Source organism: Yersinia thracica, from assembly GCF_902170565.1.
Classification (GTDB): Bacteria; Pseudomonadota; Gammaproteobacteria; order Enterobacterales; family Enterobacteriaceae; genus Yersinia; species Yersinia thracica.
The window spans coordinates 1-57,671 of record NZ_CABHXX010000034.1 but is presented as its reverse complement, the minus strand read 5'-3'; the positions used below and the strand labels follow the sequence as shown (position 1 = coordinate 57,671).

Sequence of the window (57,671 nt, the reverse complement as noted above, 5' to 3'; positions counted from 1 at the left end):
GCCAGTCTTGGCAAAGCATGGAGCTCAGGGACTTACCAACAGCGCAGCCGGGCTGAGATATCACTAAACCAGAATTTCAACAATTACGGTTCGCTGTATTTAACCGCCTCTTCGCAGGATTACCGTAATTCGCGCAAGCGGGATACCCAGTTGCAACTGGGTTATGCCAATACCCTATGGCGCAATACCAGCTTTAACCTTGCGGTTTCACAACAAAAAACCGGTGGAGGCAACAATGAAACTTACTTTGTCGACCCCGGCAGCGGTATGCCTGCAGCCAACGGAGCGAATATCCTCGCGACCAATGAAACCCTGGTGCAAATGTCCATTTCATTCCCATTAGGGGGCAGTCCACAAGCACCTTATATCTCCGCCGGAGCAGTGAACAGCCGGGTCAGTGGTGCGAGTTATCAAACCTCCCTCGCCGGTGTGATGGGTGACGATCAGTCCTCCAGCTACAGTATGGACTTCGCGCGCAGTGAACAAACCAAAGAAAACACCTTTAGTGGCAGTTTACAAAAACGTTTGCCGAGTACCAGCCTGAGCAGCAGCGCATCGCGCAGCCCCGGCTATTGGCAAGGTTCCGCCAGTGCGCGAGGTGCAGTTGCCTTCCACAGCGGCGGTGTCACCTTGGGGCCGTATCTGAGTGATACCTTTGCGCTAATAGAGGCCAAAGGTGCCAGTGGGGCCAAAGTGATGTATGGACAAGGGGCGAAAATTGACCGCTTCGGTTATGCCTTAGTCCCAACCTTGACGCCGTATCGCTACAACACTATCACCCTCGATCCCGATGGGATGGATTTCAATACTGAACTTCAGGACGGTGAGCGGCAAATTGCTCCCTACGCGGGTTCAGCGGTGAAAGTTAAGTTCCGCACCCTCAGCGGATACCCCCTCTTAGTGACGGTTAAATTGTCTGATGGTAGCCAAGTGCCTATGGGCGCGGTGGTTTACAGCACCAGCGGCACCACTGATAACAAGGGCGGCGATGCTCCCCAAAATCGGGAAATCGGGATGGTCGGCCAAGCCAGTCAGGCCTATTTACGCGCTGAACATGCCAGTGGGACGCTGCTGTTGATATGGGGAGATGCCGCCAATGAAAGTTGCCAGTTAGATTACGATTTAGGCACGCCAAATAATGATAAACAGCTGTATAAACTCGATGCCTTGTGTGTCGTTGCCCAGCATTGAAGCAGAGAAACAGTATGAATTCTATGATACGCCACCGCACTCATCTCTACCGAGATAAGCCCTTTTTTTTCCGTCGCTTGCGATTATTTTTCTCACTCGTTTTATTGAGTTTCGCGATGCCCGGTTATGCCCAATGTGTCTGGAAAGGCGCCAATATCGGCGGCGATAACTACGGCGCTTCATTGCAACTCGGCAACATCAATATAACCAGCAATTACATTCAACCTGTTGATTCAATTCTGGCTTCTAGCATCATCAGTCTGGTTCCTGCCCGCTTCTGGTCAGACCCTGAAGCGGTTATCTATGAGTGTGATGTAGCCGATAAAGACAGTTTATTTGAAGTATTTGCCACTAATGGCGACAGCAATGTCGGTGGCTACACCAATATGGGCGACAACTATTTTCAGACCTTCTTCCCTTATACCGCATTAAAACTGATTCACGTCGAGAGTGGCATCGAGTTCAACCGAATCTGGCAGCAAGTCCCGCTAAAAAAATACGATGTAGTGGGTAATAAAATTCAGATTAAAGGCAAGCATTTCAGCCAAATCCGTGCAGAGTTGAAAAAGGTGGGATCGGTGGATCGCACGCCAGGCCCTTCCAGTTGGGGGTGCCCTGGACCTGCGGCAGATAACTATTCCGGCAGCTATACCTGTAATCAGCCTAATGGTTATGTGGTATTCAAAGGCCCCGGCATGCCAGTGCCGGAAACCGGATATGATTCAGCGACTAATTATCAGACTTGGGGAACAGGCCGCTATATGGCGTTTGGTATGAATACCTCGCCGGTTTCTATCCTGACACGTAAAAATACCTGTGTGGTGCGCAATGTTACGCCTTATGTGGTTTTCCCCATTATCACCGTCAATGAACTCAATGATAATCAAACACGTAGCACAGAAATCACCGTCGATATCGAATGCCAATCCGGCACAGAATCGGGTATTAATCGTGGACAAACAGCGCTGGGTATCCAAACATCATTACCGGGGTATTTGATAGCGCAAGGGTTAGGGTTGGTCAATTCTGCTGGCGGGGTCAGTTACTTACTCTCCGATCATTATGGCACTGATAGCCGTATTGCCACTGGCGTTGGGATCAGTCTCAGTGACAGCAACGGAAATGCCATGAATTTTGTCGGCTGGGGCGGGTGTATCAGCAATTGTGCCGCCACGACCAGTGCCGGTTGGTACCCGATTCTCACAGGAGCCAGTGCCAATGGCAGTAACGCTGCGGGATTCAACAATTATCTACATCACTTTACCGCGACATTAAAAAAACTGCCTAACGGCACTCCGACAGCCGGTAAAGTGGATGCCACCGCCTATGTTTTGGTGAAAATACAATGAGATACTTTTGTCTATTTTTGCTTATATTCAGTGTTAATCAACCGGCTATCGCGGGCCTGGTTGCAGCCTCAACCCGAGTCATTTATCAGCCAGAGTCACGCGAACGCACGCTGATGCTGGCGAATACCAATGATTACCCAGTCGTGGTACAAACTTGGATAGATGATGGGGATGTGGACAGCACACCAGATCAAGCTAAAGCGCCCTTTATGGTGTTACCTGCGGTATTTAAAATGCAGCCCGGAGCCGCACAAGGGCTGCGACTCATTAATAAAGGTGACAACCTGCCCAGGGATCGCGAATCCGTGTATTGGCTTAATTTGTATGAAATCCCGCCGAAATCAAGCCGCAATACAGAGGCTTATGCTCAAGTGGCGATGGCAATGAACACGCAGATGAAGATTTTCTACCGTCCCAATGGATTAACACCTAAACCGAATGAAGCGATGAAAAAGGTCAGTTTTACCCTGCAAAAACAAAATCAAAAATATGCTCTTACTGCCCATAACCCCACGCCATATCACGTTTCTTTCGGTCAGATTCAGCTAAAAGACCGCCAGCAAAGCTATATCATTGCGCAGGAGATGAACATGATGATGACTCCGTTCGCCCAGCGACAATATCAATTTGAGCATTCCCCCACATCACTCAGCGGTGAACTCATCTTAGACTATATTTATTTTGATGATGCTGGTAACCAAGTAAAAAACAGTCAGTTAGTCAAAGTGACACCGTAACATAGCCCAATAAATCTGAATTAAAATTCAATAAAAAGACCAGAAAATGCACAAGTTTGCTGAAAAACAAGCCAATAAGCTCATTCTCTCAGCAAACACGCATTTTTAATGTTTTTCTACTTTGACAAACGGCACCACCCCCGCTATTATTCGCCTCGTTCACACGATTCCTCTGTAGTTCAGTCGGTAGAACGGCGGACTGTTAATCCGTATGTCACTGGTTCGAGTCCAGTCAGAGGAGCCAAATTTTAGCGCCCTGGAATTTTTTTGAATTCCGGGGCGTTTTCTATTTCAGCGGCTCAATACCGTCACGACAATCACCTAATAGCTTACTGCGCGTTGCTCTATGGTTAGCGCACATGTAAGTCACCTATCCGTTCCCCTTCCTGCCACAATGAAAATCATAAACTACCGAGTCCCTTTATTCGGTACATCGACTTAAAGAATTAAAATAATTGTCATTATAAGCTCAAGTGCGGGTTCCTGGAGCTGGCGACCCCGCATCCTTGTATCAAACCGCCCTTTCTGTTTGATGAAAACAGGAGAAATTAAGTTAGCTGCCCAGAGATAAATGGACAGTTAACTTAATGAAAAATTAGAATTATTCAGAGATAATCCGATAACGCTCAGCAGCATGTTCCTGTGCGAACCCCAGCAGCATAGCTTGCCGTGCGGTCTGATAAGCGCCCCACTGTTCAATATCATACAGCGGCGGAATAGTCACCGGCTCGCGGCGATCAAAACCCACTAATGCGGCATCGACCAATTCCCCGACCTCCATCAGCGCTGAAATAGTGTTGATATCTGTGCCAGAACGCTGCCAAATTTCAGTCCGTGTGGCGGCGGGCAATACGGCCTGGACATAGACACCTTGAGGCGCAAGCTCAAGACTTAACCCTTGAGAAAGAAACAGTACAAACGCTTTGGTTGCGCCATATATTCTTGATATTATGATACTCATCATTTAAGTGTCAACAATGATTCGCTTGCGCCAATAGATTTCGTGTGTCATATATAATAGATGTCAGTCATCATAAATAATTATTGGATGGGGCATCACGATGAAATACACCACTTTTGGCCGTAATAGCGGCCTGCGAGTCTCGGAACTGGCGCTAGGTACCGGTAATTTTGGTACGGCTTGGGGATATGGTTCAGAAAAAGAAGAAGCAAAACAGGTATTTGATCGCTTTGCCGATGATGGTGGGAATTTCATCGACACCGCAGATACTTACCAATTTGGTCAGTCTGAACAGATCGTGGGCGAGTTTATTGCTGCCGAGCGAGACCGCTTTGTGGTGGCGACAAAATACACACTGGGTGCGCGACCGGATGCAGGAATCGCTCAAACTGGCAATAGCCGCCGCAATATGATCGCCTCGGTGGAAAGCAGCCTTAAACGGCTGAATACCGACCGTATTGATTTATTATGGGCGCATTTTGATGACCAGTTGACGCCATTGGAAGAAATTGTGCGCGCTTTCGATGACCTGATCCGCGCAGGAAAAATACATTATGCCGGGCTGTCTAACTTCCCGGCATGGCGTATTGCTCGCGCTGATACTCTGGCAGAATTGCGCGGCTGGTCGCGTATTGTCGGTATTCAGGTGGAATACAGTCTGGTGCAGCGAACCGCCGAGCGCGAATTGTTACCGATGGCTGAAGCATTGGGTTTGGCGGCCACGCTATGGTCCCCACTGGGAGGCGGGTTACTGACAGGCAAATACCGCCACAGTAATGAAGGCCGGCTGCTGGGCTTCGCGGGGAAATTGGTGCATACCGAGCAAGATACTACGCTATTGGACGAAGTTATCGCCGTCGCGCAGGAGCATCACGCGCAGCCATTACACATCGCCATTGCCTGGTTACGCCATAAGGCCGCAAACTCCCCGACCAGTTTGATCCCTATTTTGGGTTCCCGAACTGTGGCTCAATTGAATGACACACTGGCAGCATTGGATGTGACCTTAGGTGATGAGCAAGTGGCTCGCCTTGATAAGGTCAGCGCCATCACCCTGGGAACCCCGCACGATCAAATTGCCAACACGCTGGCACGGGCACAGGGTGGCGATAGCACGCGCATCATCACCCCTCAGCTACCGCGAGCATAAGCCCACTGATATATTGATGAGAGGCAATATCTATATCCTAAATCATTCGAGTTGCAGGACAGCGGCCAACGCACCTGCAATTTGAAGAATGACGGGTATATTGATGAGCTGGCATGGCATACCTTATGATGCTGCCTAATTAATAAGGAGAAATGTATGGCCCGGGTATCAAAGCAACAGATGGCTCTCAATCGCGAGGCCATTGTAGAGACGTCTTCGCAACTCTTCCGTGCTCGGGGTTTGAATGGCGTCAGTGTCAACGATTTAATGGCGGCGGTCGGTTTGACTCATGGCGGATTCTACGGGCATTTTGCTTCTAAAGATGAACTGGCGGCGATTGCCAGTCGCAAAGCGCTCGACGATTCCAGCACTCGCTGGCAAGAAATCAGCAGCCAGCCGGGTCAGAATACTCTGCGCACCTTAGTAGAATTTTATCTCTCACCGACTCATCGTGACCATGCAGAAAACGGCTGTGCCATTACTGCATTAGCCAGTGATGTGGCGCGTGAAAATGATGAAAATCCAGTATGTGAAGTTTATCTCAGCGGTGTGAAATCTCTGTTGGCGAGATTAGAGTCGATTTCTGAGATAGACGATCCCGAGCAGCGTAGGCAGCACGCACTGGCGCAGCTGGCGATGTTATCCGGTGCATTAACACTGGCACGCGCGACTGCTGGGGATAAATTGTCGGATGAATTGCTTGATGCGGCCAAAAAAGCTTTATTGGGTGGAAAATAGCATTTAGCCACCAATAAATGATCAACCGCCCTGCCCTACTGAACTCACCAGCGGACCAGGGCCGCCGCAACAGGACAATGCTCGCGTTACTGATTCAAGGCTTTTTTGGCATCCAACGCCTTGTGGATCGCGGCTTCCAATTCGTTAGCTTCGAATTTCGCTACATAGGCATCAGCCCCTACTTTGCGAACATGATCTTCATTCGCGCTGCCCGATAACGAAGAATGGATAATGACCGGGATATTCTTCAGGAACTCATCCCGTTTGACATTCAATGTCAGTGTAAAGCCATCCATCTCCGGCATTTCTAAATCGGTTAGCACAAATGATATTTTATCCGAAATTGGGCGGCCCTCTGCCCGTGCCTCTTCCGCTATCTTCTTGATTTTATTCCACGCTTCCAAGCCAGTGATATGCATTTCTGCCGGAATATCCATCATTTTTAGGGCCTGTTCCAGCATGGAGCGGGCGACTTTAGAATCTTCAGCAACAATGGCCACCGCCCCCGGTTTCAAATCAAAGGCTTTAGTCTTCTCGCTATCAATTTGGACATTGCGGTTGGCCGGAATAATGTCATATAAAATCTGTTCAACATCCAATACCAGCGCCAGCCGGTTACTGGCTTTATCATTGTCGAGACGCGCGATGCTGGTGATATTGCGGCTTTTGACCCCCGCGTCGGCCGCCAGCACCTGGCTCCATTCCAGGCGGACAATATCATCAACAGACTCCACTGCGAATGCCTGGGTACTGCGGGCATATTCCGTCACCAGTAAAATGTTCAACCCGGTTTTGGGTACACAACCGACGATAGCCGGGAGGTCAATCACAGGAATGATTTCCCCACGAATATTCGCCATGCCCATCATAGGTGAAGCCATACCCGCCGCTTTGGTCAAGCTTGGCATCGGGACTATTTCACGTAATTTGAAGACGTTAATGCCGTACAGTTCAGACTGTTGTTCCTCCTGAGATTCCCCCAAACGAAACAGCAATAACTCAAATCTGTTAGAGGAGGTGAGATTCGTTCTCTCTTCAATCTCTTTTTGAAAATTATCCATACTTTCCCCGATACCTTTTTTCTAAAATGGAGGAACTTACCTCCTTTATCGGCAATGGGTAGAAAATGCTTAATCATTCGACTGATGAAAAAGAGAAAAAAGTTAGTCTTTGGGATTAGTGCGCTGGCGGAAATTTGGCTGACCGGGCTGGTGGTCGATCGGTGGGATAGTCGGCGGCTTGCTTTTATTCTTCTACCTGTCCTCACCCCCCAAGATCGCGTCGTCAAGGTTTGTCAGCAGTCTGAAATACTCACTATTCGGTGGGTGTTTTAAATAACATTAATTGGCATAGATAATTTTATCTGAATAAAGTGCTTCAATTGCTTGCTTATGCATATTTTTCTTTTTGTCTGTGACAATAATATCAATATCGTTGATATCACTTATTTTCATTAACCCACTTTGACCAAACTTGCTGCTATCACATAAAATCACTTTCTGTCGGCCCATTGCCAGCATTTTCTTAGCTATGCGCCCTTCATCCAAATTTTTCACCATCACACCAAAGTCACTGTCTATTCCGCCCACCCCAACAAAGGTGAAATCAGTGTGAATATCATTCATTTGTTCAATTGTCTGAATACCTAAATTCGCTTTATAAGTATGATTATATTCGCCGCCCAAGACATGCACGATAGCCATATTATTTTTACTTTTTATTTGATCGGCAATTAAGGATGAATTGGTAAAAACAGTGAATTTGACTAATGGTAAGAATGAAGCAAAAATAAGCGTGGTGGTGCAGGAATCAATAAATAAGCTATCATTTTCAGTCACCAGTGAAGCGGCATATTGACCAATTAACATTTTTTCCTGGCGATTTAAATCCATTCTTTGGGCAAAACTGCCCTCTTGTATATTCTGAACCTTTATCGCACCGCCGTGGACTTTAGTGACTTCGCCACTCTTTTCCAAATAGGAAAGATCTCTGCGGATCGTTTCAGACGTCACACCCAGTTCTTCGGACAAACCAATAACAGAAACCTCACCCAGGCTATCCAGCTTTTCCAAAATAAACTGTTTACGTTTGATCTGATTCATAAGAATAAAGGCCCGAAGCTGTGCAATACATTTGGTGTCATTCTACGCAATAATTTCATGAAAAAAAAGGCGATTCAGTCACAGTGGCCAGAGTTGATTAATGGCAAAAGCAACCCCGTGTTGGTTATTATCCTGACTGACTCTATCCGCACAAGATTTAACAAAATCACTGGCATTGCCCATTGCCACACCGACGGCAGAAAACTGAAACATACTGATATCATTCTCCTGATCGCCAATACTGACCACAAATTGTGAGCCAATATTTAAATGCTGAGATAAATAATGCAATGCTTCACCCTTAGTGATGCCCTGTTTCATTATTTCGTAATAATGCTGACTGGTTTTACTGAGTGAGTATTGGTGATGAAACTCTTCATCTATTTTATCGGCAACATCATTAATAAAATCGGCCGAGCCGACAATAGAGACTTTAACAATATCATCTCGTTGAGTCATATTCTTAGGTTCAACAAACACCCGTTCCATAGCAAAAAGTTGAGATTCATAACGCGTGTAATCACTGACATTCGGTGAGCTGGATATAATATCATCGCGGGTGAAAAAATGATGTGGAAATTCATTTTTTGCCAGCATGATTATCGCATTTTTTACCTCCCCGCAGCTCAACGGTGTAAAACGAATATCTTTCTTCTCAACAGTATCATATATCCATGCGCCATTAAACGAAATAAAGTAGCGAATCAGAGGCTCTAATTCAGTATGACGGATAACAGCTGCGATAGCCTTAACCGGCCGGGCTGAACATAAAACCACCGTGCCCTGATGATGAATAACATGCTTTATCGCACTGATATTCTCAGCTGATATTTGGTTTTCCTGATTGAGTAAAGTGCCATCAAGATCAAGGGCCAGTAATTTATACATACTTTCACTCCAATAAAAAAGGGAGAATACATTATTGCTAATACATTCTCCCGCCTGGCTAATATCCTACAATCAGTGAGTAATAAATTGCGTTACTACATCTTTGGCCGCATTGCAGACCACATTATCAATCGCGGTGCCCACCACCAGAATATTAACGCCGGTATCTTTAAATGCTTTGGCATTTTCCAAGTTAATACCGCCCTCGGCTAACGTCGGGACAGAAACCGCGCCGACCAATGCCAACAGGCGCTGTTTGATAACATCAGGAATATCGCCAGCGCCAACACCTTCATAGCTCATGCCGGTCATTAAACCAATCATATCAACACCTAACTCTTCCATCTTTTTCGCCACTTCGGCAACATCCGCCGGGGTTTCAGCCGCAATACCGAAGGTGTGCAAATCACTCGGGTGACCAATATAAGCATCCACTGTCAGGCCATATTTATGGGCTAAATCGACCAATTCTTTTAAATCTTCAAAACTGGATTTATGGGTATGTAAACCATCAGCGCCAGATTGAGCTATCAATAAAATATCCTGCTCAGTCACTGGGGTGGGCACTGTTTCAGTAAAGCCTCCGGCAATCCCGACAGTAATGAAAATATCGTCCGCCACCACATTGCGCACCCCCTGCACCGCTTCCGCCATTTGCCCGATAGTTATTTCATGGCGGATACGCTCGGCGGCATGCATATTCGTCACACCATTATGGCCACGCGCCAATGCTAATGCCGGGTGATTCGGTTCTAATAATTTAACACCTGAATCGCATACTGCTTTCGCTAAGCGAGCATCATCTCCGGTTATTCCAGTACTCAGAATAGTTTGACCGCCATGTAACGCAATTGCGTTGTGTACTTTATCCATAGCGACGGAACGTTTCTTACTCATATCAGCGTTGAACATATTTACCTCTACTTGATTTATATAAAACTGCTTTTTTAATTGTTAACTTTTAGCCGAAATCCCTGGTGTTGGTGATTCGGGTACTGCCTTTTTAATTGCTACAAATTTGTTGGCTAACAGAGTGATAACACAGGTCAACACCAGTGTTACCGCCATAACTATCGCCATATAAAACGCGTTATTGGATAAGAATGGTGAGGCGAAAGCAGGGACATAAGCCACACCTTTAATATTTAATAATCCCAGTAACATTCCGCCGACACCGGCTGAGAATATCGCGCCAGCGAAGACGACTTTATTAGAGAACATAAACGGATAAGCTGATTCGACGAACGTCCCGAAGCCCATGTTAATTAATAATCCTGGCGCGGCAACGGCAGCTTCACTTTTTTCTCGTGGTGCAATGACGTTTGCCAGATTAATACCGGCCGCCACCATCACCAGCCCGACCATATCCACGGCCCCAAGGAAACTGACACCGGATTTTTCCATTTCCAGCAAGACCAGTGGCAATATTACGGCGTGATAAACCCCACCCAGAATCGCCGGCCAAATAACCAAACCTGCCAGTAATCCCGCTAAAATTGGGCTGAAAGCCAGAGTGGCTTCAATGGCCAATTTAATATAGTCACCTGCGGCTAAAGCCAGTGGACTGAGCAGGTAATACATCACCAAACCGGAGAATAAACCGGACAAACCGCCCGCCACGATGTTGATAGTGGTCATTGGGAATGACCATTTCAGACACAATCCGAACAGATAGCGCACCATAATACCCGCGCCGATCCCGCCCAAAATACCGCCAATTAACCCGCCTTCAACTGACAGCACACCGGCAACCACACCGGCCACAATCGACACTTCATCTAGCTCGGAAACCTGTTTGGCCGCAATAACCGCGACAATCACCGGCAACCCTTTGAGCAACAATTCAAAGATAGCATTCAGTGATTGCAGCCCAGGGATATGGCTGAGCGCCAACACAATGGCCATGGCGATAAAACCGGGTAAAGCCGGGATCATAATGCTGCGAATATTGATTCTTTTTAACAGACTCTTGTCGCTACCCGGCATATTGGCATCGGCGCTGCCCAATACTGGGGTATATTTTATCTGCCAGTGTTTGCACAAAGAGGCAGTAAAAGAGATAGCCCGGGTCCGGCTATTGGTGCCAGTGGTGCCGGAGGTGGCAATCACATTAGCGCCTTTGGAAGTGATAATCGCCATTGAGGTGCCGCCAGTGCCCACAATGGGGGTTTTCTTTTCTATCGCCGCCAGAATAGCTTCTTTATTACTGCGATCAGGGTCAGCACTCATAATGATGATGCCGTCGATATCACCGGCTCGGATTTGGGCCGCAATAGCTGCATCCGAGGATTTTACCGCGTCATTTACCTCTGACAATTTCCCCTGAAAGCTAATCCGGGGTTTATCGCTCTCCTCTGCGGTGATTGAATACACAGCGGCGGCGGTGGTCGGTTTTGCCACATCCATTGATTCTTCCGCTGCAATAAATTGCACCGCACTGACACCTAACCCCGCAGAGTGAAGTTGAGTATAGATTTCTTGTAGAAGTCTTTCGGGGTATGCACCACCGAGATTGAACAGATTTCCCCCGCTGCTTCCGAGTATTGCTACATTTTTCATGTCGGGCCTCAAAAGATAAGAAATGTTAGAAAGTGTTATTATGTTTTTAACTGCAATTCACAATCACAGAAACAGCAGATCAAAGCAACATTAAACAACATAAAATCACTGATTAGCCCCGTTACTTGAATAGCGATTAATTCCACGAATAAAAGCATATATTCATAAAGTTAAATTAATATTCTTTAAAATTAAGATAATTGGATATTTAAAACCACAAATTGGTATTTTGTTGTTTTATTTTGTTTTATTGTTTTCGTGATGAGGTTCAAATTATTGATATCTTGAATTTTAGTGCGAAGGGAAATGTAGGTGCTGATAATGGTTTGTATCGAAATAGAGGCCCCAATACCGGATGATATCAGCCAGCGTCAGGTTAGTTCCTGCTCTCAAGCTGCTGGCCGATAGCGCCATAACCAGCGGCCAGTGGACATGCGGCGATAAAACAACACACCGCGCACTATCCAATCAAGGAACATCCCCATCCAGACGCCGGTAACACCAAACCCTAATGTCACACCTAGAATATAACCGGCAATAATGCGGCATCCCCACATTCCGGCGAGCGCCACCCACATGGTGTAACTGGCATCTTTCGCACCTTTCAGCCCGGAGGGCAATACCCAAGCCGCCGCCCAAATCGGCATAAATAGCGCATTAATCCAAATGAGGTGCTTAACGACCGCGATAACCCCCGGTTCATGGGTATACAACGCCGCCAGAAATCCGGCACTGGGGATCGACAGCAGAGCAATAAAACACACCCCAAGAGTCGATAACCAAAAGATATGTTTGAGTTGACGGATAGGCTGCAAAATCTGCCCTTTCCCCAAGCGAGTGCCGATAATAATCGTCGAGGTATATCCCAGTGCATTGCCCGGTAAGTTGATCATCCCGACGATGGAAAACGCGATAAAGTTACCCGCTATCACTTCGGTGCCCATTCCGGCGACAAAACGCTGTGTAATTAGTTTTCCAATGTTAAACATCACCGACTCAACACTGGCAGGAATACCAATACTTAAAACCTCAAACATAATGGCCGAGGTAAAGGGCATAAAATAGGCTTTAAAGGGGATTCGCAGAGTATTATTCGCCCCGAAAATCAGCACTAACACCACTACCAAAGCGCCTAAGTAACGGGAAAGCGTGATGCCGATACCCGCCCCAACAAAGCCCAGCCCCGGCCAACGCCCCACGCCATAAATCAGCACGCTACTGATAGCAATATTGAGAATATTCATGGCGATATTGATAAACATCGGCAACCGGGTATTACCGGCACCGCGCAATGCACCGCATCCCACCAAAGTTATCGCCATTGCCGGGTAATTCCATACCGTCAGATGCAGATAGGTCAACGCCATCGTTTTGACTTCAGGATCAGCCTGGCTGGCCATTAGATTGATAATGGCGTCTCCGGCAAAATGTACCAACAGCACCAATAATAGCGAGATTAAGACCAGCAGAGAGATAGATTCGCGCGCTGCGGTTTGTGCCTGTTTGCGCTTACGTTGCCCCAAACTGAATGACACCACCACCGACGTACCGAGCGCCACAGAGGCAAAAAAAGCGGCGATGAGCATATTGAAGCTGTCGGCTAACCCGACTGCGGCCATGGCTTCTTTACCCAACCAACTGACTAACAGAGTGCTAAACACCCCCATCAGCAACACACACAGACCTTCAATAAACAGCGGGATCGCCAGCGGCGTTATCTCTCGCCAAAACAGCACTCGATAGGATTTCCGCTTTTTATACCATGCATTTTCGCAAAAGATTTTCAACTTAATATACTCGAATTATTTAGGGTATATACTCGCTAAAAGTCGATACACACATTATAACAGAACAGTAAATTAATTTAAATGAAACATCATTTCACAAAATCACAAATGAAATAGTTATGCAATAAAACACACATAAATATGCAAAATCCCTTTGACTCTACCCCTAGTTTTGCGATATCAATGTAGGCATTGAAACCTTTGCCAGACAGACCTAATTTATACAGGATTTAATTGATGACAACTATTCTCAAACACCTTCCTATTAATCAGCGTGTTGGTATTGCTTTTTCTGGTGGTTTGGATACCAGTGCGGCCCTATTATGGATGCAGAAAAAAGGGGCCATTCCTTATGCCTATACTGCCAATCTGGGTCAGCCTGATGAAGAAGATTACGAAGCTATTCCACGTAAAGCCATGGAGTACGGTGCAGAGAAAGCTCGCCTGATTGATTGCCGTAAACAACTGGTTGCTGAAGGGATTGCCGCTATTCAATGTGGCGCTTTCCACAATACCACCGCGGGTGTGACTTACTTTAACACCACCCCACTGGGCCGTGCTGTAACAGGCACCATGCTGGTTGCCGCCATGAAAGAAGATGGCGTGAATATCTGGGGTGATGGCAGCACTTATAAAGGTAACGATATAGAGCGTTTCTATCGTTACGGCCTGTTGACTAATGCTGAACTAAAAATTTATAAACCTTGGCTGGATACCGATTTTATCGATGAATTAGGTGGCCGCCATGAGATGTCTGAATTTATGATTCAATCCGGTTTCGACTACAAAATGTCGACCGAGAAAGCCTATTCCACTGACTCCAATATGTTGGGTGCCACTCACGAAGCCAAAGATCTGGAATTCCTGAACTCTAGCGTCAAAATCGTTAACCCGATTATGGGCGTAAAATTCTGGGACGAAAATGTCGTGGTGAAAGCGGAAGAAGTCTCTGTCCGTTTTGAGCGCGGATATCCGGTTGCGTTAAATGGTGTGGTGTTTGAAGACAGTGTAGAACTGATGATGGAAGCCAATCGTATTGGTGGGCGTCATGGTTTGGGGATGAGCGACCAGATTGAAAACCGTATTATCGAAGCTAAAAGCCGTGGTATTTACGAAGCCCCAGGAATGGCGTTGCTGCACATTGCTTATGAGCGCCTGCTAACCGGTATTCATAACGAAGATACCATTGAGCAATACCATGCTAATGGCCGTATTCTGGGCCGTTTGCTGTATCAAGGCCGTTGGTTTGATCCACAAGCGCTGATGCTGCGTGACTCGGCGCAGCGTTGGGTTGCCAGCGAAATCACCGGTGAAGTGACACTGGAACTGCGTCGTGGTAATGACTATTCCATCTTGAATACTGTGTCTGAAAATCTCACTTATCAGCCAGAGCGCTTGACCATGGAAAAAGGCGATTCTGTATTCTCACCAGATGACCGTATCGGTCAGTTAACTATGCGCAATCTGGATATCACTGATACCCGTAAGAAACTCTTTAGCTACGCCACCACAGGATTGTTATCTTCTTCAGCCGAGGTCGGCTTGCCGCAGGTGGATAATAATAATTTGGGTGCGCGCGGGATTCAGGATAAGAATAAGTAACTCTTCTTTTTAAATACCAACCGGATCAGTTTTAAGTGATCCGGTTTTTTTGCGGTAGCGTTGCGCTTTAGAACGCCACTTCAAATCACAATAAGCAATATAATCAATGTGATAACTTCCGATCCTTAAATTCAACCGGGTCATGCTTATATTGGAAAGCAAAAACAAAAATAATCACCAGAACAACAGTATACGCGGCAAAAGATAACCAAATACTATTCCAATCCTTTACACCATTGGCGGTAAAGTAATCAACCACGTGTCCACTGGCTATCGCGCCGACATAAGCCCCGACGCCATTGACCATCGTCATAAATAAACCTTGTGCACTGCCTCTGATATTACGATCGACTTCTTTCTCGACATAAATTGCACCAGAAATATTAAAGAAGTCAAAGGCACAACCATATACCACCATGGATAACAGTAATAAAATGATGCCAGTGGCAGACGGGTCACCATAGGCAAACAAGGTGAAACGTAGAGTCCAGGCAATCATACTGATCATCATCACGCGCTTAATACCAAAGCGAGATAAGAAGAACGGAATGGTGAGAATGAAAAATACTTCGGCGATTTGTGCCATCGATAATAAAATTGACGGATATTGAACCACCAGACTGTCGTGATAAATCGGATTTTTTGCAAAATCATGCAGGAATGGACTACTGAAAGTATGGCTAATTTGTAATGAGGCACCCAACAACATGGCAAACAGGAAGAAAATGGCCATCTTCTTCTGTTTAAATAATACGAAAGCATCAAGCCCTAAAATATTAACCCACGTGCGGTCTTTTTTAATATTAGAGGTTGGACAGCTGGGTAACGAAAGAGCGTACATTGCTAATATCAATGCAGCACCTGAAGCAATATAAAGCTGAATATTACTTAATTCAAACCCGGACAAACTGATCGCCCACATGGCAAAAATAAAACCAATGGTGCCAAAAACGCGCACTGGCGGGAAATCCTTAATTGTATCCAACCCCGCCTTTTCTAAACAAATATAAGAAATAGTATTAGCTAATGCAATCGTCGGCATATAAACCATCGCATTGAACAGCATAACAAAGAACATAAAATTAGGGTCTGTGATATTTGCCGCGATCAGCAGTGCAATTGCCCCCAATAGATGGCAACAAGCATAGAGAATATTGGCTTTTATCCAACGGTCAGCAATGATACCAATAATACTCGGCATTAAAATACAGGCAATTCCCTTGGCCCCATAGACCAAACCGACTTGTGCACCGGTAAAATTCAGCGTATTCATCATGTAAGCGCCCAGTGTCACTAACCAGGCTCCCCAGATGAAAAACTGCAAAAAGAACATAACTTTAAGCCGTTTTTTTATTATCATTTTTATTCTCCGTGATACTAACGTGTCGAGGGAGTTATTTTTGCTTATTGAGTTTGTAGGGGACTTCCCTCTTCAGAGATATCCTTTCGTACTTGGAGTTACGCGGTTATAGGCGACAACACCAAATACGAAAGAGTTAGATTTTGTCGATTAGCTTTGTGCTTTGCTTTTCAAGAAAGCTTCAATCAGTTTGGTGAAGTTAACTGATGCTAATTTTGCACATTTTAAGGTTTGTTCATGAGACAGAACCACATCAGAAAGGCCTTCAGCCAAGTTAGTAATCGCGGTCAATGCAATCACTTTCAAACCACAGTGTGCGGCAGACAAAACCTCTGGCACCACAGACATGCCCACTACGTCACCGCCAATAATTTGCATCATGCGAATTTCAGCTGGCGTTTCAAAACAAGGGCCAGGATAAGAGACAAATACCCCCTCGGTCAGAGGAATATCAAGTTGTTGGGCGATATTAGCCATATCGGCGCGCAAATCTTTATCATAGGCATTCGCCAGACTAAAGAAACGTGGACCAAAACGATCGTCATTAGGCCCAACCAGCGGCGTGCCCGGCATGGTATTAATATGATCTTTCAGCATCACCACTGAACCTGGTAATACTTCTGGCCGTAATGAACCGGCAGCATTAGTACAGAAGAGGAATTCGCAACCCATGAGTTTAAATGTCCGCACCGGATTGGTCATGATACTCATGCCTTTACCTTCGTAAAAATGGCCACGGCCTTTCATGCACATCACAGGAACACCAAACAGGGTGCCTAAAACTAATTCACCGGCATGGCCGTGAACTGAGCTTACTGGGAAACCGGGAATATCAGCGTAGCTAATGGTGGTTTCATTGCTAATTTGGGCGACTAAATCACCTAGCCCTGAGCCTAAAATAAATGCGATTTTGGGCTTAAACCCGGGTTTTAATTTCTGAATAACATCGACAGCTCGAAATGGTAATTCACTGAAATCAGCATCAATATTTGAATTTACTGTTGTCATAATAATAACCCTTAATTATTTTAATTTAATGTCTATCAAATAAGCGTGTTAAATAATAAATATTGTAGAGATATAGGTAATCTAGCGTAGTGGGTTATGACGCAACCAATACTAAAATCCGGCTTATCGATACTTAAAAGGTAATGGTTCAGTGTGTGTTTCCACGTAATTATCGTCGATCACAAGATGGTAATAGGGATGGACATGACAACCAGAATACTTAAAGCACATTTACAAATGCTGGGATTTACCGCACTACTTGGCGGTTCCTTTATTGCCAGCGCAACCATCAGTAATGCATTACCGCCCATGGTTATCACCTGGCTGAGATATGCCATTGCCAGCCTGCTTTTTATTGTCTTGTTGGTAAGCCAGGGTTTACTGCAGCGACCTAACTATCGCGACTTTGGCCGCTATACTCTTATTAGCCTGCCACCGCTGCTCTATTTTGCTTGTATGATATTTTCACTTCAGACCACCAGTGCATTAAATTCAAGTGCGTTATACACCACGGTGCCTTTAATGAGCATGATAATGAGCATGGTGTTACTGAAGGCGAGATCCACATGGTCAGTATTTACAGCTTTATTAATGGGTATTTTGGGGGCATTACTCATCATTTTTAAAGGCGATTTGTCCCAGTTATTGCAATTGTCATTAATGCCATCTGATTATCTATTTCTATTTGGTTGCCTGGGCATGGCACTGAATCCTATCGTAGTGAAAAAGTTACATCGTGGTGAACCCGCACTGGTTTTAACTGGCTGGAGTTTAATGTGTGCCACGTTATTATTGACGGCGATCGTGGCCGATCAACTTCCTAAGATTGAATGGCGCAATATCAGCGTAATAACCTGGAGTGGTGTTTTTTACCTTGCCACTTTTGCTACCGCATTAAGTTTCTTTTTATTTCAAAAAGCCTGTATTGTGCTGTCGCCAGCCAAAGTCTCCGGTTATGTGTACCTGATTCCGCTGTCGGTTATTGCGACAAATGCGATATTAGGACAAATAATAAATTGGCAGGAGATCGCCGCTGGAACCGTTTTAGTCATTATCGCGATGACTATTTTGGTCAAGGCTAAGTGATATTAACTCAGCCCACCGTTAAAATAATTCAAGCAGCCGCTCTAATGCCTGAGTCATCGTGCCAGGATGATAAACAGCGAACAGATCGGCAGAGAGATTTTCTTTCAGTGGGATAAATTTAATATTTGGCCAAGGGATTTCCTGCATGCTTTCAGGAACTAAGGCGATACCCAGATTGCTGTTTACAAAAGCCAATTGGGTTTGTGGCTCATCAAATTGGTAAATAGTCCGCGGCTTACAGCCAGCGCTAAGGCAGCTATTATATATATTTTTTGAGTAACCGGAGTGAGTAAAGGTGAGAAAGATTAAGTTCTGACCCGATAAGTCTTTTAGAGAGAGTATTTCACTCTCAGCCAGTTCACTCTCATGAGATACCGCCACGGCTACGCGTTGCTTTTCGACCCGCTGATAAACTAGCGCAGGATTCTGTTCTAAATCAGCACAGCGCCAGAATCCGATATCAAGTTTCTTATTTAATAATGCTTCATACTGCTTGCTCGGAGGGAATTCATGCAAAGACCAGGTGGTACTTGGATTAAGTGTATTAAAACTCTTAAACTTCTCTAATAGCTGATGCCAAAGTGCTGAACCAATGATACCGATATTAAGGTGGCTTTGTTCATGGCGGGCAATATAAGAGACACGGCTTAATGAATTTTCAATATTCTCGAAAACTTCTTTCATTTCAGCCTGCATCATTTCGCCAGCAAGGGTTAATACGACATTGCGGCTATCCCGTATAAATAACGGGAACCCTAGGGCATCTTCTAGCTCTTTAATTTGTAAGCTGAGTGGTGGCTGAGAGATATGTAGGCGTTCAGCGGCTTTTCCGAAGTGTAATTCTTCTGAAACGGCTAAAAAATAGCGAATCATTTTCAAATTGATACGGCCGGAAAAAAGAAGCTTCTGCATGCATTATATCCAATTATTTTACTGCTTAACCTGCATTATGTTTTTGATAATAACATTATCTGATCATCCAATGACTAAAAAACCTCCTAAACGATTCAAAGCCATTGGAATTTCAGGTAAGCGGCAAGAGAATAAACCCCGATGAGCTTACTCAAGTCAGTGATTCGGGTAAGTGAACGCAGCTAACACCCCTGTAATTTCAAGGTCGAAGGGGATGCGGGCAGCTCTATATTACTCTCCGCCAATGACCCCATATTGTTATACATCGCACAGGCCGCATCCACTAAATGCATAGCAAGCGCCGCGCCGCTACCCTCACCTAATCGCATGTCCATTTGCAAATAAGGTTCCAATTGCAAATGATTTAGTGCAATAACTGCGCCTTTTTCGGCCGACAAATGAGACGGAATCAGGTAATCACGCACTTTGGGTTCGATACGGCAAGCTGCCAATGCGGAAGCGTAAGAGAGAAAACCATCCAACACCACCGGCAAGCCCGCCGCCGCCGCGCCTAGCATGACGCCGGTCATCCCCACCAAATCAAAACCACCGACTTTTGCCAACACATCAATGCCATCACTGCCATCCGGTTGATTGGTTTCAATCGCGCGCCGCACTACGGCGATTTTGTGATGTAATTGCTCGCCGGGGAAGTTCGCGCCGATGCCTACCACTGATTGAGGGTCGCTGTCAGTAAACACACTCACCATCGCCGCCGCCGGGGTGGTATTCGCGATACCCAACTCACCGACGCCAAACACTTTCACGCCATCCGCCGCCTGCTGCAATGCTAATGTGGCGCTGGCAACCAGTAACTCTTCGGCCTGCTGGCGAGTCATGGCCGCCTCACGTGCAATATTGCCACTGCCACGCGCGACTTTCATATCTATCACGCCGGGAAGTGTATCGCTGTCGATTCCCACATCCACTATCTTCACTTCCGCACCCGCGTTAGTCGCCAACACGCAAACACCGGTCACGCCTTTCACCATATTCAGTGCCTGAATCATCGTCACGGCCCGCGGTGAGATAGCCACCCCCTCAGCGAAAACGCCGTGGTCGGCCGCCATGACAATGATTTGCTTGCGATCGACTTGATGGCCGTATAAACCGCGCATTCCTGCCAATTGGATAGCCAACTGTTCCAAACGGCCTAAGCTGCCGCAGGGCTTGAGCAGGCTATCTAGCCGCGCTTTTGCTCGACTCATCGCCCTACTATCCAACGGCCCAATCGTGCGCAGAATGGATGAAAGTGTTTGCATGCCTTTAACCTCGTGTTGCGGGCTGCCAAACAGCCCGGCTGTTGAACGCACGCAGAGTGACAAATCCATCATGGATTTCCAACACGCTGTATGCCCCTTGTTCAAAATGAAAATGCCACATGGCGGCCGCTGGCATCGCCAATAAGCGTGCCAGCATCAAGCTTAATACCCCTTGATGGGCCACCACTAACTGATTATTTTCGTTATTTTTGGTTGAAAGTAGTGACTGAACCACACTTTCTATTCGGGCTGAAAATTGTGAAAAAGACTCCCCTTCGGTGGGGCTGGCCTGTTGCCAATCAGCCACCCATGCCGCCCACGCATCAGGATCTTCACGTTGTAAATCATGGTGATGCCGCATTTCCCATTCACCGAAATTCATTTCATTTAATTGGCCATCGATAATTACGTTCAGTGAATGCCCCGCCAGCACGATATCGGCGGTATGGCGGGCGCGCAGCAATTGGCTGCTAACAGCGTGAGCAAATTCCACCTCCGCCAACCAATCAGCGACATTACCGGCCTGCTCTACCCCCAATGGGGTTAACGGCACATCGGTCAGCCCGCAAAAAACACCGCGTAAATTAGCTTCAGTTTGCCCATGGCGCACCAGAAAAAGTCGCATAGAATGGCTCATCAAGAGTTATCGGAAATCGGCAATGTCATAGCAGCGCCAGTAAAAATACTAACTCGCCCACTTCAACCGCCGCGCCCAGCGTGTCACCGGTTTGCCCACCTAAACGACGGTTCAGATAAGCGGCCAATAACAGCACCACCATCATGCTGATCACCAGCGCTAATAGCGCCGCGCCCTTGCCGAGTAACAGGGTTAATATCGTGCCAACCACCAATGTGACCGCCGTTTGTTTCCCCGTCACTTTACCGATATAAATATTGCCCAATCCATTGCTTTCGCGCGCATAGCGCTGGCGGTACATCAGCAGCACAATCACCGTGCGCCCGGCCACCGAGGCGGCGGTGAGCATCATTAACATAGGTGCATCGCGCAGTGCCAGTTCACTGACCACCAGCACTTTTGCCACCACGATAAATATCAACGCCAAACCGCCATTAGTGCCAAGGCGGCTATCGCGCATAATCTCCAACATTTGTTCGCGTTTGCGGGCAGAAAATACCCCATCGCAGGTGTCAGCCAGCCCGTCGAGGTGAAAAGCACCGGTAATGAGCGCCAGCGCCAGCACATACCCCAAAGCCGCCAGCGGTACGCCACACCAAGGTGACAGCAAGCTAAAGACTATCGCGCCGAGCATCCCAACAATCAGGCCAATGAGGGGGAAACCAATAATTCCGCGCTCATAGTTATCCATCGCCAGCCCTTGAGTCCAGCGCTCTGGCACCGGAATGCGGGTCATAAATTGCAATGTTGCGAGAAATAAACGCAGGTTCATTTAATCTTTACCTCGATGCCCGACACCACTAAATACACCTCATCCGCGGCGGCGGCCAGGCGCTGATTGACTCTGCCAGCGATGTCGCGAAAATGTCGCGCCAGGCGATTTTCCGGCACGATCCCCATGCCCAATTCATTGGTGACCAAATAAATGGGCGCACGGCTGCGGGAGCAAGCGGCCAGCAACTCAGTCATTTGCTGCTGAATATTCACTTCAAGCGCCGCAAAATCCATCTGCTCCGGCGGCGTATCGCCCGCCAGCTCAAACAACAAATTGGTAATAAGTGTGGTAATGCATTCCAACATCACGGCTTCGCCGGGTTCGACCTGCTGCTCCAGCACCGCACCCAAATTCTGATAACCTTCCCAAGTTCGCCAATGTGCTGGGCGGCTGGCGCGATGTAATGCAACCCGCTCGGCCATTTCCGCATCCGTCACCACCGAGGTGGCAATGTAAAATACCCGCTCGGCAGCTTGCGCTGCCAAACGTTCGGCCAATGAACTCTTGCCACTACGCGCTCCGCCGGTAATTAAAATCACTGCACGCGCTCCTGTTGATGTGCGGTCATTAGTTCGATAATTCTATCTATGTCAATATGTTCCCGCATGCTTGATGCCAGAATATCAAACTGTTGTTGTTTATGTTCAGCATAATTCACTGTCACGCCATCGAAGGCGGTCAGCCCTTTGCGTTGGCGCAAGCTATCCAATAACGCGCGGGTAAAATGGTGGTTGTCAAACAGCCCGTGGATATAACTGCCCAATACGCTGCCCTCAGAATTCACCGCGCCATCCACCCACTGCTCGGCTTGCCCGTTGCGTAAGGTTAAGCGCGCAAAAGGGGTCGCGTCGCTGCCCAACAAGGAGACACCCATGTGGATTTCATAGCCTTCAAGTGGGTGTTCACCACAATTTTTTAGTATTCCCGGCAGGTCAGTTTGGCAATAGCCGCTCACTCGCGTGGTCACTTTCTCTGGCGCGAACTCAGTTTCCACATCCAATAACCCCAAGCCATCCATCTGCTCAAGACCCGACTCCACGCCATCAATAATGCGTTTCCCGAGCATCTGATAACCGCCGCAAATCCCTATCACCGGCACATTCTGCTGATGTTGCGCCAGTAACGCCGCTGCCAAGCCGCTGTGATGTAACCATTGCAAATCTCCCAGCGTATTCTTGCTGCCGGGCAGGATAATCAAGTCCGGCTGTCCTAGCGCCGATGGCTGCGAAACATAGCGCAGGCGCACATCCGGCTGAGCTGCCAGTGCATTAAAATCGGTAAAGTTGGCGATATGTGGCAAGCGGATCACCGCAATATCCAGTGCCTTTTCTGCCGTATCCTGATATTTACCATTTTGTAGCGCGACACCATCTTCATCTTCCAAATCAATATCCAACCACGGCATCACCCCCAGCACCGGGACATTTGTCAGGGCTTCAATCTGTTCCAGGCCGGAAGTCAGCAGCGCGATATCACCGCGAAACTTATTGATAATCACCCCTTTGACCCGCGCTTTTTCATGCGGATGCAGCAAGGCCAACGTGCCATAAATAGCCGCAAAAACACCGCCGCGATCAATATCGGCTATCAGTAATACTGGCGCATCGGCCATTTCAGCCATACCCATATTGACAATATCACGGTCGCGCAGATTAATTTCCGCCGGGCTACCCGCCCCTTCCAACACCATGACGTCATATTCGCGCGCCAGACTGTGGTAAACCTCGCTGATTTGCTGTTGTAATTGCGGCTTGTATTGATGGTATTCCACCGCATCCATATTGCAGGCCACTTTGCCCATTAAAACCACTTGTGCCTTGCGGTCACTGGTGGGTTTGAGCAACACCGGGTTCATGCGGACATCCGGCGCTATTCCAGCGGCTTCGGCCTGAAAAATCTGCGCCCGCCCCATCTCTTCACCTTGCGGTGTAATGCCCGAATTGAGCGCCATATTCTGCGATTTAAACGGCGCACAGCGATAGCCATTTTGCATAAAAATGCGGCATAACCCTGCCACTAATACACTTTTACCGACGTCAGAGGCAGTGCCTTGCACCATTATCGATAAACTCATCACCGAGCGACTCATCACACTTCCTCCGTTTCCCGCTGACGCATCAGCGCAAAAAGTTGTTCTTCCGTTTTACACCGCGGCAAACCCAGCTCAGTGTGCATTTTGACCAACCACGGCTGAACCAGCCTAGCGGCTTGCAGTTTATCTTGTTGCAGGAATACCTCGGTAGTTTCACCAGCAATCATCAGGTGACCATGAGATAAGACTTCATAGCCCGCCATTCAACGCTAACTCACTGTGATTATCACTACATTCATCAAACCAGAATGTCCATGCAAGACGCGCTGCAATTCCCTTTACGCCGACCATTTCTATGCAACTCTCTTGACTCACCCCCTCAGAACCATGACCTCAGTCACAAACCAGGAAAGCAGCTATTTTATCCATGTAAATAGCATTCAAAGATATGGGGAAAATAGCCACCGAGGCAGTAGAGTCCATCTACGGGAATGTAATGCAGATGTAAAATCTGCTTCCCCATAAATCTTCATTTTCTTAAAAACATAAATATAACTTAAGTCATATAGAAGCTTACGCCAACACCTAACTACGATAGCCTCAACCTACATGAACTCCCGGAGCCTTAGATGAAAAAACTGAGTGTAAAAACGTTATTAGCGGCCAGCCTGTTCAGCATGATCGCCTGCTCGGGCAGTGCATTGGCGCAAGAAGTGGAAGTCGTCAATATCTCGAAAATCGCCGGTATGCCATGGTTCAACCGGATGGGCGAAGGGGTAGAAAAAGCCGGTAAAGATCTTGGGATCAAAGCCTATCAAGTCGGCCCCTCCAGCACTGATGCCCCGCAACAAGTTAAAATCATTGAAGATTTAATCGCCAAAAAAGTCAGTGCCATCAGCATTGTACCGAACGATGCCGATGTGCTGGAGCCAGTATTTAAGAAAGCGCGTGAAGCCGGGATCGTGGTGTTAACCAACGAATCACCTGGGCAGCCAAGTGCTAACTGGGATATTGAAATCATCGATAACGCCAAATTTGCCGCAGATAATGTGGAAGAAATGGCAAAAGCGATGGGCGGCAAAGGCGGTTATGTGATTTATGTTGGCAGCCTGACCGTGCCACAACATAACCTGTGGGCAGATTTATTTGTTAAATACCAAAAAGAGCATTACCCGGAAATGTTTGAAGTGACCAGCCGTATGCCGGTCGCCGAGAGCATTGATGACTCACGCCGCACCACACTGGACTTGATGAAAGCACACAGTGATTTGAAAGGCATCGTGGCGTTCGGTTCACAAGGCCCGATTGGTGCTGGGCGCGCAGTGAAAGAAAAACGCGCGAAAAACAATGTTCATGTGTTCGGCATGATGATCCCGTCTCAGGCGGCATCACTGGTGAAAAGTGGTGACATCGCGATGGGGGTGACTTATGACCCAGGTTCAGCCGGTTATGCTATGACTGCGGTGGCCGATAAAGTGTTGAAAGGCGAGAAAATCGAAACCGGCATGGATGTTCCAGGGGTGGGTAAAGCGGAAGTTAATCAGGATAAACGTCTGATTCAATTCCATAATGTGTTGCGCGTGACCAAAGATAACGTGGATTCACTGTATTGATTTACTGAGTTATCGCAGAGCCGAACACCTGTTTGGCTCTGTCATTAATGAAAACCCAGCCGATAAGTTAGAGGACAGAAGGGTTTAACGCACCTAGGGGCGCTTCGGCCGCTTACGCGACTACGACCCCCACGGCACGCTTCCCCTTCATTTGATATTGTTACAGCCCCATTAGTGCTGTGTCTTATCAGGCTCTTTTATGATTTAAGTCGCACCCGATTGGGTCCAGAGGATCTATGCAGCCATTTATTACCCTGGAAAACATCAGTAAAACCTTTTATGGCGTTAAAGCGCTAAATAAAGTGGCTATGACCCTGTTACCGGGTGAGGTTCATTGCCTCGCAGGGCAAAACGGTTGTGGCAAATCCACACTGATCAAGATTATCTCCGGTGTTTATCAACCCGATGCCGATGCCGCGATGACTATCGATGGCAAAACCTATTCAACTCTGACCCCCATTGAGTCTGTCCGGCTGGGGATTCAGGTTATTTATCAGGATTTATCATTATTCCCCAATCTGACCGTGGCTGAGAACATTGCCATGAATCATTATCATCATAATCTGTGGGTGAATAAACGTCAGATGCGGGAAACCGCCGAGCGCGTCATCAATAGCATTGATGCTCATCTTAATCTGGATGAATTGGTTGAGGATTTACCCATCGCCCAGAAGCAGTTAGTCGCTATCTGTCGTGCGCTGGCGCAGGATGCACGTCTGATTGTAATGGATGAACCCACCGCGTCTCTGACCCGGCAAGAAGTTAACGGCTTGCTGCGGGTGGTGCATGAACTGAAATCACGCAATATTTGCGTGGTATTTGTTAGCCACCGGTTGAGTGAAGTGCTAGAAATTTCAGACCGCATTACGGTGCTAAAAGATGGTAATTGGGTCGGAACCTACCCCGCCGCTGAAGTTGATAACCCACGGCTGGCCTGGCTAATGACCGGCATGAAGTTTGATTTTCAGGTATTACCCGCTTACACCCCGTCACGCCCGCCGGTGTTGGTGGTGGAAGAGCTTTCCCGTGGCAACGAATATCACAATGTCTCACTGACTTTACATCCGGGCGAAATTATCTCGCTGGTCGGCCTGTTGGGTTCCGGGCGAACTGAGCTGTGTCTCAGTTTATTCGGTTTAACCACTCCCGAGTCGGGAACCATTCGTATCAATGATAAACCAATGTATTTCAGTAGCAACCGCGATGCCATTGCCGCCGGTGTGGGGTATGTTTCGGAAGACCGCATGAGCACCGGGCTGATTATGGCGCAATCAATCCGCGACAATATCAGCGCCACGGTTTTACACCGGCTGAAAAATACCTTCCATCTGATGCGTACTGAGCGGGTCGATACTTTGGTCGAAGACATGGTAAAGCACCTGTCGATTAAAATTGGCAGCAGTGACTTGCCGGTCAATACCTTATCCGGCGGGAATGCGCAGCGCATTGCTATCGCCAAATGGCTGGCAACTGAGCCACAAATATTGATCCTCGACTCCCCAACAGTCGGGGTAGACATCGCCAACAAAGCCGGTATTTATAATATTATCAATGCGTTGTCAGCCCGCGGCATTGCGGTATTGATGGTGTGTGATGAGATTGATGAAGCTTACTTTAACAGCCACCGCATTTTAGTGATGCGGGCCGGCCGACTTGTGCAGGAATTCTTGCCAAGTAACAGCAGCGAAGCAGCCATTGCGGAGGTAGTAAATGGCTAACCCCCATGCACTCAATAAATCAGATGTCGGTAAAACAGGTTTATTCAATAAAGAACATCTGAAACGCCATGAAGTGATGTTGGCTTTCACTATATTGGTTATTTCGACTTATCTGGCTTTCGCCAGTCCCGATTTTCTGACACTCGCCAATATTTATGACTTGATAAATAACTATGCCATGTTGACCATTTTGGCCTGTGGTTTATTTATCGTATTGATTTCTGGTGGTATTGATATTTCATTTCCGGCGATGACCATCATCTCGCAATATGTCATGGTGACATTAATTGTGAAGTTCGGTGGCAACTTCCCGTTGGCATTCGCACTGGCGGGCGGTATCGGCTTATTGCTGGGGCTGATTAATGCGCTGTTAGTTAATCGCCTGCGTGTGCCATCCATCATTATTACCATTTCCACGCTGAATATATTCTACGGATTACTGCTGTATCTCAGCCGAGGAATTTGGCTGTATACCTACCCAGAATGGTTCGAACATGGGCCGATGCTGTTCGCCTTTACCGCTGCCGATGGCTATGACTATGGCCTTTCGCTGCCGATTTTGACTTTGCTGACGACGATTATTGTCACAGCCTTGCTGATGACTCGCACCAGCATTGGTCGGCAAATTTATGCATTAGGCGGCAATCAGGAAGCCGCCTCCCGCATGGGGTTCAGCATCCTTAAGCTGCAACTGTTTGTTTATGGCTATATGGGCTTTTTATCCGGCATTGCCGGTGTGGTGCAGTCTTACACCGTTTTGACGGTGGCCCCAGATTCACTGCTCGGCTATGAACTCACTGTATTGGCGGCGGTGGTGCTGGGCGGCACCAGTATTATCGGCGGGCGTGGCACCTTAACCGGTACCCTGCTGGGAGTGATTTTGCTGGCGATATTGCAAAATGGTTTGAATTTACTGGGTATTTCGTCGTACTGGCACACCGTGGTTATCGGTCTGGTGATTGTCATCAGCATCAGTATGACGGCCTGGGGCCAACGTCATAAGGTAGGGATATAACCATGTCGAAAACAACTCAAGGGGATCATACCGAGCGCTGGCTGGTGGCACTGCTGGTGTTGGTGGCGGTGGTGTTCAGTGTGCTGATCCCACAAGTATTTTGGTCTGCGGCTAACTTCCAGTCCATTGCCTCACAAATCCCCGTCGCTGGGGTATTAACACTGGCAATGGCAATCACTATGCTGACCGGGGGGATTAACTTATCAATCATTGCTACCGCCAATGCCAGTGCGCTGGTGATGGCGTGGGTTTGTACCCATCTTGAGCCAACATTCAGCTCAATGATGCTGATGCTATTGGCCGGAGCCTCAGTTGCTTTGGTGGTGGGGCTTATCAATGGGGTGCTTATCTCCGTGGTCCGCGTCTCCCCTATTCTGGCGACACTGGGCATCATGACCTTGCTCAAGGGCGTGAATGTGCTTATCTCTAAAGGGTCGGCGATTTCTAACTTCCCCAACTATGTGCTGGCATTGGATCGCAATAACTTTCTCGGGGTGCCGGTGCCGCTCTATTTGTTCATCGCGGTCGCTCTGATTATCTGGCTAATACTGGCCAAAACTCCGTTGGGCCGTCAGATATATCTTTCTGGCTCCAATGAAAAAGCCACCTTTTTCTCCGGGATTAATACCCGCCGCACACTCATTTGGGTGTATGTCATTTCATCGTTACTCTGCACTGTCGCGGCGTTGTTGATGATGTCCAAACTCAACTCCGCCAAAGCTTCCTACGGCGAGTCGCTGTTACTTATCACTATTCTGGCGACGGTATTAGGCGGGGTTAATCCTGATGGCGGGTTTGGTAAGATTTTCGGCATTGTGTTAGCGCTGTTTTTGCTACAAATGCTGGAAAGCGGGTTGAATATCATGGGGGTGAGTAGCTATATCACTATGGCATTGTGGGGTTCGTTACTGCTGGCGTTTATCTTTGTCAAAGGAATCAACATTCCGGCATTTCGTTTCTTGCGGCAGAATAAACCGTCAAGTTAATACATTGATAGAAACTAATGCATTGATAAAAAAAGAAAAGGCTGGCGATTGATGCCAGCCTTTCTATTAATAACAAACCTATCTTGTCGCACCGAGACTGACGGGGCGACTGCACCGATGGGCACTCCGGTCGCTTACGCGACTACGACCTATTCGGCACATTTCCCCGCTTATCAACTTTTTGTCAGCAGCTTGAAAACGCGACCCTATGTTGGGTGAATATTACTTAACTTCGCCCATCGCTTTCAGTTTTTTCGATAATTCACGGCGTTCTTTAGACAGATCGGCGTTTTTGATGATGTAATCATCAACACGATCTTCGTAGTCACCACGCATGTTAGCGATAATGGCCTGAACCTCTTCGATGCTCATCCCTGGCTTGATGTATTCACTCAGGTTATCGAGCAACAGAACGCGTTTTTGGTTATCACGAATTTTCTTTTCGTTATCAACGATTTCACGCTGTAATTTATTTTTGCGACGGAACATACGCACAAACTCCAAAACGTCCTGGAAAGTTGGCTTAGTTGCATTATCCATTTTCATACCTTCACTTAAGTTTTACACAAATTCAATTGCTGGTGACCAGGCTACCTGCACCATACCGCTTTGCCGTACCTGGTGACAAGATTCATTGACTTATCTTACCTGCTTTACCCGCCAGACAGAAATATCATCTGCTTTAAAACCGGATAGATCACCGGCGCAAAGTCATATTAATCAGATCGTCCAATTCCTCAAGCTGTTTGGTTAACTCTAGACTCAGCCAAACATAGCCGTAAATTGGCGTTTCTATTTGCTGTTCTTGCGTGACGGCCAACATCAATGATTTCAATTCGGTTGAAATTTCGCTTAACTCACCCGCGACTTCCCGCTCTCGAGCCGGTGAACCATCACGCAAACTGTCACTTAACGTATTAAGAGTGCGGGCCGTCATCAATTGGGCGCTGCGCAGCCCTTTGGCATTGAGCATAATAAAATGACTTTCTCGCGATGACCAATAAGCATCCACCAATAATTCCAGTGTGCAAATCAGATTGCGGCTGAGTGTCTGGATAGCCTCAAAAACATCTTTATTAATATGAGATTCTTTACTGGCAGGCGCAATAAAAGTACGCATTTTAACCGATTGATTGAGCGCAGCTTTTAATTTTGGCTCTAATCGCGGGCGATCAATAACATTCGGCGATAAGTAGGCGGAGTAAATTTGGCTGATAGCGCGCAGGTTATCACTCATTTGCATACGCCAGTGGGTAAAAGCGCGTTGCGGATAGACACTGGTAAAAACTAACGCCAATAATGAGCCAAAAATAACATCGCCGCTGCGCCACAGTGCCGTGTTCATATCCCCCGGCGCTGACCCACAGACCACGGCCAGCGTGATACCAATCAGCAGGGCCATATAGGGGCGCTTGCCCAGAGTCAGATAACCACACAGGAACATTACAGCCCCACACCAAACCAACATCAGAGTGAGAGAATATGACTCAAGATAAAGGGCGATTAGACCGGATATTGCGCCAAAAACAGTCCCGCCAATGCGCTGCATAGCTCTGGACAACACATTACCCCAATAGGATATTGGCCCCATCACCACCACTAAGGTGATCAGCGGCCAGGTACCTTCCGGGACCGCCAATAAGCGGATAATTAGGAATGTCAGGATAAAAGCCAGTGTAATACGCAAAGCATGAGTAATGCGGTAATGGGTGTAAATCAGGTTATCCAGTGGCGATATTTTTTTATTCAGGCGCACAACAGACCTACTTCCAATAAGATACCAAAAAACTAAGTCTAGCTGAGTTATTACCTTCTGGCATCGGATTAACCGTTACCAAAAGTAGCAGAAATAAATCGGAGGGAGATAAATATTCCCCGTCAGATAGGGCCAAACGGGGAAATAAGCTTACTTAAAATCAACGGCCATTTGTTGTTGGATAGTCATGCCAAAACTCGATTCTACACAGCAAGCAATATAATCGGTGAAACGGGGCGACCTCGGCATCCCCAGACCGAGCAACCGTTCATTACTGAAACGCACATTCAGCACGGCAAAAGAGCCATATAAGCGCATGGCTTTCAACATTAATCGCTCATTACACGGGCCGAAAATACCTTTCAGTTGCTTACGCATCTGCACCAAAGCACCGTATTCTACCTGGCGATAATCTGCCCCCATGGGTTGTTGTCGAGCCGCTGACGACATGGCCTGATCAATCTCAGCAAAACTGACACTGTCTTGCTCTCCGGCAGAAATATGATAGATATTTTCCGGTAAGTTTGGATGCAGCAAAATACACACTAAGGCGTCAGCACAATAATCGACGGGAATAACATCAATAGAGTCATCCAAAGAGCACATAAACTTGCGCAGCATTAATGCCATGCGGAATACCCAGAAGATGCTGCTAGAGGGTTGGCAGCCCAAACGAGTATGCCCGACAATAATTGATGGCCGGGCAAATACCAATGGCAACCCCGGACATTCTTCCGCCAATAGGCGCTCAATGGCCGATTTAGATTTAGTGTATTCCACTAAATGCGCGTCATCTTCTGCGGATAGGATCTGCTCACTCACTACAGTATCGGCATCGGGAGTACAAGACATGGCGGTGCCCACATGAATGAATCTTTGTAAACCGGCGACCTGAGACATTCTTTTGCCGAAGGCTAATGTGCCGTCGACATTCACTTTCCAGATTAATGGGTTATTACCAAATGATGCAACGGCGGCACAATTAATAACATGCGTCACTTCATTGATACGCGGGTCATTAATAAAACTGTCAGGTTCAGCTAAATCCCCTAATAAAATATGGCTAACATTTATTTTATTCAATCGCCCATTAGGGAGGTAAAACTTCTCCATATTCTCTCGAATACGAATAAGCCCCTGTTCCGGTGTATTGGCACGAACCAATAATAAATAATTAAAATCTGAGTTTTCTAAAAAAAGCTTTTCGAGCACAGCCCCGCCCAGAAAACCTGTGGCACCGGTTAACAAAAGTGTTTTCACCATTAATCCTACATATTTTATTAAGTTGGCAGATTATATAAGTAGCTAAGTAAACAGTAGGTAAATACTAGTTAGAACGACATATGTTGACTAAAACATAATTATTTCAAAATAAATCCTGACACCCTAACCCGCCTGAAATGATATTCTAGCGCTAATGCCATGGGTCACCGCGGGCGGCGGCCCATCATAAAGAATAGCCATAAGAATTAAGGGTTAAACTGAATAATGTCAGATAAAAATAAGCAACCAACATTTTACATTCACGATTATGAAACCTTTGGCCAGCGCCCGGCGTTAGACCGACCAGCGCAGTTTGCCGGAGTGCGTACCGATTTGGATTTCAATATCATCGAAGAACCATTGGTGGTTTACTGTGCCCCCGCCGATGACTATCTGCCGCAACCAGAAGCCGTAATGATAACCGGCATCACCCCGCAACATGCCTTAGCCAATGGGGTTAATGAAGCCGAGTTTGCTCGCCAAATTCATCAAGCTTTCAATGTGCCCGGCACCTGTATTCTCGGCTACAATAATATTCGATTTGATGATGAAGTTAGCCGCAATATTTTCTACCGCAATTTCTATGATCCTTATGCTTATAGCTGGCAAGGCGGTAATTCCCGTTGGGACTTGCTCGATGTCATGCGCGCTTGTTATGCCCTGCGCCCTGAAGGCATTGTCTGGCCGGAAAACGAAGATGGCTTACCCAGCTTCAAACTTGAGCATTTAACCAAAGCCAATGGTGTCGAACACTTACACGCCCATGATGCGATGTCCGATGTATACGCCACCATCGCCATGGCAAAGTTGGTCAAACAAGCGCAACCCCGGCTGTTTGATTACCTCTATCAGCACCGCAGCAAACATAAAATTAACGCATTGATTGATATTGCAGATATGACGCCACTGGTTCATGTGTCTGGCATGTTTGGGGCCGCGCGGGGTAACACCAGCTGGGTTGCGCCGCTAGCATGGCATCCTGAGAATAAAAATGCGGTGATTATGTGCGATTTGGCGGGTGATATGTCGCCATTATTGGAGCTGGATAGCGATACTCTGCGTGAGCGGCTGTATACCCGCCGCGATAAACTCAATGCTCAAGACGCGGCTGTCCCCTTGAAGTTGGTGCATATTAATAAATGTCCGGTATTGGCACCGGCGAAAACCCTACTGGCTGAGAATGCCGAGCGGCTGGGGATTGATCGTCAGCGCTGTCTGCAAAACCTGCAACTATTGCGGCAAAACCCGCAAATACGCGAAAAAGTGGTCGCTCTGTTTGCTGAATCGGAGCCTTTTGCGGTGTCTGATGATGTAGATGCCCAGCTGTATAATGGGTTTTTCAGTGATGCTGACCGCGCCACCATGAAAATTATTTTACAAACTGAGCCAAAAAATCTGCCCGCGCTTGATCTGACCTTCCAGGACCCACGCTTGGAAGCGCTGCTATTCCGCTTCCGCGCCCGTAATTATCCGAATACGTTGACGGACAGTGAGCAACAGCGCTGGCTAGCACATCGTCGTGAAGCACTTAATCCCGAAAGAGTGCAAGATTATGTGCTGCAACTGGAACAGTTTTATAACCAGTATGAGGGCGATAAAGAAAAGTTGGCACTGCTGAAAGCCCTGTTTGACTATGCCAGAGATTTGGTGAGCTGATATTGATAATGGATTTAATCCAATAAAAAACGGAGCCATCAGGCTCCGTTATAATCAGCAATAACACCCTATCCAATAAACAATACCAAATGGCGTTACTGTGCAAGTTCACCCGTAAACTGAGGTAATGCCTGACGGAAAGCACGGGTTTTCCAGACCATATAAAGCAGGCCAATTGCGCCCCACACCAGCCCCAGAGTCATAGAGCTACTTTCCAGATTAACCCACAGTACACCCACTGTCCCTGCGCCAATCATCGGTAGAATCAGGTAGCTGATATGATCCCTAACCGTGCGGTTGCGGCGCTCGCGGATATAGAACTGTGAAATCACCGACAGGTTAACGAAGGTGAAAGCCACCAGCGCACCAAAGTTAATCAATGCGGTTGCCGTGACCAAATCAAAGGAAATAGCAGACAATGCCACGCCCCCCACCAACAATACGTTGATGGCTGGAGTACGCCATTTTGGATGCACGTAGCCAAATATTTTCTCAGGGAATACCCCGTCGCGCCCCATCACATACAGCAAACGCGAAACCCCGGCGTGTGCTGCCATACCTGATGCCAACACCGTGACGCAGGAGAAGCACAGAATCACTGACTGGAAGAATTTGCCGGCCACAAACAGCATAATTTCCGGCTGTGATGCATCAGGGTCAGTGAAGCGCGAAATATCCGGGAAATAGAGCTGCAAGAAGTAAGACACGACAATAAAAATCACGCCGCCAATCAATGCAGTCAAGAAAATCGCTTTCGGGATCACTCTCCCGGCATCTGGCGTTTCTTCAGACAGCGAACTAATGCCATCGAAGCCAAGGAATGAGAAACACAGTATCGTGGCCCCGGTTATCATCGGCACCAAATGGGCATTTTCAGAATAGAACGGACGTGGGCTAACCAGTGTACCTGTTCCTTCACCTTGATAAACACCGTGAATCAGCAGCCCCATAAAGACCACCATGACAGCGACCTGGACCACAACGATGATCGAGTTCAGGTTAGCGACCACATTAATGCCACGCAGATTGAATAGCGTCATCAAGCTGACCAACGCACCAACAAAGATCCATGAGGGCACGCCAGGGAAAATCGCTTCGAGATAAATTTTTGCCAACAGAATGTTAATCATCGGCATGAACAGGTAGTCCAGCAGTGATGACCACCCCACCATAAAGCCAACATTCGGGCTGATGGATTTCTGGGCGTAGGTATAAGCCGAACCCGCGGACGGGAAGCGCTTAACCAATTTGCCATAGCTGACGGCAGTGAACAGCACCGCTATCAACGCAATGGCGTAAGACGTCGCGACGTGACCATCGGTCAGGCCGGATACAATGCCAAAAGTATCGAAAATAGTCATCGGCTGTAAATAAGCCAGGCCCATCATCACCACTTGCACCAACGTCAGTGTTTTTCTGAGCTGAACGCGGTTATTGGTGCCAGTTTGATTGGTGCCGACTGCAACAGTAGCATTATGCGTCATGATTCAGCCTCCCCATACCTTTAACCCAATTTGCAAGTGTAGCTCGCAGGTCAGAGGTGACGGGGAAACTTCGTATCTGCCTGGGACACGTAAGTGGGGAAATAAGAGCGGTGTAACGGGTATTTGCCATCCCTGTTGCGCCATAATCGCTGCATGTGCAGCGCATACCGGTGGGCACCGGTGCCAGTGTGAATAATTGCCCCATCTTTCTTTCCTCATAACGGCGATTTTCGTATGTGAATAATCGCTCGCGGACCTGTTTATCTATCCGGATCGTTGTCCGGCCTCTTGATTTGTGAAAACACGAATGCAAAAAAATAACCGACGCGTTTAAACGTCGGCTATTCCATGGCGTGTATTTTGCCCTAACTTGAGAGCAAAAAACAAGATGTTAAACGGCTTGAAACAATATTCTTATGGCAGTTTGATCTAAACGGCTATTTCTATGCTGTATCAGTGCTGAGCGGCAATTTCTACTCGCTCAATTGCTGCCCATATTTTGTCTGAATTCAGCTCAACAGGCAGATAATGAATTGACTCGCTCGGCTTCAGAATTCGACTAATCACACGCTCAATAGCATCACGGTCATTAATATCAACATCCAGCGCAGCCAAATGTGTTGGTAAACCTAATTTATTAAACACCACAATCAGTGATTGCAGTGCTTCATCCTGCTGCAACAGAGCCGTTTGAACCAAAATTCCATAAGCGACTTTGGTACCATGCAGGAAATGTTCGGTCTGGGGCAGCAGTGTCAGGCCATTGTGTACTGCATGGGCCGCCGCGACGCGGGTATAGCGCTCGCCCAGCCCACCAACCATGCCCCCACCGGCAATAATCGCATCCACCACATCAAGGAAATCTTGCGTCAGTTCCCCCTGATCTACCGCCTGTAATGCCGATTCGCTCTGCTTGAGCAGCACATTGCGAATGTCCAGCGCGGCCTGTAGCCCCAAACGGACGGTCAAAGATAATGTCTCCGGTTGCGGGCTTAACACCATCGCTTCGTACCATTTCGCCAATGTATCGCCAATTCCCGCCAACAGATATTCCACTGGTGCCTGCAAAATAATACGCGGTTCAACTAACACTAAATGGTTGGCATCTTTGAATATTTCAAAACTCAGCGCTTGCCCGGCACCGTTATACCACACGGAAAGTGGTGTCCAAGCCGCGCAGGTTGCCGCGATAGTGGGAATAGCCACCAGCGGCAAGCCAAGTTTACGCGCCACCACTTTGGCTGTATCCAATACCGCACCACCACCAATGCCGATCACCACTTGCCGGTCACTGCCCGCAGCCTTCACCAAATCAGCAACAGTAGATTCACTGCAATGACTGGAAAATAAAGCTCGCACCGCTTGTGGCCCATGGAAAGCTGCAGGCAGATAATCACTGGCCGCCACCAAGGCGCGCTCACCATAGATCCACAGCGCATTTTCCAATGCTGCAGGAGGATAAAACTCGCTCAGCTTTTCGATTGCGCCTGGAAAAGAAAAATAGTTGGCAGGCCCCACCTGCACTCGGATTGCGTTCGTGCTCATGGCGCGTTCCTTTTAAAGGATGATCTCATCTGTATTTTTCTCATCTTAAGGGCTAAGTTGCCAATGTTTAATAATTTTTTGATATACCTTAACCATTTTAGTTTGTTGCGAATAATGGAAATTGTGTTAAAAAGAACTCTACCGCAGCATTATTGACTGCCTATTCCGTCAAAACACTTCATAGGGCAGTGATAGAAATTTATGTCCAGTACCACCTCATCCTCCCGCCTTGAGATGCGGAATATATCTATCTCATTTTCTGGATTCCATGCCCTACAACAGGTTGATTTCACACTGGAAGGTGGGTCTACTCATGCGCTAGTCGGGGCTAATGGTGCAGGGAAATCAACGCTGATGGCGATTCTTTCCGGCGCTCACAATCACTATCGCGGCGAGATCTATATTGATGGTCAGCAGGTGGATATTCACTCCCCCCGCCAGGCCAGGCAGCACGGTATCCATGTGGTTCAGCAAGAGGTTGATGTCGCGCTGATCCCTACCCTGTCTGTGGCGGAAAATATTATGCTGGATACGCTGGCTGAACCGGGGCATCTGTTTAATTGGCCACAACTTTATCGCCAGGCAGAAGCACTACTCGGGCAGCTTGACCTCAAATTGAATGTACGCCAGCGGCTGGAATCCTGCACATTGGCGGAGAAACAACAGGTGCTATTGGCCCGCGCCCTTTCCCATCAATGCCGTTTTCTCATTCTGGATGAACCTACCGCGCCGTTGGATCAAGAAGAGAGTGCGCGTCTGTTTAAAGTGGTGCGCCGCTTGCAATCCGAAGGGATAGCCATTGTTTTCATTTCGCACCGCATTCATGAATTGCGCGAAATTTGTGATCAATTGACGGTATTACGCGATGGTCGCAAAGTCAGCCATGATGCAATGGGCAATTTGAGTGGTGAGCAAATTGTCGAAAAGATGCTCGGCCATACATTGGAAGATATTTTTCCACCCCGCCGAATGGCATTTAGTGACAAAATATTATTGTCTGTCAGTGGGTTACATGACCAACACAAATTGCGCAATATTTCCCTGACATTGCGCGAAGGGGAAATATTAGGGATTGCCGGGTTAGCTGGCGCGGGAAAAACCGAATTGTGCAAAGCATTGTTTGGTGCTACGCCCAGTCGTGTTGATCAGGGTGAATTACAGGGCAAACCTTGGAAACCGCGTTCACCGGATCGCTCCGTCGAACAGGGGCTAGCTTTAGTGCCCGAAGAGCGACGCAAAGAAGGTATTTTTATCCACGAAGGTATCCCAATGAACCTGAGTGTGGCCGCTGATGACAGTTTTTCCCGCTGGAGTATTTTTAGCCGCCGCCAAGAGTTGAGTTGGGCCAAAGAGTTGATTGCGCGCCTGGGAGTGCGAACTTCTTCGCCGCAGCAAAAACTCGCCCGCTTGTCGGGGGGGAATCAGCAGAAAGTGGCGATCGGCAAATGGTTGCGCGGCGATGCGCAGGTATTAATCTTTGATGAGCCTACCAAAGGTGTGGACATCAAGGCCAGGCAGGATCTGTTCAATCTAATTGACGGGTTAGCGCAACAAGGAAAAGGCATTATTTATGCATCCGGTGAATTCTCAGAATTGGTCGGTTTATGCTCTCGTATCTGTGTATTGTGGGATGGGCGAATTGTTGCCGAGCTAAACGCCGCAGATGTCGATGAAGAAACATTATTATTATTTTCAACCGGAGGAACCCCTCAGTGAGCAAAGAAATATCCCTGCCGGACGCGCAGCCATGGCGTCACCAGTTGTTTGATTTTCTCTACAAATGGGGGATGTTGCTCACCGTCGTGGCGCTAATTGCGCTGTTTGGTCTGGCCTCAGATAACTTCCTCGACCCAAACAATATCATCAATATATTGCGGTCTATTGCCATAGTGACAGTGATTGCTATCGGGGTGTCTATTTCCCTGTCAGTGGGGGGTTTTGACTTATCGGTCGGTTCGACTGCCTCGCTGGCCAATGCCATCGTGGTGTCGCTGTTTGTCTGGTACGGATTTGGCACCACCGGGGCTATTATTCTGACATTGCTCATTTGTACACTAGTGGGGTTGTTTAACGCATTTCTAATTGTGGTACTAAAGATACCCGATATGCTGGCGACCCTTGCCAGTCTGTTTGTCATTCAGGGCGTAGCGATGACGTACAGCTACGGCGGCTCTATCACGCAGAATATGTTGTTGCCGAGCGGCGATATGGCGGAGGGCGTCATTCCTGAGATGTTTTCAGCGCTGGGCCAAGTGCCGGTTATCGTGATTATCATGTTGGCGGTCACTATTGTGGTGCAGTTGTATTTATCACTGACCAAACATGGCCGACGGATGTATGCCATTGGTGGTAATCCAGAAGCGGCGCGGCTGGCGGGCATCCGCACCCTGCGTTATCGGGTGTTGGCTTATGTATTTTCATCTTTGTTAGCGGCACTGGGCGGGATTTTACTGGCATCGCGCATTGGCTCGTCACAAGTCAATGCCGGTGGCGGTTACCTGATGGACGCCGTTGCTGCCGCCTATATTGGCTTTTCACTCGCGGGGTCCGGCAAACCCAATGCCTTCGGCACCTTAATTGGCGCGGTCATCCTCGGTGTGCTGCAAAACGGGCTGGTGATGCTGTCAGTACCTTACTATGCAATGGATATCATCAAAGGATTGGTTCTGGCGCTGGCTTTAGCCCTGACTTATATTCATCAGAAGCGGTAAATACGGTTAAGGCATTCATAATCCAGCGGGGATAACGGGCAGATCATAAAGACGCCGTCAATCCTTCCCTGGAGGCTCGAGCCGCGCCATCCCTGGCGCGGACGCTTTACTCTTCTGCCAGTCATCGCCGCTTCCGATCGAGCTAATGCTGATAACCTGCATTTTTTTGCTCTTTTTACACATTCAAGGCGCAGTCGCCGTATCATTAATTCAAAGGCATTCGATTTGGGTCTGGATACTGATACTCAAACCCCAACTCACTGCAAATCTTACTGCCATCAATCTCGCGAATGGGCTCTTCAATATCTTCAGGCGTAAACTCAGGCGGAGTCAGTTGTAACGCGCGCGCGCATTCAGGATAAAAATCCCGTTTCCGTGGGTGAATCGGCGCACACAAATTATAGATATGTCCGCCTCTGGGAAGATTAAGCAGCAGTTCAATGGCGGATATCACATCTTCCTGATGTACCAGATTTACCCCCTGCGAGCCCCCTTTCACATTGGTTTTGCCCGCCAGGAAACGGCCCGGATGGCGATCAGTCCCCACCAGCCCCGCCAGACGCAAAATATCCACCGAAATATTCGGTAATTTATGCAGCCAGAGCTCAAGTTCTGCCAGCGTTTTACCTGCTGGGGTCACCGGTTGCAGTGGTGAACTTTCTTTAATTCGGCCTCGCGTTTCGCCATACACCGAGGTCGAGCTGGTAAAAATAATGCGCGGCACACCAAACGCCAGTGCACTGTCGACCACCATCTGTACCGCTTGAAAATACTGTGCCCCGCCGTCAGCCGTGCGGCTGGCGGGTAAGGTGATAACCAGCGCATCCACCGTCATCAGTTGTGCCAAATCATCTGGGTCACAAATCAACTCGGGGGTGAGTTGCAATTGAAAGCAGTTAATCCCGCTCATTCTGGCGGCTTCGACGCCATCCGGTGTGGTTTTGCTCCCCACAACCTCAACTCCACGACGGACCAATGATTGTGCCAACGGCATACCCAGCCAGCCCAATCCAATAATGGCTACTTTTTTCATCTCAATTGCCCTCGACCGGTTCATACCGCCACACCCCATACTAATAACCTACGCCAATTAATGTAACTTAATAATTACTCAATATTATGATACCCAAAGTAATTGGAGTTGCAGGTAGGCAGCAAGTAAACGCACCCCGATGAGCTTACTCAAGTAAGTGATTCGGGTAAGTGAATGTCGCTAACAACCCTGCGGCTTCAAGTATGAAGGATGTTTTATTAGTTGGCGTAATCGCCATATGTAACAACTTCCTGCTTAAACTGACATCAAACAGAGTGATAATCGCTAAAAATAAAACCAGTGCCAGCAGATGGCGCGTGGTGTGCTGGCGTAAAATAAAATCATTCGATGAAAAAAAGGTTGCGCGGTACTAGCCAGATGGTTTACGTTGATTGACAGAAATTATGTCAATAAGCCCAAATAGAGAAATTATTATGAATCGCGTTCAATTTAATCACCATCATCACCATCATCCTGACTAGTCTTGCAGGCCGATGTGTGCTGGAAGACGGTTAACGAATCTTCCAGGTGGCGGTAGAACGCAATAGAGAAAGCCCTCGGAAGATTATCTTCCGAGGGCTTTTTTGTTGCCCACCATTTTATAAATTAGATTTATGTATTTATAAATTAATAGATTAAGAGGATTACCATGCTGGATAAAACGCGTTTACGCATTGCGATGCAGAAATCAGGCCGCCTAAGTGACGATTGCCACGAATTGTTATCGCGCTGCGGGATTAAAATTAATTTACAACAACAGCGCCTGATCGCTTTCGCGGAAAACATGCCAATCGATATCCTGCGAGTACGTGATGACGATATCCCAGGGTTAGTGATGGATGGCGTGGTTGATCTGGGGATTATTGGCGAAAACGTGCTGGAAGAAGAGTTGCTGAGCCGCCGTGCTCAAGGTGAAGACCCACGTTATTTCACCTTACGCCGTCTGGATTTCGGTGGCTGTCGCCTGTCACTGGCCGCCTCACTGGATACCGAATATACCGGCCCGCAATGTTTGCAAAATAAGCGCATCGCCACCTCTTACCCGCACATTTTAAAACAATATCTTGATAAACAAGGGGTAACTTTCAAATCCTGCTTGCTCAACGGCTCAGTTGAAGTCGCTCCACGTGCCGGTTTGGCCGATGTCATCTGTGACCTGGTTTCCACCGGCGCCACTCTGGAAGCCAACGGCCTGCGCGAAGTTGAAGTGATTTACCGCTCTAAAGCCTGCCTGATTCAACGTGATGGCGAAATGCCAGCCGATAAGCAACAGCTGATTGACCGCCTGATGACCCGTATTCAGGGTGTGATTCAAGCGCGCGAATCCAAATACATCATGATGCACGCGCCAAGTGAGCGTCTGGACGAAATCATCACCCTCCTGCCGGGTGCCGAGCGCCCAACCATTCTGCCACTGGCTGGGGACAAAAGCCGCGTAGCGATGCACATGGTCAGTAGCGAGACTCTGTTCTGGGAAACCATGGAAAAACTGAAGGCGCTGGGTGCCAGCTCCATTCTGGTGTTACCGATTGAAAAGATGATGGAGTAAGGAATGCAGCCGACGAATTTCAATACCTTAATTGACTGGCAGCAATGCAGCGAAGCTCAACAAAAAGCGCTGTTGAGCCGCCCAGCTATTAATGCATCAGAGCGGATCACCGCGACAGTCAGTGAAATTCTTGACCGGGTGAAAGCCGAGGGTGATAGCGCGTTGCGTGATTTTAGCCAACGTTTTGATACGGTTAAAGTTGCTGACATCCGCATCAGCCGCGATGAAATAGCCGCCGCCGCAGGGCGCTTGGGTGACGACATCAAACAGGCCATGGCGCAAGCGGTGCGTAATATTGAAATCTTCCATAACGCGCAGAAAATGCCGGTGGTGGATGTTGAAACGCAACCGGGTGTGCGCTGCCAGCAAATCACCCGCCCGATTGCCTCCGTCGGCTTATATATTCCTGGCGGCTCCGCTCCGCTGCTTTCTACCGTGCTGATGCTTGGCACCCCAGCGCGTATTGCCGGTTGCCAGCGCGTGATTTTATGCTCCCCACCGCCGATTGCTGATGAAATTCTGTATGCCGCGCAATTATGTGGCATCCAAGAAGTATTCCAAATTGGTGGGGCGCAAGCTATTGCTGCGATGGCATTTGGCAGTGAGTCAGTGCCGAAAGTGAATAAGATCTTTGGGCCGGGCAATGCTTATGTTACAGAAGCAAAACGGCAAGTCAGCCAACGTTTGGACGGTGCGGCGATTGATATGCCGGCTGGCCCATCTGAAGTGTTGGTTATCGCCGACAGCGGCGCTACACCGGCGTTTATTGCCGCTGATTTGCTGTCTCAGGCCGAGCACGGGCCGGATTCTCAAGTGGTCTTACTGACGCCAGATGCCGCTATTGCTCAAGCCGTTGCGGTCGAAGTTGAGCGCCAACTCCAGCAGTTATCGCGCGCGGATATTGCTCGTCAGGCATTGGAAAGCAGCCGCTTGATCATCACTAAAGACTTGCAGCAATGTATTGAAATCAGCAATCAATACGGGCCGGAACACTTGATTCTGCAAATCCGCCGGCCGGAAGAAATCATTGATCAGATTGATAACGCCGGTTCGGTATTTATGGGCGACTGGTCGCCAGAATCGGCCGGTGATTATGCCTCTGGCACCAACCACGTGTTGCCGACTTATGGTTATACCTCAACCTATTCCAGTTTAGGGCTAGCCGATTTTGTTAAGCGCATGACCGTGCAGCAATTAACTCCACAAGGTCTGCTGGGACTGGCATCAACCATTGAAACACTGGCTCAGGCTGAACAACTGACCGCCCACAAAAACGCCGTTACCCTACGCGTTGCTGCCCTGACCGCCGCCAATAAGGAGCAAGCATGAATCAATCTACCTATATCACTGATTTAGCCCGTGCCAATGTCCGCGCACTGACCCCTTATATGTCAGCCCGCCGCTTGGGCGGTAATGGCGATGTGTGGCTCAATGCCAATGAATATCCGCTGGCTACTGAGTACCAGTTGACGGCGCAAACCTTTAACCGCTACCCCGAGTGCCAGCCCAAATTGGTTATCGAGCGCTATGCGGCTTACGCCGGTTTAGAAACCGACCAAATCTTAGTCAGCCGTGGGGCCGATGAAGGGATTGAGCTGTTAATTCGCGCCTTCTGCGAGCCGGGTCAGGATGCTATTCTGTTCTGCCCGCCAACCTATGGTATGTATGCTGTCAGTGCCGAAACCTTTGGTGTTGAACTTCGCACCGTGCAGACCAAAACAGATTGGCAGTTAGATGTGCCCGCGATTAAAGAAAGTTTAGACCGGGTGAAACTGATTTATATTTGCAGCCCGAATAACCCAACCGGCAATTTGATCAACCCGGCTGACTTACGCGCAGTGCTGGAACTCGCACAAGGCCGCGCTATCGTGGCTATCGACGAAGCTTATATAGAGTTCTGCCCACAGGCCTCGGTGAGCGGTTGGCTAAAAGATTATCCGAATTTAGTTATTTTGCGCACCTTATCGAAAGCTTTTGCATTAGCCGGTTTGCGTTGTGGCTTTACGTTAGCGAACAGCGATATCATCCAACTGCTGCTTAAAGTGATTGCGCCGTACCCATTGTCAACGCCTGTGGCGGATATTGCTGCACAGGCGCTCAGCCCACAAGGCCTTGAGCACATGCGCCAACGGGTCAGCGAAGTAAAAACCAATCGTGAATGGCTACAAAATGCGTTGCAAAACTGCGCCTGTGTTGAGCGAGTGTTTACCAGTGAAAGTAACTATTTATTAGCGCGATTCACCGCCTCCAGCAGTGTGTTCAAGACACTGTGGGATCAGGGCATTATTTTGCGAGATCAAAACAAGCAACCGAGCCTATCGAATTGCCTGCGTATCACGATAGGTACCCGCCAGGAATGTGAGCGAGTGATTGCCGCCCTTGCCCCTTTACCCGGTGTTGATAGCCCGAATAGCACTAATAAAAACGAAAATACCAATACCTCCAGCCTCCGTAAGGAAACGATATGAGCCAGAAATTTCTTTTTATTGACAGAGACGGCACCCTGATTGCTGAGCCACCAACGGACTTTCAGGTTGATCGGCTGGACAAGCTGGCGCTGGAGCCAGACGTCATTCCGGCATTACTGGCACTGCAAAAAGCAGATTATCGTTTGGTGATGATAACGAATCAGGATGGGCTGGGCACCGCCAGTTTCCCGCAAGAAACCTTTGATCCGCCACATAACCTAATGATGCAGATTTTCAGCTCTCAGGGGATCAATTTCGAGCAGGTTTTGATTTGCCCGCACAAACCCGCAGATAACTGTGATTGTCGTAAGCCAAAAACAGCATTAGTCGAAAACTATCTGGCCGAAAGCGTGATGAACAGCGCCAACAGCTACGTTATCGGTGACCGAGAGACTGACCTGCAATTGGCGCAAAACATGGGTATCAGCGGCTTGCGGTATCAGCGCGATGGGCTGAATTGGTCACAAATCGCCAAGCAGCTGACTCAGCGTGATCGCCATGCTCACGTTAACCGAGTGACCAAAGAAACCGCCATTGATGTCGATGTTTGGCTGGATCGCGAAGGCGGCAGTAAGATCAAAACCGGCGTGGGTTTCTTCGACCATATGCTGGACCAAATAGCAACGCACGGCGGTTTCCGGATGGATATTCAGGTCAGTGGCGATCTGTATATTGATGACCACCACACCGTGGAAGATACTGCGCTGGCGCTGGGTGAGGCTATTAACAACGCACTGGGTGACAAACGCGGTATTGGGCGTTTTGGTTTTGTGCTGCCAATGGATGAATGTCTGGCACGTTGTGCATTAGATATTTCCGGCCGCCCACATTTGGAATACAAAGCAGAATTTAACTATCAGCGCGTGGGCGACCTCAGCACTGAGATGGTCGAGCACTTCTTCCGCTCCCTCTCTTATGCCATGGCCTGCACCCTGCACCTGAAAACCAAAGGCCGTAATGATCACCACCGGGTGGAAAGCCTGTTTAAAGTGTTTGGCCGTACTTTGCGCCAAGCAATCCGTGTTGAGGGCAACACCCTGCCAAGTTCCAAGGGAGTGCTGTAATGGATGTGGTGATTCTGGATACCGGTTGCGCCAACCTCTCCTCTGTCACCTACGCGGTGCAGCGTTTAGGTTATGCGCCGGTTATCAGCCGCGACCCGGAAATTGTGCTGCGGGCCGATAAGCTGTTTCTGCCAGGCGTGGGTACCGCTCATGCAGCAATGGAGCAATTGAAGCAACGCGAGCTTATCGCGCTGATTAAAAGCTGCACTCAGCCGGTGCTGGGTATTTGCCTCGGAATGCAGTTGCTGGCAACCAGCAGCGAAGAGAGCGGCGGGATTGAGACGCTTGGCATTATCAATACACCGGTAAAACAGATGACAGATTTTGGTTTACCGTTACCGCATATGGGTTGGAACCAGGTAACGCCACAGGCGGGAAATCATCTGTTCCGCGGTATCCCAGACGGAACTTATTTCTACTTTGTGCACGGATATGCAATGCCAATATGCCCAAATACCATCGCCCAAGCCAATTACGGCGAGCCGTTTACCGCCGCAGTCGCAAAAGACAACTTCTTTGGCGTGCAGTTTCATCCGGAACGCTCCGGAGCGGCTGGAGCCCAACTGCTGAAAAACTTTTTGGAGATGTAAGCACCATGATTATTCCCGCTTTGGATTTGATCGAAGGTAAGGTGGTGCGTTTGCATCAAGGTGATTACGGTCAACAGCGTGATTATGGCAATCACCCGTTACCGCGCCTACAGGATTATCAGCAGCAAGGTGCCCAAGTATTGCATTTGGTTGATCTGACTGGCGCTAAAGACCCCACAGCCCGCCAAATCCCATTATTACGTGAGTTGCTGGCTGGTGTTGATGTGCCGGTGCAAGTTGGCGGCGGTATCCGTAATGAGCAAGATGTCGTCGCATTGCTGGAAGCTGGGGCAACACGCGTTGTTGTGGGTTCAACCGCGGTTAAACAACCGGAAATGGTACAGCAATGGTTTGAACGCTATGGTGCAGAGGCCATTGTGCTAGCGCTGGATGTGCGTATCACTAATGCAGGCCGCAAAGAAGTCGCAATCAGCGGTTGGCAGGAAAATTCTGATGCCACGTTAGAGCATATTGTCGAACAATACCTACCTTTCGGCCTAAAACATGTGCTCTGTACAGATATTTCACGCGATGGCACCTTAAGTGGCTCGAATGTTGAGCTGTATCAGGAAGTGTGCCAGCGTTACCCGCAAGTGGCATTCCAGGCCTCCGGTGGCATTGGTTGTCTGGATGATATTGCTCGTTTGCGCGGCAGTGGTGTACAAGGCGTGATCGTGGGCCGCGCGCTATTGGACGGCAAATTTAACGTGAAGGAGGCGATTGCATGCTGGCAAAACGGTTAATTCCTTGTCTGGATGTGAAAGACGGCCAGGTGGTTAAAGGCGTCCAGTTCCGCAATCATGAAATCATTGGCGATATTGTGCCGCTGGCACAACGCTATGCGCAAGAAGGCGCTGATGAGTTGGTATTTTACGATATCACCGCCTCCTCTGATGGCCGAGTGGTCGACAAAAGCTGGGTATCACGGGTTGCAGAAGTGATTGATATTCCGTTCTGCGTCGCAGGTGGAATTAAAAGTGTGGAAGATGCCGGTCAAATCCTAACTTTCGGTGCGGACAAAATCTCCATCAACTCACCTGCACTGGCTGATCCAACATTAATTACCCGCCTGGCCGACCGCTATGGCGTACAATGCATCGTGGTGGGTATTGATACTTGGTATGACGCAGAAAGTGACAGTTACCAAGTTTATCAATTTACCGGCGATGAAAAACGGACCAAAGCCACCACCTGGCAGACCGAAGATTGGATAAAAGAAGTCCAATTACGCGGTGCTGGTGAGATTGTACTCAATATGATGAATCAAGATGGCGTGCGTAATGGTTATGATTTGCGCCAATTGAAACAGATGCGAACCCTCTGCCATGTCCCATTAATCGCCTCTGGCGGTGCCGGAACACCAGAGCACTTTCTGGAAGCATTCCGTGATGCGGATGTCGATGGTGCGCTGGCAGCCTCGGTATTCCATAAGCAAATCATTAATATCGGCGAATTGAAAAAGTATTTGTCTGAACAAGGTGTGGAGATAAGAGTGTGTTAAGCGAACAACAAATTAACCAACTGGATTGGGACAAAGTCGACAATCTGATGCCAGCCATCGTTCAGCATGCTGTATCCGGCGAAGTTCTGATGATGGGGTACATGGACAAAGAAGCGCTGGCAGTGACAGAAGAAACCGGCAAAGTCACTTTTTTCTCTCGCACTAAACAGCGCTTATGGACCAAAGGCGAAAGCTCCGGCCATTTCCTGAATGTAGTGAATATCTACCCTGACTGCGATAATGATACCCTGCTGATTCTGGTCAATCCTATCGGCCCAACCTGTCATTTAGGCAATAATAGTTGCTTTGCACCGGCTGCCAGCGACTGGGGCTTCTTGTATCAACTAGAACAGTTGTTAGCCTCACGTAAATCAGCAGATCCAGCCAGTTCCTACACCGCAAAACTGTATGCCAGCGGGACTAAACGTATCGCGCAGAAAGTGGGCGAAGAAGGGGTAGAAACTGCCCTCGCCGCGACAGTGAATGACCGCGAAGAGCTAACAAATGAAGCATCAGATCTGATGTATCACTTGCTGGTGTTATTGCAGGATCAGGACTTGGATCTGAGTAAAGTGATAGGTCGCCTGCGCGAACGTCACGAGAAGTAATTACCTGATTGCCTTTCTTATCAGCAAAAAAACGCCCTCGACTCAGCATCGAGGGCGTTTTTATTAAGGCAAACTTTTAAAATCAGCGAGCGAGTTACTCCAGCCTTCCCTACCTAAAGTCACCTCGGCGGCTCACTTAATTTAACGGCCTATCCACCTGAGGCGTCGCGAGCGAAAGTAGTTTGATTGCGGACAGCGCACAGTCACCGGAGCGTTCAAAAGTACATGTACTTTTGTCCGAGCACTGCGCAATCCCAGAATGGCAAAGCGCAGTAGCCGTTAAATGGATTATTCCATCCACTCGGTGTGGAAAACACCTTCTTTATCAGTACGTTTGTAAGTATGCGCACCAAAATAGTCGCGCTGCGCCTGAATCAAGTTGGCTGGCAGTACGGCTGAACGGTAGCTGTCATAATAGTTAATCGCCGCAGAGAATGTTGGTGTTGGGATACCGTTTTGAACCGCGTAAGACACAACATCACGCAGCGCTTGCTGGTATTCATCAGCAATTTGCTTGAAATAAGGTGCCAACAGCAGGTTTGCGATATCCGCATTTTCTGCGTACGCGTCAGTGATTTTTTGCAGGAACTGAGCACGAATAATGCAGCCAGCACGGAAAATCTTGGCAATCTCACCGTAATGCAGATTCCAGTTATTTTCTTCGGAAGCGGCTTTCAACTGAGAGAAACCTTGTGCGTAAGAAACGATTTTACCCAGATATAATGCGCGACGAATTTTCTCAATGAACTCAGCTTTATCACCAGTGAAAGGCTTCACTGTCGGGCCGGTGAGCACTTTAGATGCTGCAACACGCTGATCTTTCAGGGAAGACAAATAACGAGCAAACACAGACTCAGTGATCAATGTTAATGGCTCGCCTAAGTCCAGAGAACTTTGGCTGGTCCATTTACCGGTACCTTTGTTTGCTGCTTCGTCCAGAATAACGTCAACCAGATATTTACCGTCTTCATCTTTCTTGGTAAAGATGTCTTTAGTAATATCAATCAGATAGCTGTTCAGTTCACCTTTATTCCACTCAGCAAAGGTACTTGCCAACTCTTCGTTGCTCAAACCCAAAGACTGTTTCAACAGAGAATACGCTTCGGCGATCAACTGCATGTCACCGTATTCAATGCCGTTGTGAACCATTTTAACGTAATGGCCCGCACCGTCTGCACCAATATACGCAACACAAGCATCACCATCATCAGCACGAGCAGCAATTTTCTCAAGAATAGGAGCAACCAACTCGTAGGCTTCTTTCTGACCACCAGGCATGATGGATGGGCCTTTCAATGCTCCCTCTTCGCCACCGGAAACACCCGTGCCGATAAAGTTAAAACCTTGCGCAGAAAGTTCGCGATTACGACGGATGGTGTCTTTGTAGTAAGTATTACCACCATCAATCAGAATATCGCCTTTATCCAAATGCGGTGTCAGTGAAGCAATCGTTTTGTCAGTGGCTTCACCCGCTTTCACCATCAGCAGGATACGACGCGGCTTTTCTAGTGAATCAACAAACTCTTCAACGGTGTAACTCGGCACCAGATTTTTACCTGGATTCTCAGCAACGACTTCGTCGGTTTTGTCTGATGAACGGTTAAAGATAGAGACGGAATAGCCGCGGCTTTCGATATTGAGCGCCAAGTTACGGCCCATCACTGCCATACCGACAATGCCGATCTGTTGTTTGGACATTAAAAAACTCCTGTCTGAAGAGATGACACCTGTTATCGGCCTTGAAGCCAACAGGTTTTTGATGTGGGAAACATGTTAACTCAGGATTATGTCAGCTGGGTAGTGATTGGTGCGATAGATAGCACAACTGACGAGTTGCTGTTCGCACACGTTTGCTTTATCAAAGTGAACAGTAAATATGATTTAATTTATCATGCTGATTTATCGAAAAAAAAAAGCAATCACCAAGATTGCTTTTCATTTATCTCTACGCCAGCTTACGCCAGAAATTCTTTCAACCAGGTCTTAAACTCAGCGCCTTGCTTTGGATGGCGTAATCCGTAGGCAACATACGCCTGCATATAACCGAGTTTCTCACCACAGTTATAAGACTCACCGGTTAATCCAACAGCGTCCACGGGTTTAACTTCAGCCAGAGCATCAATCGCATCTGTCAGTTGAATACGCCCCCAGGCTCCGGGCTTGGTTAGTTCCAACAGTGGCCAAATATCCCCAGACAGAACATAGCGACCAACAGCAGACAGATTTGATTGTAAGTCAACTGGGCTTTGCGGCTTTTCTACCATAGCCTTAATTCGACTACTTTCGCCAGGTTCCAAATCAGCTTTCTCACAAGAAATAACCGAGTAGTTTGATAAAGCTTCCGGTTCAACTGAATGAACTAATACCTGGCTGTTGCCGGTTTCTTCGAAACGTTTAACCAATTGAGCCAGATTATCTCGGGTTAGATCCGATTTTGCGTCATCAATCAGCACATCCGGCAACAACACCGCGAATGGTTCATTTCCTACAAGTGGTTTGGCACATAATACCGCATGGCCTAATCCTTCAGCATGCCCTTGGCGAAGGTGCATAATCGTCACACCCGGCGGGCAGATAGATTGCACTTCTTCCAATAATTGGCGCTTAACACGCGCCTCTAGCATGGCCTCTAGTTCATAAGAAGTATCAAAATGGTTCTCTACCGCATTCTTTGACGAATGAGTTATTAAAATAATTTCTTTAATACCGGCAGCAACACATTCGTTAACTACATATTGGATTAATGGCTTATCGACAATAGGTAGCATTTCCTTGGGAATAGCTTTGGTGGCGGGAAGCATTCTCATGCCTAAACCGGCCACAGGGATTACTGCTTTCAATTTGGTCATAATTAACCCACTGATTTTTAATACAAATTTAAAATCATGCTCTATTCTGGCACTAAACCGATGTTAATCGATTTGTTTTTTCAGCCAAGCAGTAAAATTTTCACCTTCGGTGTTATGGCGAACACCATAAGTGACAAAGGCTTTCATATAGCCTAATTTGTCGCCGCAATCGTGAGATTTACCGGTCATATGGAAAGCTTCAACCGGTTCTTGTTCCATTAACATCGCAATGGCATCAGTAAGCTGAATTTCATCGCCAGCACCGCGAGGCGTTTTTTTCAGTAATGGCCAAATATCTTTAGACAACACATAGCGCCCAACCACAGCAAGATTAGAAGGCGCATCAGCGACAGAAGGCTTCTCAACCACAGCGGTCATTCGGGTACTCTCACCTGGTTTTAAATCGACATGACCACAATCAGCAATACCGTACTTGGAAACGTCCGCTTGAGGCACCGGCTCAACCATGATTTGGCTATGCCCCGTTTTCTCAAAGCGCTGAATCATGCTGGCAAGATTCTCTTTAGACAAATCAGCTGTTGAATCATCAAGTAGCACATCTGGCAGCAGCACAATAAATGGGTTATCGCCCACCATCGGTTGAGCACAAAGTACTGCGTGCCCCAGTCCTTTGGCATGGCCCTGACGCACTTGCATAATGGTGACATCGGGCGGGCAAATATTTTTAATCTCTTTTAATAACTGCCGCTTAACCCGTGACTCCAATGCCGCTTCCAATTCAAATGAGGTATCAAAATGGTTTTCTATCGCATTTTTGGACGAATGGCTTACCAGCACGATCTCTTTGACTCCGGCGGCAACGCACTCATCTACGATATATTGAATTAGGGGCTTATCGACCACTGGCAGCATTTCTTTCGGAATCGCCTTCGTCGCTGGCAACATACGGGTGCCAAGCCCGGCAACAGGAATAACGGCTTTCAAACACTTCATTGCTATGGCCTCTTCAACTTTAAACAGTTAAATCTGGTTGGATTAATTCTATACACTAAGAGAGATAAGCTGGGATGGCTCATTATTCATTTATCTGCATCAAAGCTTACATCAGAATGTTCCTGATTACATTCTCAAAAATATCAGTAAACATTTCATTCAGTTATCGGCTACAAGAACAATCGAATGAAGATTGCGCTATTCAAAATAGAAACATGCCGAGATCACACAGAAGTTATTAACAAATATTATTTATGAATAATTTCATTATATAAATCTATATAACTTGAAACCATTTTCTCAGAAGTAAAACACTCTAAATAACGCGCTCTCGAATTACGACCAAATTGTTCAGATAACTCAATATTATTCCATAAGTTATCCATCGCAGTTCTTAATGCTTTAGGGTCCGATGGCGGTACGACCAATCCTGTTTGCTGGTCGATATTAATAAAGGTTGTACCCGTTCCTATTTCACTTGAAATTAAAGGTTTACCATACATCGCACCCTCTAATAATGTAATACCAAAAGCTTCAGAACGTAGATGAGAGGGGAAAACCACAGCATAGCAAAGTCTTAAAAGTGCTGTTTTATCTTCATCAGATACAGCGCCCATAAAATGAACATTATCAATGTCTAGCTCTTTAGCTTGCCGTTTTAACTCTGACTCAATAGGCCCTGCACCAACAATAACGATAGGATAAGTAGATTTTTTAGCTGCCTCAATAAGAATATGCAGACCTTTATAATAGCGAAAAGCCCCAACAAACAGAAAGAAACGCGTTCCAAACTTATTTTTCCAGCATTCGAGGCGTTCAGCCGTTGGAATGGGATAAGATTGCTCATCAAGCCCATAGGGAATAACACTAACTTTGTGAATAAATTTTTTCAGAATGACACTCGTCTTCACATAGTTAGGTGAGGCAGCAACAATGTGAGAAACATCATTAAGAAATCGAGTCATTAATGGTGTATATATCTTTAATATATTCTTCTGCTTTACAATATCGGAATGATAACTAACAACTGTTGGTTTTTTTATTCCCGACAAGAAATGTACCATATCCATAAGAGGGAATGGAAAGTGGTAATGGATAATATCAGCCTGACTAGCTAGCTTTTTAAAATCTTTCAATGCTTGGAACGAAAAAGGTGTTGAAGCGGCTTCAAAGTTTATTGGTGAGCAATATACGGTATGTGACCCTATTTTTTGATTAACAATACTACCGCGCGGACTTAGAGATAATACTGTAGAGTCAACACCTCTATGGGCACCACCCTCACATAATTGAAAAATAACTTGCTCTATACCACCAAAAGAATCTGGGTAATACGTTTTATAAAAATGTAGCACTTTTAGCATGATATTTTTATACCTGCCTATAAGCTTTGATTGTTTCATGAGCACATCGCGCCCATGAAAAATCTTTTGCTTTAGCTAGGCCTGCCATTATTGATTCACTCCGCCAGTTATCATCTTCTACACTTTTAATAATAGCAGCTGTTAACCCCTCAACATCCAGTGCATCACACATTAAACCTGAATCACCCAAAACCTCGGGTAATGAAGCAGCGTTGGAACAAACAACCGGCACACCGGATGCCATTGCTTCAAGAATTGGCAATCCAAACCCCTCATATAATGATGGAAATAAAAAAGTCTTTGCTCCTGCAAAAAGTAGAGGAAGATCATTTTCACTCAAATAACCAAGATACAATAACCAACCTTGTTGCATTGCATGCTCAAAACGGCGATGTATAGCTTCACTATTCCATCCAGGAAAACCACAAATAACCAATGGATACCGAGAACGTATTTCCAGTGGGAGTCGCTCATAGGCATTGAGCAACGTTGTAATATTTTTTCTTGGCTCAATAGTTCCAGTGAATAAAGTATATTGACCAACAACAAGACCAAGCTTTGTCATCAAGCCTTGCAATTCAGTATGATTCCTAGGGTAAAAATCCCCGCTACTGGCTAAAGGAGCTGAAATGATTTTTTCAATGGGGTAGTTAAAGTACTCGGCTAATTCTTTACGAGTAAACTCAGAGTCAGTGATTAAGACTTTCGCTCTTTTTATAGTGAGCAATAACTCTTTTTGCATGTATCGAACACGGTTTTGCGGATGACACTGGGGCCATTTGAAAATAGAAAGATCATGGAAAGTAGCAACAGCATTATTAATTCGGGGAGGTAGATAAAAATTTGTGCTGTGGTAAATAAAACTTTCGTACGGCTTTAACACCAAACTTTTTAACCATGGGGCAGAAAGACGATATAGCTCACTAGCAATCACACTATTTTTTACAACGTTTTTTAATCCTGAGGTAGCCCCTGAACTCACCTTTATTGTAGGTAAGTCACGAGATATTTTTCGACCTTGCAGAAATAAGAGATCAGAGATTTCATTACTAATCTGCAATTCACGAGCTAATTCATATGTATAGCGACCAATACCCGTTAATGGATATTTGATAGAGTCAGTAGAAAAAACAACTCTCATTATTTATTTTCCAGCATCCAGCGCAATGTCTGCTCCAATGGCGGAGTATTCCAATTTTGAACAATACTCTGTAATTTGCTTGCATCGCCACATAAGGTTTTTACTTCATTCGCACGAACAAATGCTGGATTAACATGAATAGATAAACTATGTGAGGTTATTTGTTCACATAAACTGATGACTTCACGTAGTGAATAAGTTCTGCCTGAACAAACGTTAACAGTCTCACCGATAGGCTTGGCTATTAATAATCCTAAATAAGCTTTAACTAATGCTCTGACATCAGTAAAGTCACGCCATACATCTAAATTACCTAACTCTATTTTATCTGTTTTACGTTTAAAATGAGAAACAATTTTAGGTAATAAGAAATTATCGGATTGCCCGACACCAGTATAATTAAATGGGCGAACAATAATAAGTGGCAGCTTTTCTGACCATAGCTTAGCCATATATTCCATGGCTAACTTGCTGACCGCATAATCATTAGCGGGTTTCACTGCGGCTGATTCACTCAGAACACCAGCCTGGGTATTACCATAAACATTGGCACTACTTGCAAGCAAAACAGCTTCGATATTATCAGCAACGATACTCAGAGCGACCAATAAATTCCTGGTTCCTACTACATTAACATCATAAAAAGCGGCAGGATCGCCATGTCCTACAAAAGCGATTGCAGCAAGATGGACAACAAGGTGAGGCTTGACCTGTTCGATGATAGAAGTCAGCCCTTTAGCATCAAGTAAATCAACTTGAAAATAATCAGCCTCATTTGAAGATTGTGAGCCTAAACCAAATACCCGGTAACCGGCAGCGGATAACTCCGCCGCCATATAATGGCCCGTAAAACCCTGAATACCGGTGATCAGGGCACGCTTGCCATTCATTTCCATCAGAATGAGAAACCTTGTTGATTGCGGCGAAGATCCTCTTCTACCATCATCTGACAGAGTTCTTCCAATGTCGTTTTTGGTTCCCAGCCCAATATTTCTTTGGCTTTTTGTGGATTACCAATCAACAATTCAACTTCTGCAGGGCGGTAGAACTTAGGATTAACTTTAACTAAAGTTTTCCCTGTTGCTGTATCGATCCCAATTTCATGCTCATCTTTGCCTTCAAAGCGCAAATTAAAACCAGCAGCCTTGAATGCCATAGAAACAAAATCACGCACAGTTTCTGTACGATTTGTCGCCAGAACAAAAGTATCAGGAACATCTGCTTGCAGCATACGCCACATGCCTTCTACATATTCTTTGGCAAAGCCCCAATCACGTTTGGCATCCATATTCCCTAATTCCAGGACGTCTAGCTTGCCTAATTTAATTTTTGCGACTGAATCAGTAATTTTACGGGTAACGAACTCACGACCACGCAGTGGTGACTCGTGATTAAAAAGAATACCGCTACAACCAAAAATACCGTAGCTCTCACGATAGTTAATTGTCATCCAGTGCGCATACAGCTTAGCTACACCATATGGACTACGAGGATAGAATGGAGTCTCTTCAACTTGTGGGATAGCCTGAACTTTACCGAACATTTCAGAAGTTGAAGCTTGGTAAAATCGAATTTTAGTATTAACAATACGAATTGCTTCTAATAAATTTAGTGGACCGATACCTGTAATTTCTGCTGTTGTTGCAGGTTGGTCAAAAGAAACACCAACGAAACTTTGAGCAGCAAGGTTATAGACTTCCGTGGCTTGAGTAGTTTGCAATAAGCGAATACTGGCAGAGAGATCCGTTAGATCATATTCAACCAGATGCAAATTAGGATGTTTATCAATGCCTAACTCTTCAATACGCCAAAAGTTAACAGAACTTGTACGACGGTAGGTACCATAAACTTCATAGCCCTTCTCAAGTAACAATTCAGCGAGATATGCGCCATCTTGGCCTGTGATACCCGTTACTACCGCTTTCATGAGTCTATCCTTTAATTTTTAATTAGATGTAACATTTAGTACAACCGAAGTTGTACTTATCACTTTACCAGATTGAAGTAATTTACACTCCATGGAATATGTACCAGACTCTTCTGGCGGAAATAGAGGAAGCCAAATACTATCTCTACTCTTATAATATTCTCGCCTAATCTCTGCTAAGTTTGAGTTAAATACCGTCATATCGATTTCAAAATGTTCACTTGTATTATTTAGTACAATAATACGACGAAGATGCACTGGCCCAGCGGTTAGTTCAAACGATGGCATTGAAAAAGAAAACGTATCTGCATCTATAAGTAAAACAAGAGGCGTAACCATCCTATCTGTGTTTTTTATTTCAGTTGCCTTTACTTTTTCTAAACCATTTTTATATGCGATCATTCTATCAGAATCTTTTACGATCTCAGTTATACCATTCTCTGGCACGTCGTAATAATTTTGAAAATCAAACTCAGCCGGAATTACATCACATGGCCAGTCTGATGGATTTCCTGGCCAAGAAAAACATCTATATTCTTTAGACGAAAAATTATTAGGAAAATAGAAACTGGCAATATTAAAGTAGATACTCCACTCATCTACACCTTGATTTCGTTTATCTTTTAAATACTTTCCGTAGATTTCATTCACTAGTTTTTTATTTATTATTTGTGGCATATGTGATGAGTAAGCTTTGGTATAAAATCCATAGGACTTTAATAATTGCGCTGTTTTTAAGA

The 57,671-nt window shown here is 47.0% G+C and carries 52 protein-coding genes, 1 tRNA gene, 2 pseudogenes and 1 other annotated feature (1 of these 56 running past the window's edge); of the genes and pseudogenes, 24 read left to right on the top strand and 31 right to left on the bottom strand.

The genetic code is table 11. The features are described 5' to 3' along the window. The 4 genes from FTA91_RS05360 to FTA91_RS05345 all read left to right on the top strand — a co-directional run. Nucleotides 1-1,191: the end of a fimbria/pilus outer membrane usher protein gene (locus tag FTA91_RS05360; protein WP_145583021.1), read on the top strand. The gene continues 1,452 nt to the left of window position 1, outside the view; 1,191 of the gene's 2,643 nt are visible here — the last part of the coding sequence; its start codon lies off the left edge, out of view; it ends in the stop codon at nucleotides 1,189-1,191. 14 nt (nucleotides 1,192-1,205) lie between these two features. Continuing rightward, complete coding sequence (locus FTA91_RS05355; RefSeq protein ID WP_186377343.1) at nucleotides 1,206-2,540, top strand: fimbrial protein; 1,335 nt, start codon at nucleotides 1,206-1,208, stop codon at nucleotides 2,538-2,540. Further along, nucleotides 2,537-3,277, top strand: coding sequence for a fimbrial biogenesis chaperone (locus FTA91_RS05350; protein ID WP_145583019.1), 741 nt, complete (start codon nucleotides 2,537-2,539; stop codon nucleotides 3,275-3,277). Before FTA91_RS05355 ends, FTA91_RS05350 begins: the two co-directional genes overlap by 4 nt. A gap of 168 nt (nucleotides 3,278-3,445) precedes the next feature. After that, nucleotides 3,446-3,521, top strand: a tRNA-Asn gene (locus tag FTA91_RS05345). A gap of 357 nt (nucleotides 3,522-3,878) precedes the next feature. On the opposite strand, the pseudogene FTA91_RS05340 reads toward FTA91_RS05345, so the two are convergent. Further along, nucleotides 3,879-4,217, bottom strand: a pseudogene (locus FTA91_RS05340) (SDR family NAD(P)-dependent oxidoreductase); the annotation flags it as partial. 121 nt (nucleotides 4,218-4,338) lie between these two features. On the opposite strand from FTA91_RS05340, the gene FTA91_RS05335 reads away from it, so the two are divergent. Next, nucleotides 4,339-5,388, top strand: coding sequence for an aldo/keto reductase (locus tag FTA91_RS05335; protein ID WP_145583017.1), 1,050 nt, complete (start codon nucleotides 4,339-4,341; stop codon nucleotides 5,386-5,388). Nucleotides 5,389-5,544: 156 nt separating this feature from the next. Further along, nucleotides 5,545-6,126: a TetR/AcrR family transcriptional regulator gene (locus FTA91_RS05330; RefSeq protein WP_050114267.1), complete on the top strand. Its 582-nt coding sequence runs from the start codon at nucleotides 5,545-5,547 to the stop codon at nucleotides 6,124-6,126. Nucleotides 6,127-6,212: 86 nt separating this feature from the next. Here the strand turns inward: FTA91_RS05330 and FTA91_RS05325 are convergent, their stop codons facing one another. From FTA91_RS05325 to FTA91_RS05295, 6 genes are all read right to left on the bottom strand, one after another. Next, complete coding sequence (locus tag FTA91_RS05325) at nucleotides 6,213-7,187, bottom strand: chemotaxis protein (RefSeq protein WP_145535471.1); 975 nt, start codon at nucleotides 7,185-7,187, stop codon at nucleotides 6,213-6,215. Nucleotides 7,188-7,466: 279 nt separating this feature from the next. Further along, the gene (locus FTA91_RS05315) at nucleotides 7,467-8,228 is read right to left on the bottom strand and encodes a DeoR/GlpR family DNA-binding transcription regulator (protein ID WP_145535477.1); all 762 of its coding nucleotides are present in this window, start codon (nucleotides 8,226-8,228) and stop codon (nucleotides 7,467-7,469) included. A gap of 78 nt (nucleotides 8,229-8,306) precedes the next feature. Beyond that, a complete protein-coding gene (locus FTA91_RS05310) occupies nucleotides 8,307-9,116 on the bottom strand; it encodes a Cof-type HAD-IIB family hydrolase (RefSeq protein ID WP_145535479.1) in 810 nt (269 codons plus the stop codon). Between the two features lie 72 nt (nucleotides 9,117-9,188). Next, nucleotides 9,189-10,028 carry a beta/alpha barrel domain-containing protein gene (locus FTA91_RS05305; protein WP_145535482.1) on the bottom strand — a complete coding sequence of 280 codons (840 nt, stop codon included), beginning with the start codon at nucleotides 10,026-10,028 and terminating at the stop codon, nucleotides 9,189-9,191. A gap of 42 nt (nucleotides 10,029-10,070) precedes the next feature. Further along, a complete protein-coding gene (locus FTA91_RS05300) occupies nucleotides 10,071-11,675 on the bottom strand; it encodes a PTS sugar transporter (RefSeq protein WP_145535485.1) in 1,605 nt (534 codons plus the stop codon). Nucleotides 11,676-12,064: 389 nt separating this feature from the next. Then, a complete protein-coding gene (locus tag FTA91_RS05295) occupies nucleotides 12,065-13,462 on the bottom strand; it encodes an EmmdR/YeeO family multidrug/toxin efflux MATE transporter (protein ID WP_050114277.1) in 1,398 nt (465 codons plus the stop codon). A gap of 237 nt (nucleotides 13,463-13,699) precedes the next feature. Here FTA91_RS05295 and argG point away from each other — a divergent pair, with 237 nt between their 5' ends. After that, nucleotides 13,700-15,064 carry an argininosuccinate synthase gene (gene argG / locus FTA91_RS05290; RefSeq protein ID WP_050114279.1) on the top strand — a complete coding sequence of 455 codons (1,365 nt, stop codon included), beginning with the start codon at nucleotides 13,700-13,702 and terminating at the stop codon, nucleotides 15,062-15,064. Nucleotides 15,065-15,167: 103 nt separating this feature from the next. Here the strand turns inward: argG and FTA91_RS05285 are convergent, their stop codons facing one another. Beyond that, the gene (locus FTA91_RS05285) at nucleotides 15,168-16,424 is read right to left on the bottom strand and encodes a nucleoside permease (RefSeq protein ID WP_145535488.1); all 1,257 of its coding nucleotides are present in this window, start codon (nucleotides 16,422-16,424) and stop codon (nucleotides 15,168-15,170) included. 150 nt (nucleotides 16,425-16,574) lie between these two features. Then, on the bottom strand, nucleotides 16,575-17,432 hold the full coding sequence (gene xapA / locus FTA91_RS05280; RefSeq protein WP_050114282.1) for a xanthosine phosphorylase: 858 nt from the start codon (nucleotides 17,430-17,432) through the stop codon (nucleotides 16,575-16,577). 237 nt (nucleotides 17,433-17,669) lie between these two features. Between xapA and FTA91_RS05275 the strand changes: the two genes are divergently transcribed. Further along, entirely contained in the window at nucleotides 17,670-18,518 is an 849-nt protein-coding gene (locus tag FTA91_RS05275) for a DMT family transporter (protein WP_050114372.1), read from the top strand. A gap of 18 nt (nucleotides 18,519-18,536) precedes the next feature. Here FTA91_RS05275 and FTA91_RS05270 read toward each other — a convergent pair whose 3' ends face one another. The 7 genes and pseudogenes from FTA91_RS05270 to FTA91_RS05240 form a co-directional block, all read right to left on the bottom strand. Next, entirely contained in the window at nucleotides 18,537-19,430 is an 894-nt protein-coding gene (locus FTA91_RS05270) for a LysR family transcriptional regulator (protein WP_050114283.1), read from the bottom strand. Between the two features lie 182 nt (nucleotides 19,431-19,612). Then, on the bottom strand, nucleotides 19,613-20,692 hold the full coding sequence (cobT, locus tag FTA91_RS05265) for a nicotinate-nucleotide--dimethylbenzimidazole phosphoribosyltransferase (protein WP_050114284.1): 1,080 nt from the start codon (nucleotides 20,690-20,692) through the stop codon (nucleotides 19,613-19,615). A gap of 4 nt (nucleotides 20,693-20,696) precedes the next feature. Further along, nucleotides 20,697-21,317, bottom strand: a complete 621-nt coding sequence (locus FTA91_RS05260; RefSeq protein ID WP_145583015.1) for an adenosylcobalamin/alpha-ribazole phosphatase — start codon at nucleotides 21,315-21,317, stop codon at nucleotides 20,697-20,699. Between the two features lie 37 nt (nucleotides 21,318-21,354). Then, complete coding sequence (cobS, locus tag FTA91_RS05255) at nucleotides 21,355-22,101, bottom strand: adenosylcobinamide-GDP ribazoletransferase (RefSeq protein ID WP_050114286.1); 747 nt, start codon at nucleotides 22,099-22,101, stop codon at nucleotides 21,355-21,357. Next, nucleotides 22,098-22,643 carry a bifunctional adenosylcobinamide kinase/adenosylcobinamide-phosphate guanylyltransferase gene (cobU, locus tag FTA91_RS05250; protein WP_050114287.1) on the bottom strand — a complete coding sequence of 182 codons (546 nt, stop codon included), beginning with the start codon at nucleotides 22,641-22,643 and terminating at the stop codon, nucleotides 22,098-22,100. The genes cobS and cobU overlap by 4 nt, the downstream gene beginning before the upstream one ends. Beyond that, the gene (locus FTA91_RS05245; RefSeq protein WP_050114374.1) at nucleotides 22,640-24,178 is read right to left on the bottom strand and encodes a cobyric acid synthase; all 1,539 of its coding nucleotides are present in this window, start codon (nucleotides 24,176-24,178) and stop codon (nucleotides 22,640-22,642) included. The genes cobU and FTA91_RS05245 overlap by 4 nt, the downstream gene beginning before the upstream one ends. 14 nt (nucleotides 24,179-24,192) lie before the next feature. Further along, nucleotides 24,193-24,384: pseudogene (locus tag FTA91_RS05240) on the bottom strand (energy-coupling factor ABC transporter ATP-binding protein); the annotation flags it as partial. Nucleotides 24,385-24,813: 429 nt separating this feature from the next. On the opposite strand from FTA91_RS05240, the gene FTA91_RS05230 reads away from it, so the two are divergent. From FTA91_RS05230 to FTA91_RS05215, 4 genes are all read left to right on the top strand, one after another. Further along, nucleotides 24,814-25,749 carry an autoinducer 2 ABC transporter substrate-binding protein gene (locus tag FTA91_RS05230; protein ID WP_227507659.1) on the top strand — a complete coding sequence of 312 codons (936 nt, stop codon included), beginning with the start codon at nucleotides 24,814-24,816 and terminating at the stop codon, nucleotides 25,747-25,749. Nucleotides 25,750-25,985: 236 nt separating this feature from the next. Continuing rightward, the gene (locus FTA91_RS05225; RefSeq protein ID WP_174634798.1) at nucleotides 25,986-27,467 is read left to right on the top strand and encodes a sugar ABC transporter ATP-binding protein; all 1,482 of its coding nucleotides are present in this window, start codon (nucleotides 25,986-25,988) and stop codon (nucleotides 27,465-27,467) included. A 76-nt stretch (nucleotides 27,468-27,543) separates the two neighbouring features. Then, nucleotides 27,544-28,482, top strand: coding sequence for an ABC transporter permease (locus FTA91_RS05220; RefSeq protein WP_050114375.1), 939 nt, complete (start codon nucleotides 27,544-27,546; stop codon nucleotides 28,480-28,482). A 2-nt stretch (nucleotides 28,483-28,484) separates the two neighbouring features. Continuing rightward, nucleotides 28,485-29,468: an ABC transporter permease gene (locus tag FTA91_RS05215; RefSeq protein WP_050114291.1), complete on the top strand. Its 984-nt coding sequence runs from the start codon at nucleotides 28,485-28,487 to the stop codon at nucleotides 29,466-29,468. Nucleotides 29,469-29,690: 222 nt separating this feature from the next. Here FTA91_RS05215 and tmaR read toward each other — a convergent pair whose 3' ends face one another. The 3 genes from tmaR to FTA91_RS05200 all read right to left on the bottom strand — a co-directional run bounded on the left by tmaR (nucleotide 29,691) and on the right by FTA91_RS05200 (nucleotide 32,484). After that, a complete protein-coding gene (gene tmaR, locus FTA91_RS05210; RefSeq protein ID WP_032819099.1) occupies nucleotides 29,691-30,008 on the bottom strand; it encodes a PTS system regulator TmaR in 318 nt (105 codons plus the stop codon). A gap of 157 nt (nucleotides 30,009-30,165) precedes the next feature. Further along, nucleotides 30,166-31,224, bottom strand: a complete 1,059-nt coding sequence (locus FTA91_RS05205; RefSeq protein WP_050114292.1) for an FUSC family protein — start codon at nucleotides 31,222-31,224, stop codon at nucleotides 30,166-30,168. 150 nt (nucleotides 31,225-31,374) lie between these two features. Then, nucleotides 31,375-32,484 (bottom strand): SDR family oxidoreductase, encoded by a 1,110-nt coding sequence (locus tag FTA91_RS05200; protein ID WP_145583013.1) that lies wholly within the window; start codon nucleotides 32,482-32,484, stop codon nucleotides 31,375-31,377. Between the two features lie 228 nt (nucleotides 32,485-32,712). On the opposite strand from FTA91_RS05200, the gene sbcB reads away from it, so the two are divergent. Continuing rightward, entirely contained in the window at nucleotides 32,713-34,143 is a 1,431-nt protein-coding gene (gene sbcB / locus FTA91_RS05195; RefSeq protein ID WP_050114293.1) for an exodeoxyribonuclease I, read from the top strand. 95 nt (nucleotides 34,144-34,238) lie between these two features. Here the strand turns inward: sbcB and FTA91_RS05190 are convergent, their stop codons facing one another. From FTA91_RS05190 to FTA91_RS05180, 3 genes are all read right to left on the bottom strand, one after another. Then, entirely contained in the window at nucleotides 34,239-35,627 is a 1,389-nt protein-coding gene (locus tag FTA91_RS05190; protein WP_050114294.1) for an APC family permease, read from the bottom strand. Continuing rightward, nucleotides 35,617-35,832 (bottom strand): hypothetical protein, encoded by a 216-nt coding sequence (locus FTA91_RS20440; protein WP_038634233.1) that lies wholly within the window; start codon nucleotides 35,830-35,832, stop codon nucleotides 35,617-35,619. Before FTA91_RS20440 ends, FTA91_RS05190 begins: the two co-directional genes overlap by 11 nt. Nucleotides 35,833-36,080: 248 nt before the next feature. Further along, a complete protein-coding gene (locus FTA91_RS05180) occupies nucleotides 36,081-37,172 on the bottom strand; it encodes an oxidoreductase (RefSeq protein WP_145583011.1) in 1,092 nt (363 codons plus the stop codon). A gap of 201 nt (nucleotides 37,173-37,373) precedes the next feature. Here FTA91_RS05180 and FTA91_RS05175 point away from each other — a divergent pair, with 201 nt between their 5' ends. Then, the gene (locus FTA91_RS05175) at nucleotides 37,374-38,888 is read left to right on the top strand and encodes a sugar ABC transporter ATP-binding protein (RefSeq protein WP_145535504.1); all 1,515 of its coding nucleotides are present in this window, start codon (nucleotides 37,374-37,376) and stop codon (nucleotides 38,886-38,888) included. Beyond that, nucleotides 38,885-39,883 carry an ABC transporter permease gene (locus tag FTA91_RS05170; RefSeq protein WP_050114297.1) on the top strand — a complete coding sequence of 333 codons (999 nt, stop codon included), beginning with the start codon at nucleotides 38,885-38,887 and terminating at the stop codon, nucleotides 39,881-39,883. The genes FTA91_RS05175 and FTA91_RS05170 overlap by 4 nt, the downstream gene beginning before the upstream one ends. Nucleotides 39,884-40,088: 205 nt before the next feature. Here FTA91_RS05170 and FTA91_RS05165 read toward each other — a convergent pair whose 3' ends face one another. Further along, nucleotides 40,089-40,916, bottom strand: coding sequence for an SDR family oxidoreductase (locus FTA91_RS05165; RefSeq protein ID WP_050114298.1), 828 nt, complete (start codon nucleotides 40,914-40,916; stop codon nucleotides 40,089-40,091). Nucleotides 40,917-41,350: 434 nt separating this feature from the next. On the opposite strand from FTA91_RS05165, the gene hisL reads away from it, so the two are divergent. The 9 genes from hisL (at nucleotide 41,351) to hisIE (ending at nucleotide 48,696) form a co-directional block, all read left to right on the top strand. Continuing rightward, nucleotides 41,351-41,398: a his operon leader peptide gene (gene hisL, locus FTA91_RS05160; protein ID WP_002231208.1), complete on the top strand. Its 48-nt coding sequence runs from the start codon at nucleotides 41,351-41,353 to the stop codon at nucleotides 41,396-41,398. Then, nucleotides 41,374-41,504: a sequence feature (His leader region), on the top strand. (Overlaps the previous gene by 25 nt.) Nucleotides 41,505-41,565: 61 nt before the next feature. Next, nucleotides 41,566-42,465: an ATP phosphoribosyltransferase gene (gene hisG, locus FTA91_RS05155; protein WP_004388789.1), complete on the top strand. Its 900-nt coding sequence runs from the start codon at nucleotides 41,566-41,568 to the stop codon at nucleotides 42,463-42,465. 3 nt (nucleotides 42,466-42,468) lie between these two features. After that, a complete protein-coding gene (hisD, locus tag FTA91_RS05150) occupies nucleotides 42,469-43,794 on the top strand; it encodes a histidinol dehydrogenase (RefSeq protein ID WP_050114299.1) in 1,326 nt (441 codons plus the stop codon). After that, nucleotides 43,791-44,933, top strand: coding sequence for a histidinol-phosphate transaminase (hisC, locus tag FTA91_RS05145; RefSeq protein ID WP_050114300.1), 1,143 nt, complete (start codon nucleotides 43,791-43,793; stop codon nucleotides 44,931-44,933). Before hisD ends, hisC begins: the two co-directional genes overlap by 4 nt. Beyond that, nucleotides 44,930-45,997 carry a bifunctional histidinol-phosphatase/imidazoleglycerol-phosphate dehydratase HisB gene (gene hisB / locus FTA91_RS05140; protein WP_050114301.1) on the top strand — a complete coding sequence of 356 codons (1,068 nt, stop codon included), beginning with the start codon at nucleotides 44,930-44,932 and terminating at the stop codon, nucleotides 45,995-45,997. The genes hisC and hisB overlap by 4 nt, the downstream gene beginning before the upstream one ends. Further along, the gene (gene hisH, locus FTA91_RS05135) at nucleotides 45,997-46,587 is read left to right on the top strand and encodes an imidazole glycerol phosphate synthase subunit HisH (protein ID WP_050114302.1); all 591 of its coding nucleotides are present in this window, start codon (nucleotides 45,997-45,999) and stop codon (nucleotides 46,585-46,587) included. The genes hisB and hisH overlap by 1 nt, the downstream gene beginning before the upstream one ends. A 5-nt stretch (nucleotides 46,588-46,592) precedes the next feature. Beyond that, nucleotides 46,593-47,330: a 1-(5-phosphoribosyl)-5-[(5-phosphoribosylamino)methylideneamino]imidazole-4-carboxamide isomerase gene (gene hisA, locus FTA91_RS05130; protein WP_050114303.1), complete on the top strand. Its 738-nt coding sequence runs from the start codon at nucleotides 46,593-46,595 to the stop codon at nucleotides 47,328-47,330. Then, entirely contained in the window at nucleotides 47,312-48,088 is a 777-nt protein-coding gene (hisF, locus tag FTA91_RS05125; RefSeq protein WP_050114305.1) for an imidazole glycerol phosphate synthase subunit HisF, read from the top strand. The genes hisA and hisF overlap by 19 nt, the downstream gene beginning before the upstream one ends. Next, nucleotides 48,082-48,696, top strand: coding sequence for a bifunctional phosphoribosyl-AMP cyclohydrolase/phosphoribosyl-ATP diphosphatase HisIE (gene hisIE, locus FTA91_RS05120; protein WP_050114306.1), 615 nt, complete (start codon nucleotides 48,082-48,084; stop codon nucleotides 48,694-48,696). Before hisF ends, hisIE begins: the two co-directional genes overlap by 7 nt. Before the next feature lie 288 nt (nucleotides 48,697-48,984). Here the strand turns inward: hisIE and gndA are convergent, their stop codons facing one another. From gndA to FTA91_RS20045, 8 genes are all read right to left on the bottom strand, one after another. Further along, on the bottom strand, nucleotides 48,985-50,394 hold the full coding sequence (gndA, locus tag FTA91_RS05115) for an NADP-dependent phosphogluconate dehydrogenase (protein WP_145583009.1): 1,410 nt from the start codon (nucleotides 50,392-50,394) through the stop codon (nucleotides 48,985-48,987). A 257-nt stretch (nucleotides 50,395-50,651) separates the two neighbouring features. Beyond that, nucleotides 50,652-51,545, bottom strand: coding sequence for a UTP--glucose-1-phosphate uridylyltransferase GalU (gene galU / locus FTA91_RS05105; protein ID WP_050114309.1), 894 nt, complete (start codon nucleotides 51,543-51,545; stop codon nucleotides 50,652-50,654). 63 nt (nucleotides 51,546-51,608) lie between these two features. Further along, nucleotides 51,609-52,499 (bottom strand): UTP--glucose-1-phosphate uridylyltransferase GalU, encoded by an 891-nt coding sequence (gene galU, locus FTA91_RS05100; RefSeq protein ID WP_050114310.1) that lies wholly within the window; start codon nucleotides 52,497-52,499, stop codon nucleotides 51,609-51,611. A 248-nt stretch (nucleotides 52,500-52,747) separates the two neighbouring features. Further along, nucleotides 52,748-53,863: a glycosyltransferase family 4 protein gene (locus tag FTA91_RS05095; RefSeq protein WP_050114379.1), complete on the bottom strand. Its 1,116-nt coding sequence runs from the start codon at nucleotides 53,861-53,863 to the stop codon at nucleotides 52,748-52,750. A gap of 7 nt (nucleotides 53,864-53,870) precedes the next feature. Then, nucleotides 53,871-55,004 carry a glycosyltransferase family 4 protein gene (locus FTA91_RS05090; protein WP_145535513.1) on the bottom strand — a complete coding sequence of 378 codons (1,134 nt, stop codon included), beginning with the start codon at nucleotides 55,002-55,004 and terminating at the stop codon, nucleotides 53,871-53,873. Continuing rightward, a complete protein-coding gene (locus FTA91_RS05085; protein WP_050114381.1) occupies nucleotides 55,004-55,894 on the bottom strand; it encodes a GDP-mannose 4,6-dehydratase in 891 nt (296 codons plus the stop codon). The genes FTA91_RS05090 and FTA91_RS05085 overlap by 1 nt, the downstream gene beginning before the upstream one ends. Nucleotides 55,895-55,899: 5 nt before the next feature. Continuing rightward, nucleotides 55,900-56,931: a GDP-mannose 4,6-dehydratase gene (gene gmd, locus FTA91_RS05080; RefSeq protein ID WP_050114312.1), complete on the bottom strand. Its 1,032-nt coding sequence runs from the start codon at nucleotides 56,929-56,931 to the stop codon at nucleotides 55,900-55,902. A gap of 18 nt (nucleotides 56,932-56,949) precedes the next feature. Continuing rightward, nucleotides 56,950-57,671, bottom strand: a 722-nt coding sequence (locus tag FTA91_RS20045) for a hypothetical protein (RefSeq protein WP_186377342.1), incomplete at its 5' end; no start/stop codon positions are given.

Coding starts and splice junctions, on each gene's coding strand:
- FTA91_RS05355 (WP_186377343.1), top strand. CDS start 1,206: ATGAATTCTATGATACGCCACCGCACTCATCTCTACCGAGATAAGCCC.
- FTA91_RS05350 (WP_145583019.1), top strand. CDS start 2,537: ATGAGATACTTTTGTCTATTTTTGCTTATATTCAGTGTTAATCAACCG.
- FTA91_RS05335 (WP_145583017.1), top strand. CDS start 4,339: ATGAAATACACCACTTTTGGCCGTAATAGCGGCCTGCGAGTCTCGGAA.
- FTA91_RS05330 (WP_050114267.1), top strand. CDS start 5,545: ATGGCCCGGGTATCAAAGCAACAGATGGCTCTCAATCGCGAGGCCATT.
- FTA91_RS05325 (WP_145535471.1), bottom strand. CDS start 7,187: ATGGATAATTTTCAAAAAGAGATTGAAGAGAGAACGAATCTCACCTCC.
- FTA91_RS05315 (WP_145535477.1), bottom strand. CDS start 8,228: ATGAATCAGATCAAACGTAAACAGTTTATTTTGGAAAAGCTGGATAGC.
- FTA91_RS05310 (WP_145535479.1), bottom strand. CDS start 9,116: ATGTATAAATTACTGGCCCTTGATCTTGATGGCACTTTACTCAATCAG.
- FTA91_RS05305 (WP_145535482.1), bottom strand. CDS start 10,028: ATGTTCAACGCTGATATGAGTAAGAAACGTTCCGTCGCTATGGATAAA.
- FTA91_RS05300 (WP_145535485.1), bottom strand. CDS start 11,675: ATGAAAAATGTAGCAATACTCGGAAGCAGCGGGGGAAATCTGTTCAAT.
- argG (WP_050114279.1), top strand. CDS start 13,700: ATGACAACTATTCTCAAACACCTTCCTATTAATCAGCGTGTTGGTATT.
- FTA91_RS05285 (WP_145535488.1), bottom strand. CDS start 16,424: ATGATAATAAAAAAACGGCTTAAAGTTATGTTCTTTTTGCAGTTTTTC.
- xapA (WP_050114282.1), bottom strand. CDS start 17,432: ATGACAACAGTAAATTCAAATATTGATGCTGATTTCAGTGAATTACCA.
- FTA91_RS05275 (WP_050114372.1), top strand. CDS start 17,670: ATGCTGGGATTTACCGCACTACTTGGCGGTTCCTTTATTGCCAGCGCA.
- FTA91_RS05270 (WP_050114283.1), bottom strand. CDS start 19,430: ATGCAGAAGCTTCTTTTTTCCGGCCGTATCAATTTGAAAATGATTCGC.
- cobT (WP_050114284.1), bottom strand. CDS start 20,692: ATGCAAACACTTTCATCCATTCTGCGCACGATTGGGCCGTTGGATAGT.
- FTA91_RS05260 (WP_145583015.1), bottom strand. CDS start 21,317: ATGCGACTTTTTCTGGTGCGCCATGGGCAAACTGAAGCTAATTTACGC.
- cobS (WP_050114286.1), bottom strand. CDS start 22,101: ATGAACCTGCGTTTATTTCTCGCAACATTGCAATTTATGACCCGCATT.
- FTA91_RS05245 (WP_050114374.1), bottom strand. CDS start 24,178: ATGAGTTTATCGATAATGGTGCAAGGCACTGCCTCTGACGTCGGTAAA.
- FTA91_RS05230 (WP_227507659.1), top strand. CDS start 24,814: ATGATCGCCTGCTCGGGCAGTGCATTGGCGCAAGAAGTGGAAGTCGTC.
- FTA91_RS05225 (WP_174634798.1), top strand. CDS start 25,986: ATGCAGCCATTTATTACCCTGGAAAACATCAGTAAAACCTTTTATGGC.
- FTA91_RS05220 (WP_050114375.1), top strand. CDS start 27,544: ATGTTGGCTTTCACTATATTGGTTATTTCGACTTATCTGGCTTTCGCC.
- FTA91_RS05215 (WP_050114291.1), top strand. CDS start 28,485: ATGTCGAAAACAACTCAAGGGGATCATACCGAGCGCTGGCTGGTGGCA.
- tmaR (WP_032819099.1), bottom strand. CDS start 30,008: ATGGATAATGCAACTAAGCCAACTTTCCAGGACGTTTTGGAGTTTGTG.
- sbcB (WP_050114293.1), top strand. CDS start 32,713: ATGTCAGATAAAAATAAGCAACCAACATTTTACATTCACGATTATGAA.
- FTA91_RS05190 (WP_050114294.1), bottom strand. CDS start 35,627: ATGACGCATAATGCTACTGTTGCAGTCGGCACCAATCAAACTGGCACC.
- FTA91_RS20440 (WP_038634233.1), bottom strand. CDS start 35,832: ATGGGGCAATTATTCACACTGGCACCGGTGCCCACCGGTATGCGCTGC.
- FTA91_RS05180 (WP_145583011.1), bottom strand. CDS start 37,172: ATGAGCACGAACGCAATCCGAGTGCAGGTGGGGCCTGCCAACTATTTT.
- FTA91_RS05175 (WP_145535504.1), top strand. CDS start 37,374: ATGTCCAGTACCACCTCATCCTCCCGCCTTGAGATGCGGAATATATCT.
- FTA91_RS05165 (WP_050114298.1), bottom strand. CDS start 40,916: ATGAAAAAAGTAGCCATTATTGGATTGGGCTGGCTGGGTATGCCGTTG.
- hisG (WP_004388789.1), top strand. CDS start 41,566: ATGCTGGATAAAACGCGTTTACGCATTGCGATGCAGAAATCAGGCCGC.
- hisD (WP_050114299.1), top strand. CDS start 42,469: ATGCAGCCGACGAATTTCAATACCTTAATTGACTGGCAGCAATGCAGC.
- hisC (WP_050114300.1), top strand. CDS start 43,791: ATGAATCAATCTACCTATATCACTGATTTAGCCCGTGCCAATGTCCGC.
- hisB (WP_050114301.1), top strand. CDS start 44,930: ATGAGCCAGAAATTTCTTTTTATTGACAGAGACGGCACCCTGATTGCT.
- hisH (WP_050114302.1), top strand. CDS start 45,997: ATGGATGTGGTGATTCTGGATACCGGTTGCGCCAACCTCTCCTCTGTC.
- hisA (WP_050114303.1), top strand. CDS start 46,593: ATGATTATTCCCGCTTTGGATTTGATCGAAGGTAAGGTGGTGCGTTTG.
- hisF (WP_050114305.1), top strand. CDS start 47,312: ATGCTGGCAAAACGGTTAATTCCTTGTCTGGATGTGAAAGACGGCCAG.
- gndA (WP_145583009.1), bottom strand. CDS start 50,394: ATGTCCAAACAACAGATCGGCATTGTCGGTATGGCAGTGATGGGCCGT.
- galU (WP_050114309.1), bottom strand. CDS start 51,545: ATGACCAAATTGAAAGCAGTAATCCCTGTGGCCGGTTTAGGCATGAGA.
- galU (WP_050114310.1), bottom strand. CDS start 52,499: ATGAAGTGTTTGAAAGCCGTTATTCCTGTTGCCGGGCTTGGCACCCGT.
- FTA91_RS05095 (WP_050114379.1), bottom strand. CDS start 53,863: ATGCTAAAAGTGCTACATTTTTATAAAACGTATTACCCAGATTCTTTT.
- FTA91_RS05090 (WP_145535513.1), bottom strand. CDS start 55,004: ATGAGAGTTGTTTTTTCTACTGACTCTATCAAATATCCATTAACGGGT.
- FTA91_RS05085 (WP_050114381.1), bottom strand. CDS start 55,894: ATGAATGGCAAGCGTGCCCTGATCACCGGTATTCAGGGTTTTACGGGC.
- gmd (WP_050114312.1), bottom strand. CDS start 56,931: ATGAAAGCGGTAGTAACGGGTATCACAGGCCAAGATGGCGCATATCTC.